Consider the following 57671-nt stretch of genomic DNA (forward strand, 5'->3'; position numbering starts at 1 on the left):
TGCTTAAGCGTTTCAGACCCCGTAAGCTATATGAGGTTCCGACAGAACAGGGGTTTTGTCTGCCCTACGGCTTTATTGCGGGCGATTCCGGCAATGAGCCGCGCAATATGGGGGTGACCTACCGGCTAAAAAACCATCCGGATGTGACTCTGTTTTTCCAGGATTTTGGCCCCACGCCGGGGCCAGGAGAAAAACGGCCTGATGCTAAGATGAAGGCTGAAGATTACGTGACGTATTTTATTAACAGGCGCTATGGACATTCCTTTCGCGATATAAAATTAGTCGGCAACAAGTTCAGCTATCCTGAGATAGATAATCGCAAGGCTGTTGCCGCCTTTGCAAAATTCACCCGGTTTAGTAAAGAAGTTGATTATGGTTATGTTGCTTTTGTTAAAGGTCATAATTCTGACGAACCCGATTTGTTATTTTATGTTATGCGTGACAGCCGGCAGGCGAAAGACAACCCGCCAATGGACAAGGATGAACTGGAAAAAATGGCTGAGCGCATAGTCAGTTCGATTAAAAAACGATAACGGTTATCAATAATTTTCTCTCTTTTCTCCAACGGAAGATAATGGATAAAGTTAAAATCGTTACGACGATACCATGGAGCAGAACTCATGCTAAAGTCACGCCGAAGCTGGATAATATCATTAGCTCTGATTATTATCCCATTGGTCATTGGAGCAAGTTATATGCATCAGGAAAATTACCGGATGGCCGTCATCATCACGCCTGATAGTGAAGACGATCCCGAGTGGCCGGGTAAACATAAATGGTTTGATGCCAGTGAGTGGCTCAGAATGCCCCAGTACGTGAAGATTAATGACTACTATTTATTAAATACTCAATATGCTCCTGTTGATAACGTGCATGATATTGGCATAACGCGGCGTATCCAGGACGCGGTGAAAAGATCGATCCATTCTGAACCTGAGTTGAGACCTTTGGGTGAGATGGAACCCGGCGAATTTTCCAGATTAGTGAGAAATAGCCTCTCCTGTGAATATTTACGAACGTCGTTTAATCATGAGACGCTCAGGCCGACGGAAGATTTCTTTCTGTTTTCCTTTACTTATAATAATCAAACCTATGAGGTAGAGCTGTTGAGAGAAAAATATAAAGGAGGATTTATCTTTATGAACTATGGCCGCCCGGTTCACAAAGCCGGTTACTGGCACGGCGTCTCGCCGGCAGGCTATTCCTGGCGGGATCGTCTGGCCGGTAAAGCGCCGGACGACGCAGCAGGCGGAGTTCGGTAGCTTATAAATAACGACAATATCGCTAATCACAGCGCTATACCCTGAACTCTTCGCTCGCCTGAGGACGCGCCATATATTTCGAAAATCTGCTGTCGCCGATGCGGAAGGCGTAAACAGAGGGCGCTTTCTGGAGGTCGACAGAGCTGGCAGGCAGAATAAATTCAGATTGCTGATAATTGCCGTGGAAATAATTTACCGGAAAGCTGACAATAAAACATGTCAACCCAATGGAGCGGAAGATGACAAGAATAAAATGGTTTGTCTTAATATTTTCTTTGGCTGTTTGTAGCTGTGGCGGATATTATATGTGGCAACAGCAGTATCAGATGTACGTTCTTGTCACGCCAGATAGTGAGGACGATCCTGAGTGGCCGAGCAAGAAAAAATGGTTTGATGCCAGCGAATGGCTTAAAACCTCGCAATATATAAAAATTGATGATGCGCATCTTATCAATAAAGAGTATGCGCCTGTCGATAACCTTAATGATTTTAGTATTATGCTGAAGGTTCAGGAAGTAATTAAAGATTCGGTCAGGCAGGAGCCGAATTTAATTAATCTGGCGAGAATAGACGAACAGGATTTTTTTCATTTGATGAAAGATGGATTTACCTACGAGTATTTGCGAACAAGGTTTGATCAGAGAACATTAAAACCCATAGTTGACTATTTTCTGATTCTTTTTAGCTATAATGGCGTCGATTACGAAGTCGAGTTGTTAAGAACGCCCTATAAAGAGGGGTATTCATTTTCCTGTGCCGGTGTGGTTCACAAAGCCGGCTACTGGCACGGCGTCTCACCGGCAGGCTATTCCTGGCGGGAGTATCTGGCAGGTCAATCGTCGGGAGACGTAACGGGCGAAGAGCGGTAGTCAGGTGGCAAGGAGCTGCTGTATGTTGCGCTCACGGCGCGCTCCCTGCATCCGGAACGCCTTGCCTGTCGCGGGCTGCCTACGCTGAGGAACCGGAAAGTTTGCCTGCCCTGGCTGATTTTCGCGCCGCCCACGGACGTCGGAGAGCCTTTTCAGGGAGGCGGGGCTGGCCGCAGCGGCCCCGGGCGGGGCAGGGCCGCTGCGCCGGGTCAATCTGGGCGGCGCGTCAGGATAATATCCCGCTGCGGATCGTCACCGAGCTGAAAGATATGCTCGCCCACCTCCCGGAATCCCTCCCTGGCGTAAAAGGCGATGGCCCTGGGATTGCGCTCCCAGACGCCGAGCCATACGACCTCCACGCCCTTGCGGCGGAACGCATCCAGACAGGCGACCATCAGCCGGTGCGCCAGCCCACGGCCGTGCCAGGCTTTATCAAGATAAAAACAGAGGATCTCGCCGGCGCTGTCACTCCCCACGCAGGGGGGAAACTCCTCCTGGCGCAGCTGGGCATAGCCGACCAGCTCGCCGCTCTCCTCGCAGACCAGCGTGGTCCAGCCAGGGTTGTCGATCTCCTTGCGCTGTCGCGCCGGGGAGTAGCTTAAGCGGCAGTGGAGCGCCATATCCTCTGGCCTGTTATCGCCGCCGAAGGTATCAATAAACGTGCGCATAGCCAGCGCCGAAAGCCGTTCTGCATCGGCCGGGCGGGCGTGACGGATGAGCATGGTACAACCTCTTACTTTCATGCCGTTGGTGAACGTGAACCATGATGACGGCGTTAATGCCCGGCTGCCGTTTTTTTGCAGTTCTCCAGCCATCCGGCCGTATCAATCTTGCCGTTTTGCAGGTACGCCTGCTGATTTTGCCAGTGTGCGGCCAGAAACGGCTTAAGTCCAGTGAGCCGCTTGTTGAGCGAAAGCATTTTATCGAACACCCCGACCTCCTGCTTAAGGCTCTCCTCGCCGTACAGGGCCGCAGAGTCAACCAGGCTGCTGGCGTAATAGCCGGTGAGCTGCTGAAGCCTGTCCGCTTGTTCGCCCAGCCTGGCCTTGCGGGTGGCGCAGTGGGTATCGCCCGCCTCTTTGTCCTGACACAGCAGCGTATAGTTGTGGTTTAAAAAGTCGAGGAAGCGGCCGTCGTCCTGTAGCTTGGTGCACAGAAAGGAGCCGAGGTTCAGGCTGGCGCGAATGGACTGGGCGCGCTCCTCCTGCTGCTTCTGATTGCTGGCGCGCAGCTGGTTTTCCAGTGCCTTCAGCTTTTGCTTGAGGGCCGCGTCGTCGACGCCGGAGGCCAGGCTGCCCAGCGTCTTCGCCGTGTCCCGGTTCTCTCCCGCGCCGGGAGCGCTGTTCCCGCTTTCCGCCCCCAGATTCTCCCAGCTTTTTTCGAGCTGCTTGACCTTATCCGTCGAGGTAATCGCCGGGGCAACCAGCACCAGGCGCAGGCCCGTCTCCCTGCTGGTGAACGGCGCGGTGTCGGCGTAGTAGCTCACCTCTTTGCGGGCCGCGCTGCGGATTTCCGCCTGGCCGGTCCGGAAGCTGCCGCCGCGTACAACAAAGCCGCCGGCCTGGCCGTGCAGACGGTTCAGCTTGTTGAGATAGAAGGGGGTGAACATCATCTCCGAAACGTTGCCGAGCATGTCGTACAGACCCAGCGGATTCGGCTGGAGCCTGCCGATCAGCTGCACTTTGCCGTTAGAAGACTGCGCGCCGGAAAACCATTCATAGTTTTTCATATCATCCATCGGATAGTGGATGTCCCGAAATTCGGCGCTGTTGACCTTCAGGCCGCCCCGGGCGGCAAACTCCCACTCCACCTCGGTCGGCAGCCGTAAAAAACCGGGCTTACCGTCTTCCGCCGGCAGCCGGTCGGCGGCGTGGGCGCGCAGCCATTGATTGTATTTATTCGCCGCATTGACCGCATCAAACCAGCTCATGCCGGTTGCCGGTACGCTGAGCCGGCGGGAAGGGGTGGGGCAGGTGTCGTCCATTAAGGCCTGGTACTGCAGGGCGGTCAGCTCATATTTGGCCATCAGATAGTAGCGGCCCTGGTCCTTTTTAGCGTCGGTAAAGCTACCGGCGATAAAGGCCGGATAGCTGTGCTCGACGACGCCCCAGTCGCCGCCGTCCTGGCCCAGCGTAATGGGGAGATCGTCAAGCGGGCCTGTCGTTGGGATCGCTACCCGGCGAAACGCCATCGAGCCTTCGCACGGCATCGGCAGGACGATATCATCGGCGTCCGGCCTGGGGTTCCAGAGGTTGCCAGCCCAGGGTTCCGCCAGCGCGGGCGAGACGCCGACGAGCAGGCCGAGGGCGAGCCAGGAGGGCAATGAGAAAGGGTTAAAAGTCATGCACGGTCTCCGCTAAGCACAAATTAAATAAACAACGGGGAGGATCACACCTCGCGCAGGCTCTGCGCGGGTTCGATACGGATGGCCCGGTACGCGCCGATGCTGGCCACCAGCAGCGCCACGATGAGCGTCAGGGCCAGGGCGAAAGCGCTGTGGCCCGGCGTTATCTGGCAAAGCAGCCGATCCGTGGCCTGGCTGCCGGCCAGCGACTGGTTAAAAATCCGGCTGGCACCAAGGTAAATCCCGTAGCCGCCGACGTACGCCAGCAGGCTAAGCAGGCAGCCCTGCACGATAACGTACAGCCCGACCGCCGGGCCGGTGAAGCCGAGCAGGCGCAGTACAGCAATATCCTTACGTTTACGGTCAACGCCGGCGATAAAGGAGCCAACCAGCGAGGCGATGCAGCCGATCAGCGCCGTGGCGGCGATGGTGTTAAAAATAACGCCGAGCACGCGGTTGATGCTTTTGACGTTTTCGATATCCGCCAGCCGGCTTGCGGTTTCGATGCGCTGAGCGCGCAGATCGCGCTCCAGCCCGGCAACCCGATCGATATCGCTGGCGTACAGCCGGACGCGGGCATAGCGCGGCGGCCTGTCGTTAAGGGGCGCGCCGCTGCTGATGCCAAGTTCAGGAACCGCATAGCCATCCCTGAAATGTTCCATCCTCAGCAGCAGCTCCGGGCGGGTGAAGAGGGCCGGGCGGTTAAAGTAGGTGGCCGGTAAAATACCGGCTACGGTCAGGGTGGCGCGCCCCCACTCCCGGCGGCCTTCAAACTGACGGCTTACCCGCAGGGCCACAGGCTCCCCGACCTTCACCGCCAGCCTGCGCGCCGCTTCCTGGGTTAAAATCACCTCCGCTGGCCGATGCAGCGTAAGCCTGCCCAGCAGCGGATCGCCGTCGCCGGTCGGGATCACCTCGGCGTTTTCGATAAAGTGGCTGCCGTCGGTTTGCAGATCGGCGAGGGTGTTCAGGGAGCGGGTCTGCCCGATGACAAACCCCACGTCGGCGCGCTGGCGCAGTTGCCCGACCCAGCGCGGCTCGTAGCTGCCGCTGCTCAGCATACGGATCTCAAGGTTGCGCGGATCGTTAGCCAGATCCTGCTGGAGCTGGCTGACAATGCCGAAGCGCAGGCCGAACAGTAGCAGCAGCGGGGCGATAACGGCAACCAGCGAAGAGATGGTACAAAAAGAGATAATGCGGTCGTGCCACAGATCCTGGAGCGCCAGGCGACCCAGCAGCAGAAGACGGTTAAAAGACAAAATGGGTTCCCCTCTGCGCCTGCGCCGGGAGGCTCTCCCGATCCGCCGCATCGTGGTCCGGGCGGGCCATCAGGCAGGCCAGTTCAAAATGCTGCACCAGCGGCCGGTCGTGGCATACGACCAGCGCCATCATCCCCTCCTGGCGGACCAGATCGATAAACAGGCTAAACAGCCGCCGGGCATTAACAGGATCGAGCGCGGCGGTCGGCTCATCGGCCAGCACCAGCTCGGGTCGATGCGCGATGGCGCGGGCGAAGGCGGTTCTCTGCCGCTCGCCAAAGGAGAGCTGGGACGGGTATTTCGCCAGCAGCGGCTCCAGCTTCAGGGCGGTGATAACCCGCGCCAGCAGGGCCTGGTCCGGGGTGGCCCCCAGCAGCTGGCCGGGCAGGCGTATGTTATCCCGCACCGTCAGGTAGGGCAGCAGACCGCCGTTCTGCAGAACAAAGCCGAGCCGCCTGGCCCGCACGTCGGCCAGCCCGGCCTGGCGGTCGGCGTTCAGCAGCGCGGCGATGTCCACCCGCCGCGCCGCGTCGCCCAGCTCGAAGCGGGCAACGCCCTCGGGGCGCAGCAGCAGGCCGATGGCCTCCAGCAGCGTGCTTTTACCGCAGCCGCTTTCGCCGGTGACCGCCACCACCTGGCCCGACCGCAGCCTAAGCTGCGGCAGATATACCCGGTGCGCGTGAGCGCCCTTACCGCGTACGACGGCTAATTCGTCAATACGCAGCATCAGGGCATCATCTCCAGCGGCACGGGGTAGACGCGCTCGCGCGGATCGCTGCCTTTGGTCAGCTCCACCCAGCGGTCAACGTCGGCGTTGTATTTCTGATAGTGGCGCAGCTTAACCGACAGGGTGCGGATAAACTTCTCCTGGGAGAGGCCGTCCCAGCTTTTCCATGTCTCCTCATCCAGGTTCAGGACGTCGCTGCGGTAGGGCAGATCGGCAAGATATTCCCCCATCACGCCCAGCTCGTTAATCCGCGCGTTATCCTGCTGCCTGAGCTGGTTCGGATCGGCACCCATGGTGGCGGCAACGGCCCGCAGCCGCTCAAACATTTTGCCCGGGGAGATCATGCCTTCGTTGGCGGCCTGCAGGATCTGCGTCACCACGTCGCTCAGGTCGCTCAACTGGCCTTTCGTCAGCAGTACGCGCACGTCGGTGGTGGGGATATTCTGCTTAATCAGATCGCGATCGCTGATCCAGGCCTTAAACACCAGCGGTGCCTGGGTGTCATTCTTTTTGCCCAGCCACGCCAGCTGCATGGCGTGGCCAATCAGCGCCGTATCCTCCAGCAGCTTCTGCTCCGCTGTCCGCCGGTCAGCCTCATCTTTGGCGTAGAGCGCGCTGCCGATGGCCGGATCGCCCATATAGGCCGCCTTGACCTGCCCGGCGATGGCCGCGGCCAGGGCGTCAATCTGCTGACCAAAGATGTGCAGATCGCCCGCGTCCACCGCCTGATAAAGGTTGGACTGGGTGCTGTCAAAGTTGGAGAGATCCCGGTACTGGCTTTCAGCCCTGGCATGGTTTTTTTTGCCGCCGGGGGTCTTCAGGTGCAGAGTATAGATGGCGATGCCGCGGTTGCCCGCCTCCAGCCGCAGCTGGCGGGCGTCGAGGCCGGTTCCCGACAGGGCGTTGCTGCCGTCGATGGCACCGGCGTCGGTGATCAGCACCACATAGCGCGCCCCGAAGGCGTTCCAGTTGATATTATCAATGGCGGACATGACCCCGGCGTAGGCGTCTTCGTCATACAGGGAGCTGGAGACCTTTGCCTCCTTCAGCCCGGCGACCTTCCGCAAAAAATCATCGCCGTCCTGCACCTGGTTCGGGTCGGCGTAGATTTTCGTCCGGTATTCGAGGCCGGGAACCGCGTCGGTATTTGAGCGGTACGAAATCAGGCCAAACTTCACCTGGTCCTGCAGATGCTCCTGTTGGATCTTGTCATAGATTTTACGCACCGCCGTTTTGGTCCGTTCGATATAGGGACCCATGGAGATGGTGGAATCAATGACGAAGACCACGGAGGCCTTGAACCCCTTCAACTGGTTGACGTCCTCTTTCCGGTCGCGGGCCGCTTCCGCCTTGCTGACGGAGGCGACGTTGAGCAGGCGGGTGTAGAAGCCGTCTTCGGTCATCACCTCTTCGCCGCTCAGGATCGGCAGCAGATAAAACTGCTTTTGCAGGTCAACGAAATATTCCGGCTCCTGGGCAAGCACCCCCTCCGCGTGGCCCTCGCGCTTCAGGCGGGCGCGCAGCGGGGCCACCAGCGAGACCGGGTCGGGGGCCGAGAGGATCTTATCCAGGCTTTGCCGCTGCTTAAAGAACAGCAGGCGATCGCGGTTGGCCGGGTTAGTGAAGGCCAGGGTCAACTGCATTTTCCAGTCAACGGTGCAGGCGTGGGGCAGCCAGCCGCTAATCGTGCCGTAGCTGTCCGGACCTACCTCGATCCAGCGCTCGCCGTTCACCTCGGCCGTCTGGTAAACGTACAGGCTGCTGAAGGCGGGCTGTAGCACGCCCCGATCGTCGCCGGCGGTTTTTCCCAGCCGGCAGCCGGGCGTGGTCAGCACGCGCTGGTATAAGGTTTTTTTCCCTTCCTGCAATAGCGGCCTGTCGCCGTCCGCGGCAAGGGCGTGGCCGCCGAGCAGCAGGCCACATAATGTCAGAGCCAGTCGAAGAGGCCGCGTTATCATTTTCCTAACTCCTCCAGGCGGCGTTTGGCCAGCGGGTTGTCCGGATCGGTCTGCAGCGCCGTCTCATACCAGTAGGCGGCGGTGTCAGGATCGGGATCTTTGAAACACTCGCTGGAGTGATGGAATTCCGGGTCATATTCACCGGCGTAGGCGATTGCCACCTTGCTGTCGCCTCCCTGGGCGCGGTTGGCGTAAAGGCGCTGGGCCACGCCGCATTTCTTCGCCTCCTTCGCCGCCTGAATTACCGCCAGCAGCCCGTCGCTGTCCAGCTGTTGACCGGTGCAATTCTGGACAAACTCCAGCTCGTCCAGGCGGGCCAGGTTCTCTGCTGAACAGGCGTCGGCCGTCAGCTGGTCCGCCGTCTCCGGCGCGGCCGGTGCGGCTGGTTCGGCTGGTTCGGCGGGAGCCGGGGCTGCCGGTTCGGCGGTCCGGGGCGGCGTCGGGGCGTCCGGCGTCGAACTGCGGTCTGTGAACCACAGCAGGGCAACGATAAGGATAATCAGCCCGATCGCGGCGGCGATAATCCACGGCAGGCGGGACGGGCCGCGTTTGGCCTTATCCGCGCCGGACGAGGCGGTTGGCGCGGTCGATGCCACCGGTTCAGCTACCGGTTCAGCCACCGACTCAACGGCCGGTTCAATCACCGACTCAGCGGCCGGTTCAACCACCGCCTCGGCAACGGGGGCCGCCGGCGCTTCAGCGATCGGGGCCGGCTCCGGGGCAGCCAGCACGCTGCTGCCGCCGTAGCTGTCGGTATGGCCGCGAGCGTTGGAGGAGAGCAGCTCGTCGCGCACCAGCTGCAGCGTGGTGCTGCGCATTTCGCCGGAGTTCAGCCTGAGCTGGATCTGCACCTGGCTGGCGTTCTCCAGCAGCGGATCGAGCAGGGAAGGGCCAATATGAAAACCGGAGCCGTTGGTCAGCGGGTAGCCGCCGTCGATGGTAAACCAGTGCGGTGCCGGGCTCCAGCCTCCGTCAGGCTGCAGATAGTAGTGCTCATTATTACAAAGCGTGAAGGTCAGGTTGCTCAGCACCGACCGCTCGCCGCGCAGGCGAACCATCAGTTGTGCTGTGCCCGGCACTGCCGGCTGGCTGGCAATCATTTTAGCTAGCATGAGGTGTTCTCTTGTTTCAGGTTACCGATGATTTGACCAAGCTGTCGGTTATGTTCGAAGGAGATATCGCGCGTGGCGGTGTGCCCCGCGTTGTCCAGAATGACGCTCATCAGCGCCGACAGCCAGTCGCCGATCCAGGCGAGGCCGGGCTGAGAGGCGAGGGGAGGCAGCTGCGGCAGCTCGTCGTTGATAAGCGGTGCCGGATGCGCAAAAACTTTGCCCTTGTTGCCCACGTAGCTGTTGGGAACCTGTTCCTGGGGCAGAGAGAGATAGCCAAACCAGGCGATAAAGTCGCGGATGGCCAGCTGGGCGCGCAGAACCTGGCGCGCCATCAGCTGCTCGCGGCGGGTGTTGGCCTGCTCCTGGCCCGCCAGCGCGCGCCTGAGCGTGCCCGGCAGATCCAGCCGGGTGGCCGCCGTAATCAGCTCCTCGCAGAGGAGGTTGATCAGCTCGCCGTTCAGGCCCGCCTGATGCCAGGATGCGGTCTGCAGCGGCAGCTCCCGCAGGTGGGAGACCCACGCCTTGAAGGCCTGTTGGGCGAACTCGTCGTCCTGGCCTGTCCGTTCCGGCACGGGGGCGGGCTGCGTGGCGGTAGGCGGCGCGTCGACGTCCGGGGTGGCAAAGGGGGCATCGCCAAAGGGATTCGCGCCAAACGGGTTGTCACCGAAGGGGTTAGCGGCCAGCGTCGGTTCGGGGGCGGCATCCCCGACGGTCGGCGTTTCCTCGGTCTGTTCGCGAATGCTCAGATAGATGTTGTTCAGCTCGCGGGTCGGCAGATCCAGACGATTGAGCAGCTCCCCCATGCCCCGCGCACCGCTGGATAAGCCCTGCCACAGCGCCTGGGCGATGGCCTGCTTTTTGGCTTTCTGACCATCACCGTCCTGCTCGTACCAGCGGCCGAGAAGCTCGTCGCCCGTCTTCTGGCGGCACTGCTGCAATTGTTCGCGCAGGCGCTGCAGCTTAAAGTCCAGATGAGCGACCCCGCGCAGGGCGTCGGTCAGGCGGGAGATGCCGCCGTCGTTCAGCGCCAGCATCGCCCGCCAGGCGGCCTCCGGTTCGGCAACGTGGCGGAGGACGTTCTTCCCGCTGATAAAGGTGCGGCCCATCACCTCAAGCACCTCGCGATAGCGTTCGGCAAAGGCCACTTCGTTGAGCTTCTCCTCGCCGGGCACGTTTTCCAGGGTGAGGAAGGGGTTATCCAGGCCGGGCTTACGCACCAGGAAGCAGTTCCTGAACGGCTGCTCCGGTGCCCACTGCTGCAGCCAGTCGTAGTGGGCGAAACGTTCAAGCAGCGTCATATGTAGCATCCCTTCCCAGCCCTCTTTCAGCTGGCTTTCGCTGTGCTTCAGGCTGTTGTTGATGCGCATGTCGCACATGGTGATCGCCCAGAACAGCCCCGGACGGCTGGTTTCGCGCTCTGTTGCCGTTCTGCCCTGGGTCTTTTCCACCCAGCGGTTGAGCACCGGGCCGACGTCGGCGACATCGCTCTGTTTCACCGAGCTGGCGCACACCACCAGGGCGTTCATCTCCTGATTGTCGGTGTAGCGCTCGAAAAGACAGGCGACCTTGCCGCGCAGGAGCAGCTGCGAAATCGGGTTCAGCCCGTCCCGTCCGGCCTCCTCAAGGGCGGTGATTTTCAGGCGGCCGCGATAGCCGGGGAAGTCGAGCAGATCGACCTGCTCCATTACGCTACCGTCGGGGATCTCCGCCAGCGGGAAAATCAGTTCGGTCGTCAGCGCGGCCAGTTCGGCCTGGGTCAGGGTGGCGCTGCCGCACTGCTGCGCCTCCTTCCAGTAGCGGACTTCGACGCCGCGATCCTGGCCTGAGCCAAGCCGGTTAATGCTGTCGACATTCATAATGCTGCCGCCGCTGTGATCGATGAGCGCCTCCAGCGGCGCAAAGACCAGCCGGGCGTGGTCGAGCCTCGTCAGCACGTTTGCCAGCGAGCGATAAAGCTCCGTCAGCGCGGGCTGTTCGCCCCACAGCAGTGAGAAAAGTTCGGCCCGTTCGTTCGGGGTGAGCGTCGGCGCGAGCCTGAGCACCTGCGGCCAGTAGGCGTGCTCCAGCTTCTCCACGGACTTTCTGAACGAGGCGTTGAGATATTCCCACAGCGCCACCACGTCCTCGCTGCTGACGCCGTTATTCGCTTTTGGCCGCGCCGTCTGCTGCAGAAAAGGGCGCAGCCGTTCTTCAATGCGCGGCTCGTCCAACTGATAGCTCATCTGCTCGTGGTTAAAGTCGTTAAACCATGAGTTGGCAAGGATCTTCGCCAGATCGATTTCGCTGAACAGGCGCAGGGGAACCGGAAAGCCTGCGGGCGCGTCGGGAGCCTGGCGGGTGAAGCGGGTGACCAGGCCGGTGGCCTCTTTTCCGCCCCCGACCGGGTTGACCTCCTTGATAAAGTCCACCCGCTGGCTGCCGTAGTTGGCTTCCAGCGCGCCGTTGCTGCCCGCCGCCAGCGCCGAGATTAGATACGACTTACCCGCCTGGGAGATGCCGAAAAAGCCGACGGTCATCGGCGTGGTGGCCACCTGCGCGAGGCTGGTGGCCAGATTGCGGGTACGCAGCAGGTTTAAGTTAAGTTTATCCGCTTCGTTATCGAGACGACGGGAGCCGGTGCGGACGGTATCGACCCAGTCAAGCGCCTCCAGGCAGCCCTGGGCGACGGCCGCCCATCCCTGAGAGAGAGACTTTTGTTCGTTATTCATTACTTTTTAACACTCCCGCTGTCGAGCCAGTGCCGGCTGTCAATCAGTCCTGTATCAGGCATGGTATTGAGTTCCAGTTCCACATCGCGTTTGCTGAACGACTTGTCGGTGTTGCTGCTCACCTCGGCAATGGTCAGGCGATCGCTAATCAGCCCCAGCCGGTGGGCGCGTTTGCCTTTATCAATCGTCAGCCTGACCCTGAGGTAGGGCGATCCGCCGTCGGTGGGGGTGGACGCAGAGAATTTCTTGCGCCCCTCTTCGCTGAAGCGCAGGGTATACAGCGGCGCGGCGGACCAGCGCTCCGCGTCCAGCTGGCGATAGCCCAGCCGCAGATCGCCGCGCATCACGATGCTGCGGGTCGTTTTCTCTCCCGCTTCGTCCTCAATAACCGGCAGTGAAATCTGGCCGTTCTCCGATTTGATATGGCGATAAACCACGTCGGCATCGCGGATCAGGTTGTCCATGTCGATGATGCCGATATGGCGAATGGTCGAGTAGGGTTTGAGCGCCGGGGTGCGGAAGTGGAAGTTGGGAATGCTGTGGTTGGCGCACAGCAGGGTCAGCATTGCGCCGACCGAGGCGGTACTTTTTGGATCGTCAATATGGCCGTTTTTATGGAACGGATACCAGGCTCCGGTCTGGTAGCCGTGCAGCGCTAAAATACGCCCCGGCGGCAGCGGCAGGTTGCGGCGAATAATCGCCTGAATGCCGGGCAGCTGCGACGGCCGGCCGGTGAGCAGCAGCAGGTCGCACTGATAGCAGGCCAGCACTTCGCACAGGGCGGTGAGTGGTTTGTCGATATTGAACTTGCCCGCGCACAGATCGCCATGCAGCTTCGCCAGCGGCAGGGTAAGCGTCACGTCCGCCAGCCTGAAGTCGGCGGGGCCGCCCGCTTTCTGCACCTCCCGGCGCACAAAGCTTTCCACCTCCTCGCGGAGGCTGCCGTCGGGCAGCAGCTCGCTGACCCGCTGGTTAACGATCGGGTGGGTTTGTTCATCCAGGGGATCGAACTGCTCGTAGCGGCCAAGAATCGTCAGGGCCAGCGGCACGAAAAGCTGCAGGCTAAGCTGCTGGCGCAGGACCGCCTCGGCGGCGCTGATATTCTGCGAGCCGCACAGCCGGGACATCAGGGTTTCAACCGCGTTGACTCCCGCCTCGCGCAGCGCCTGCTCCAGGGCGGGTAAGATATAGGACTGAATCACGTCGAGCAGGACGTCATCGCCCGCAATCTTCACGCTGTCCCGGAAGCGCTGACGGGGAATGATATGCGCATTGGTGCCACCGCCGGTGTGGCCGTTGCGATCCAGCCGGTAGTCGGTGATCACCAGATCGGTGGTGCCACCGCCGATGTCAATTGACGCAATAGAGAGGGTTTCCCGATCCTGGCGATCGGGGCGGCCCAGGGCGGCAAAAAAGGACTCCGGGTGGCCGGCGAAATTCTGGTTGATCTCGGTATACAGATAGACCAACTGGGCGCAGGAGGCTTCATCCCACTCCACGCGAATTTCGGGCAGCGGGATTTTGACCCTGTCCCTGGTGGATGCCTCCTGCTGGTCCAGGTAAGGATCGTTTTCGCCGCTGTGCCAGCGCAGGGATTTCCACACCAGCCCCACCGCCTGCCGCATTCTGTCGTCAAGTATACAGCGCTCCGCCATCGGCATACCGGGCGGAACGGTAAGAATAATATTGCGCAGCTGGCGGGGAATTCCGGCATGGCCCTGGCGGACGCGCTGCTCCGGGCTGTTTATCTGGCTGATGGCCTGGGTCAGCGCCTCGGAGAGCATAAAGGTCATCAGCGCGCTGCGCGAATAGCGCGGCGTGAAGACCGGAATGCGGTCCATTTCGTCTTCAATGGTGTGCAGCGCCTCGCCTTTTTCATCGATCAGGTTGGCAAAGGGGGCCGCCGTCGCCAGCGGGTTGCTGTCCTGCACATAGCTGCCGTTAAAGCGCCAGCCCTGCCCGTAATACTTTTCATCCCATAAGTAGCGCTTAGGGCTGGAAAGGCCGGTGGAGCCTTCGCTGCCCCGGCGGCGGGCAGCCAGCCGTCCGGCCTCACCGCCGATGCGGGCGATGGTTGGCCACTGGAAGGCGTCGTGGCGGCCGCTGCGCACCGAACAGTGGTCTTTGCCGAAAAAGGCCTGGGAGAACTCGACCCGGCTTTCGAAAGGCTCGGTGTAAATGTGCTCCGGTGCGCTGAGATCCCGCAGCTTTAGCACGTAGTTGTGCATCAGCCCGGAGCCGGACTGGCCGTGATCTTCAATCAGAATACCGCAGGTGCGCGAGTTGCCGACGTCAAGGATCAGGTCGACCGGTATCGGCCTGATGGCGTTGGTTTCCCGGTTGGCGATCACCCGGAACTGCGGCAGGGCGATCGCAGGCTCCGTCTGGGTCTGCAGGCCTTCCACCGGGATCGCCATCAGCGACAGCAGGTTGAGGTAGTGCGCCAGCGGATACTGCTGCGCAAGCTCCTGTTCGCGCTCGTCGATGTCGCGGCCTTTGCTGGCCTCTTTATAGACTTCGACAAGCCACTCTTTAATCCACTCCTGGGTCAGATACCAGTTCAGCGCGTAGGTGGCGGTGGCCACGGCGAAGGTGGCACCGGCGCTGACGTCCTCCTGGTTCGGGCTGAGATCGGCTGCCGACGGCTGCCTGGGCATAATCCGGGTATCAATCGCCAGGGTCATGCGATGGCTGTGCTCGTCCATATCCGGCTCCGGTAGCTTCACCAGCCGAAAACGCGCCCAGTTCAGCGGCCCCTCCTGGTAGATATTCGGCGGGCTGAAGCGAAACAGGGGAAGCGGCAGCCAGACGCCATCCAGCAGCTTAAGGCTCTGCTCGACGGGGATATCATACTGGCCTTTGGCCTTTTCGATATCGTCAGGCGTCGGCTGATAAAAGTAGTAATCGCGCTGCTCGTTGTACAGCAGGCGGGTGAGTACGCCGTTGGCTAATTTAACAAACTCGCCTGCGGGCCAGCGCCCGGGCGTCAGGCCAAAATCCATAAACTGGATCCCGGAATCGCCAACCAGCGTAACCTGGCGGTCATAAGCAATAATCTCAGGTAACATAACGTCACTCGTTCCTGGTTAGGTATTGGGTTGAAGCATACGGATAGGGAAGCGGCTGCTTCCGTCATTGCTGCCGACGCAGTCGGCGTGACCAGAAGAAGGCGATGTGCACTCAATGGCCGGAACAATAAAATTCGAACCGTCGCTACATTTCATCTGTTCGGGACTGGTAATGCGCAGGGTGCCCTGCTGCATACCGCCGGCGGCTGAACCCGTGCAGACAACGCCGCTGGACTGGCGTACGTTAACGGTGCCGTTGCCCTCTTTAAAGGTGTACTGCAGCTGCAGCGGGCGGCCCGTCAGCGTGTCCTGAATGCCGCCGTTTACCCGCCACTGGCCGTTCAGAAAACGGGCGGGGCCGTCGGGAAGCGTCGGGGGAAAGCTCAGCGGCTCGCCCTGCGCCGGTATCGCCGGCGGCGCGATTGGGGAGAGTGGCTCCCGGGGCTGGCCGTCCGGCACCGCCGGGACGGCGGGAGGGGGCGGTTCGACCGCAGGCGCAGCCGCTTCGCGCTGGTCTGACGGGAGCGGGGGAGCGCCCGGGGCGCTATCGTCGACGAGGGGCGGATGGGCGCTGTGAGCGGCGCTTGCCGCCCGCTCTGCGGCGAGATGCGCTTCCGCTGCCGTGCTGGCCCCGGCGGACGCTCTCAGGTTCGCCTTCGTCACGCTCTGCGCTTCGACGACGCCGCTGCGCTCCCGCGACCCGGAGCGCGTCTCCTCGCTCTGCCGATCCGTAAGGCCCGTCGGGGAAAGGGCAGGGGCGCAGCCGCGCAGCAGCCCCAGCGCCAGCGCCAGCAGCAGCAGTGCGAACAGCGGCCAGAGCAGCCAGCGCCATCGCCATTGCCAGCAGCAGCCACGGCGCTGGGTGAGCGTGATGGCCTCTGCGGCCGACGCGCCGGTCGCTGGCAGGGGCGCGACCGGCGGCACCGACGCTTGTGCGGATACCGGCTGCGGAGCGGGAGCGGCATTCAGCCAATGCATGGGATTGCGCGGTTCGTCGGTGGGGTGGATAAAGCCCCAGAAGGTGATCACCAGCACCCCGTCGACCAGATAGACGAAGTCGTAATCCGGGAAGTGGACGACCGAGGTCAGGAGCCGGGCAAAGACCTGGCGATCGCCGCCGGCGTTATTCTGCTCCGCATTGCGCATTTGCTCGCTCAGGGCCTGGACGGCTATCTGAAACTCACTGAACTGCTGGCGCGCGGAGGCGCGTTCGCTTTCGCTGGCGGCGCTCCACGGGATCACGTCGCCGGGAAAGCTGCTGTACCAGTCGGTGCGATCGCCGCCCTGGTCGTTTTGCGGAACGGCAAGATGACGGGCAAGGTTGCGCCCGGCGTCCAGCCGGTAGATAGCTTCGCGCAGCTGAAACGCCATTCTGAACACCGGATAGCCGGTTTCACCAAGCGCCCTGAACGCCGAGTTTTGCCCGCTACGCAACAGCGGTCCCTGAATCGAATTTCGCATTGTCTGCACCTTCTGAGGCGGTGATTAGTGTATGTGGCCAGGCTGTGTTCCAGAACCGGGCGTGGCGTCGACGCTGAGTCAGAAGCGCGCTCCGCAGGGCCGGGGCCATTCAGCTCCGCTCCCGCGTTACTCGCCGGGCATCCGGAACAACCCACTATTACGGCTCGCGCCTTGTCGGACCTGAACGATCGCCCGCGACGCTCACGAACGGTTAAGGGACAGCCTGGTTTTTACTTGCGCCGGGCGACCATTCAAAGCCCCAGCCATAGTGCTTATCCAGCGCCTCCCGGTTGGGGAAGAAGCGGTTAAGCCGTTCAATTTTGATGTCGCCGTTGACGTTTTTTAATCGGGCGATTGCGGCGACGCCGCTAAGCTCGCTGTCGTCGGAGAGCGTTGTATGTATCGGCGGCTGGCCGGGAACCGTAAGGGTGATGGTGGCCTCTGTTCCCTGCCAGCTGCTGGCACCGCCGTAGATGAAGCTGTAGATCAGCACTTCATCCATCTCCTGCCAGCGGCTGCCGTTGATGACGATCCACTCGCCGTCCTCATCGTCGCCGTCGCGCAGATCTTTCTGTAAGCGCACAAAAGGCGGTTTGTCGTAGCTGCCGGAAAGCTTGCTGAGCGCCTCAACCCCGTGCCTGTCGCCGTTTTTAAAGCGAATAAACGCGGCAATATCCAGATCGATCGGCTCCTGACGGGTGCCCCGCTGCCAGGTGAGGTTAATTGTGATCCGGCCAAAGTCTTTGCGCCCGGCGAGGCTGACGCTGGGGTTCTGCTGGGTCAATTCTGTCTGCGGGGCCGTAGCGGCGCGATGCATAAACCACCAGGCGAGCGCCAGCAGAAGCAGTAACAGCAGCAGGATCGCCAGGAGCCGGGGCAGCAGGCGTTTACGTCCCGCTGCCGGAGCCGGGACGGGGGGGGCCGGGGGCGCTTCCCGGGGGGGCTGCGCCCAGTTGATGAGCACCGGCTCGCCGCCGACGTCGTAGCAGGTCATCTCCTGTGAGCGGGTGAGCAGCATACGCAGCGCCGCGGCCGACGCTCGATCTCCCCTGGCGTCGAGTTGTTCCGTCAGGCCCGCGAGGATCGTCTGGTATTGCTGACATTTGTTCTGCAGCCGGAGCTGCCCGGCATCGTCCAGCGCCGACTGCGGCCGGGCCAGCCCTTCGCGCGGCGTCCACCATTCGAGATTGCCCCCGGCGCTACGGCGGGGTGAGGCGTAAAGCAGCGCCAGCGCGGGAGGAAGATGACGATGGATAATCGCCACCGTCTCCTTCCAGGTGGCAAGAGTGGTTTCATCAATCGGTGCAGCACTTATTAATCGTTGCATGGCCCTGGGGTAGTGTTGCTGGCTTCGGCCGCGCCGGAAGCCCATCGTCAGCGATATCAGGACAGCGACCCGTTGTTTTCAGGCGCTATGCGCGCGGCTCCATAGCGCATCCTGACGAGGCCCGCTCGCGCTGCGAGGCGAAAACTATTGGGTCGATATCCTTCCTTTCCGGCAAAGAGCGGCTGCCGGGGGCCACAGCTCAAAGCAGGGTGTTCGCCCGCTCAAGCGCTTCGACCTTTTCCCTTGCTTCAGCCACCTTCTGCTGAATGGCGGCGATATCCTCATCGCTGTCGGCGCGCAGCGCCTGCTGCTGGAGATCCTGCAGATGTTTAATCTGCTGCCGGGCCTGCTGATTTTTTACTTTGCCGGACTGAAGGCGCTTCAGGGTCTGCGCCAGATCCGCACGCAGGGCCGTCAGGCTGGCCTGCTCGTCCGCCAGCCGCTGGCTGGAGGCCGCCTGCTGGTTTTGCGTATCGGCGAGGGTTTGTCTGGCGTAGTGGTTATCGCGCTGGCTTTGCCGCACCTGTTGCTCCTGCATGTCGACGTTGTGCCTGTAACCGCCGGAGGTCACGCAGCTTAGTCGGGTCAGAAAACCCGGGTCCTGCGCGTGCAGATCGCACTCCTGAGGGGATGTCGCGCAGCCGGTGAGAAGGAGCGCCGCCGTAAGTAGTAGATGTTTTCTCATGAAAAGATCCGTGCCGTGAGGCTGTACAGTAAAACTGGCCGGAGGGGGGCCGATAACCTTACCGGCCCGCGATCGTTAACCCAGAGAAATAGCCTGACGCTGGTCGAAAAGACCGTTCGCTTCATTTTCCAGCGCGGCGATCTGGCGGGTGAGCTGGGCATACTCTTTATTCAGGGTCTTCAGCTGTTTCTTATCGGCTGCGGTGGCCGGTTTCTGTCCCTTAATGGCGACTTTATAGGCGGCCTCTTTATCGTTCATGACCTTGATTTTTTCTTTCATCAGCTTGATGTTGGCATCAACCTGCGCCAGGGTTTTGCTGGCGCTGGCTTTGTCAAATCCGGCATTGTCTTTTTGCAGGCTGATTTTGGTCAGCATCGCCCGGTTATCGCGGATAACCTGCTGCATCGCCCGGGTGGTTTTGGCAAGCGCGGCGGTATCCTTGCTGATATCGTTGTTCATAGCCTGCAGGCGATCGGCGGTGTTGGCATACTCTTTCTGCAGGCTGTCGAGGTAGTAGTTAGCCGTCATGCCGACGACGCAGCCGGCAGCCCCGCCCACGGCGGCACCGACCAGCGCATCTTTGCTGTTGCCGGTCAGCGCGCCCGTCAGCGCGCCGAGGCCCGCCCCGGCCAGCGCGCCTGTTCCGCAGCCCTGCGCGGCCGAAGCGCTGAAGAAGCTTGCCTGTTCGCCGCTGGTCAGCCGGGGATCGGGTTTCGTACCGGATAACAATGAGCTTCCGGTATTGGCGCAGCCGCTCAGCATCAGGGTTGCGGAGACCAACAGACATGCCGTGCTTCGGTTAAAAATATTCACGTGTTTTATCCTCAAATAAGTAATTTACGCCACGGTTAAACCGTTTCTGTGAACCGTTAATCTCATATAAGTAAAAATCCGGGCCTGCCCTATATAAGTTACTGTTGCTTCGCTCACTTTATAATCATCAACCGGCCGACGATAACAGTAATTAACTTTATGGCTCACCGTTGACTATTTTTAAGGCTGTTGAAATGGAGCGGGATTTATATTTTCTCACCGGCGATCGTGAATTTTATTTGTATGCGATTCGTGCCAGACTGCGTCGACGTCAGCGTTATCCGGTTTTCGGGGTGGCAAGCGCCCGGAAGCCGTTCAGGCTCCTTTTGCTCTGTGCTTCGAATGGGCACGTAGAGAATTTGTTCAACGTTCGCATGGGCAATTATATCCCCTGCGGAGCAATATAAAATGGCTTCACAGAAGGTGGTGGTATAGTGTTATAAGATTTGTCTTAACTCTACATGATTATTTACAGATAAACGAAAAATATTAGACTGTTATGGTTGATCTATGTCAAAAAACAAATTAATTAAAAATTTAAGTTTGTCGGGAAGAGTTTTAAAGATGTCACCGGCGTGATTTTTTAGCCGCTCAACAATATATCGGTAGTTAAGCAATACTGAAGTTTGAGACGGCGTAAAATAACCACTGCCGGAGGGGCGAAGAGCGGCTGGCTTTAATAACGGGCGATGCCGGATAGCGTTAACAGAGGCAGAGAAATAGCGCGAATATCCCCGTTATACTCGCCATACTTCGAGTTGCAGGACAAAACGCAGCGCGTTTTGAACAGCCCCAGGGCTGGCCCCGTCGGGCCGGCTCGGCGTGTTGTCCTGCCGCTTAAATAAGCCGAATACGCGCCATTTGATGAATATTAGTAATGAATAACGGCTTTATTTTGGGGGAATCCGCACTATCGGGGAGAATTTCCTTTCCCCTGGCGGGGGCGCTTCACCGGACAGCCATTTTTCCGATCTGGCGAATGCAGAAAAAAACGGCACCGCCCGTGCAATCTTCCGATGGAGGAAATCAGCAGCAGACACCCGGTATTTTCTGGCCTCAGGGCATCAACGCGGGAGCTTAATTCGCGCATTGATATAAGATCCGCGTTTTCTCAAACCGTCTCCGCATCCGGCTTTTTGTTTACCCGCAGGGCGATGCTAAACATTATTTTCACCGCCAGATAACTCACTCTTCTCCGGAGAGCTACGACGTTTGATAAATGCGTGTTAAAGGAAAATAAAACTACGGTTATGGGGCCGTCGGCGTTAAAACCGGTGGATTATTTTCCCGCACGTTTTGTTGACTCTGGTCAAGGAAGTCGATCCTTAGGTTAAGGATTTAAAAAATAGTGCCGATTACGTTTACGGGCGAGTAATACTCTTCTGGGGATAGGTCATGCTATCGATATTTGTAGATAAATCTTCTTTAGCGGCGATAAGAAGTTACATTAACAGTCATTCACAGCTAAACCAGGCTATAGAGAGGCTGGGGACCGGTAAGCGTCTTAACAGGGCCTCTGATGATGCCGCCGGCCTGCAGATAGCCTCGCGGCTGGCAAAACAGGTTAGCGGTATGAAGGTGGCGCAGAAAAATATTGCCACCGGCGTCAGCCTGATACAGATTGCCGGGAGCACGCTGGACGAGTATTCGACCATTCTGCTCAGAATGAAAGATTTAGCCGTACAGGCCGCTAACGATACGCACAGTAAACAAGATCTGCGGAGCATCCAGAAGGTATTTTTTGAACTGAAAAAGAGTGCGGTCGCGCTGCTCCACGGAGCGAGCTTTGGCGGTGCGCGGCTTTTTCATCAGCCCGGCGATAATAACGCGCCGAATGAAGAAAAGGGCTTATTGACCCGCAAGCAGGGGCTGACGCTGCAGATAGGCGAATCAACGGCGGCCACGATGAATATTAATGTCAACGAGGCGATGGAGAAGACTGAACAGGCGTTAAGCCGCGCCGGAAAGGCGTTTGGTCTGGACGACCAGGGGCAGACAGACGATATTACCGGAGATCGCGCCCGACAGGCGCTTGCCCTTTTAAATGAGGCGCTTGATGAGGTCAGCCAAATGAGAGGGCTGTTAGGCGCAAAGCAAAACCGGCTGGGTTATGCCGCCAGCAATCTTCAGAATATGCATGACAATCTGGTATCCGGTCTCGGAAATATTAAAGATACTGATTATACGACGGAGCTTTCGCGCATGTCGGGCAGCCGTATATTAGCTCAAAATAGTATCAGTATACTTAAGCAGGCTGACGCCATGCGCTCCATGGTATGGCTGCTGCTTGCGCCAGATTTGCCTGATGACGAAGCCGCCAGCGGCGAGGAGGCGGATTCCGCTACCTGTTTTAGCAGCAATCTGCTTCAGAAAAACGCGCTGCTGCCCGGGGATAAAAATAGCAGAGACAGCGGGCCGCTGTCCGGGGGCTATATTTTACATCCTGGCCCCGACCGGAGCGTCGGGCAGGTGGGATATCGCTTCTTTAGCACTTGTCAAACCTCCGGCTGGCATAGCGGAAACTATGTATCCAGGGACTTTGCACCCTGGACGATCCACAACGATCTTTTTAACAGCAGCGTGAGCATATATACCCGGTGGAGCGGCTTGTATCCACCGTTTGTATATCAGGCGGGCGGCGAGTCAGGATTATTTAGCGGGATCGTTAAGCCAGAGACCAGATAATCGCATCATGATGCTGGCGTTTAACGGGGTAAGTTCTTCCACACCAGGAAGGCCGGGAGTCCATTCAGCGCCCCGGCACGCTGAAAGGCTCTGGCTTCAGGCATCGCCGCTGGCTTGTTTACCACTTCATCTCCCCGGTGTTTACCTTTGCGCTGAATTCGAGTGAACTCTCATCGGCAAGATTTGGATAGGCGGCTTTCATTGTCCCGATCGCGGCTGCCGATCCCTTTTGGCTGGTAAGCGCCTGCTCAAACTTTTGCAGATAGTTGTAGGTAAAAGTGATTGCCTCATCGTTTGTCGGACGCGCGCCCAGATAGTGGCCGGGAATGACCTGCTGCGGTTTTAGTGATTGCATTTCGCTCAGTACTGCTATCCAGCCCTGACGAACCGCCGGAGTTTGTGCATCTGCTGTCCAGACATGAAGTCCGGAAGCAATGCCAGTACCGCCCAGAATGGCTCTGTTCGCGGGGATCCAGACATAGGCGGCGTACTCCCCCGAGTGCTTCAGCTCCACCGGCTCGCCGTCTATGGTAAAACGTGTGGCATTTGTCGCCTGCGGTACGATGATGTTTGTAGGTACGCCATCTTTCATTTTTGGCCCCCAAAATGCCAGCTTGGCGTCCTTGGTGGCCCTGATCCGATCCACCACGGCCTGAGACGCCACCACTTTGGCCTGGGGAAAGGCTTTTACCAGCGGTTCAAGGCCGAAATAGAAGTCCGGGTCACTGGAGGTAATCACAATCGCTTTAAGCGTTTTGCCGCTGGCTTTGATCATCTGCACCAACTTCTCGCCATCTTTGACGCTGAACTGGGCATCAAATAACACCGCCTCTTTCGGTCCGGAGACCAGGGTAGACGATACCGGAAAAATACCTTTTTCCTGTGGATTGTAGACATCAAGATGCAGCGGGGCAGCAAAGGCTGGCATGGTTGCAAGGGACAATACCAGGTAAAGGGGAGTTATGTTCATGGTGATCCTTCTTTATTTATCGGTGTGGGTTGCGGGGAGCGGCGCGAAGAGCGCATTCGGTGGGCATTACCCTTTCCGGGGAGCAGCAGCGCGCCGTGCCTGTTCGTATCATAATCGCCGTTGTTGGGAAGTCGGGGACGTTAACAGTCGTCATTGACTTCGCACTTGCTGAATACTCCCTGAGCTTGATTTTTCCAGGTTAAGCGGAGCTAAACGGCAAGCCGATAGCTTTAATCCGTTGACGACTCACCCCGCAAATAGCCTGCCTGGTAAATTGTGCTGCCGGGGAGGACGTCGGGCGTTAGCCGATCGCTATAATCCCAGCCGCACAGGGGGAAATATTCCAGTAAAATCTGGCCTGAAATGCCATGACGATAGGCTCCGTTTAGCGGGTATACCCGTCATACTTCAAGCTGCATGTGTGTTGGCTACGCTAACTCACCCCGGTCACATAGTTCGCTATGCTCCCGGGGATTCGCTCACTTGCTGCCTTCATGCAACTCGAATTATTTAGGGTATAAACAGCATTCTACGGATTTATGTTTCTGTTAGAATTCCTGAAACAATACATGCTGAGTTTCATAAAACGATCAAATGGAGAGGCGATGGACAGGATCATGGCGGCAATCACTTATAACCACATTTGCGAACTAGGAAGCCTGAGCGCGGCCGCCCGTTCGCTGGGTATTTCTCGTCCCATGGTCAGTCGCTATCTTGATGAGATGGAAAAGTGGGCAGGTTCACGGCTGATCCATCGGTCAACCCGAAGGCTAACCATCACCCCGGCGGGTGAGAAAACGCTGGAGAAAACCCGGCAGCTGGCTCTGTTATCTCAGGGAATCGAAGGGGAGACGACCAGAATCACACCGTCAGGGACGCTACGCATCGCCTGCGCCCATTTTACAGCGACCCATTTGCTTGGAGCGATTATCCCGTCGTTCCTGAACCGTTATCCAGCATTGCGTATTGAGGTCGATATTAATAACCATCCGGTTAGCCTGGTGGGAGCCAGAATAGATCTGGCGATTCGCATAACCAATGAGCCGGAGCCGGGGGCTATTGCACGTTATCTGGGAACCTGTCAGTCAATCGTGTGCGCCTCGCCAGGCTATCTTAAGCGCGTCGGCGTGCCAATGACGCCTGAGGATCTGGTACAGCATAATTGCTTATACTACAGCCATTTCTCCGGGCAATCCTGGCGCTTTCGCGATAAAGAAAAGGGAGATATATCGGTGGCCGTAAGCGGTAACTTCAGCGCCGGAATATCATCCCTGTTATGCGATATGGCCGCAGCGGATGTCGGCCTGGCGATGGTGCCAGAAATTGAGGCGCGAGCCGGGCTGGAAAGCGGCCGCCTGATTCAGGTGTTGCCCCAGCTGGAACCGCAGCCGCTGAGTATTTACGGCCTTTATCAGTCTCGCGATCATCAGCATGCGGCGCTCAGCCTGTTTCTTGACGCAATCAAACAGCATCTTGAGTAAATCTATGAAATTTTCTAAAGAGGTGCTTGTTGTTATGGACTTTTTCTTTCAGGTGAGAGGCAGAAATAATTTCGCATTATTCTTAACGAGGCGAGATACGATGAGATTAACTGGCTACGACAAAGATAAAAAATCCACGCGGGGCGTGGATTTAAAATATATATTCTGCTCGCCGGTACGTTGAGCGATCGCCGGAAAGGGCAGAGTAGAGTCAGACGTTAAACAGGAAGTTCATTACGTCGCCATCCTTCACGATGTAATCTTTGCCTTCCGCACGCATTTTCCCTGCCTCTTTTGCTCCCTGTTCGCCTTTATAGGTAATAAAATCGTCGAAGGCGATGGTCTGGGCGCGAATAAAACCTTTCTCGAAGTCGGTGTGAATTTTACCGGCGGCCTGGGGCGCGGTCGCGCCAACCGGAATGGTCCACGCGCGAACCTCTTTTACGCCTGCGGTGAAGTAGGTCTGCAGGTTCAGCAGACGGTAGCCTGCGCGGATAACGCGGTTCAGGCCCGGCTCTTCCAGCCCCAGCTCCTGCATAAACTCGTCGCGCTCTTCGTCATCCAGCTCCGCGATATCGGCTTCCACCGCGGCGCATACCGGCACCACCACGGAACCCTCTCTGGCGGCGATTTCCCGCACCTGATCCAGGTAAGGGTTATTTTCAAAGCCGTCTTCGTTAACGTTGGCGATATACATGGTTGGCTTCAGGGTCAGGAAGCTCAGATAGCGGATTGCCGCTTTATCTTCATCGCTCAGATCCAGCGAACGCAGCATACCGGCTTCCGCCAGGTGCGGCAGGCACTTTTCCAGCGCCGCCAGTTCGGCCTTCGCGTCTTTATCGCCGCCTTTGGCCTTTTTAGAAATACGGTGAATAGCGCGTTCACAGGTGTCGAGATCCGCCAGCGCCAGCTCGGTGTTAATGACGTCAATATCTTCCGCCGGGTTTACCTTGCCGGAAACGTGAATAATATTGTCGTTCTCAAAGCAGCGTACCACGTGGCCGATCGCTTCGGTTTCACGGATGTTGGTCAGGAACTGGTTACCGAGGCCTTCGCCTTTGGATGCGCCTTTTACCAGGCCTGCGATATCAACAAACTCCATGGTGGTGGGAAGCGTGCGCTGTGGCTTGACAATTTCCGCCAGCTGGTCGAGGCGCGGATCGGGCATCGGCACCACGCCGGTATTCGGTTCGATGGTGCAGAACGGGAAGTTTGCCGCTTCAATACCGGCTTTGGTCAGCGCGTTGAACAGGGTGGATTTCCCGACGTTGGGTAAACCAACGATACCGCATTTGAATCCCATGATGTAAATCACCTTAATATCTTGATAATCAACCTGTTACATAAAACAGATTGTAGAAATGGAAAGAGCTTCGCTCATTATACACGGCGCTCGCTAAAAATGTCGCCTGCGGCCGCTTATTGTGCCTTAAAGGCGTGTAGTCGACTGGTCGCCTTCGCTAAGCCATCCTTAAACCACAGCTCGGTACAGCGCGCCGCTTCGTCAATGGCTTCATCGATCAGCTTCTGCTCGCTGACCGGCGGCTTGCCCAGCACAAAGCCGACAACCTTGTTTTTATCGCCGGGATGGCCGATTCCCAGGCGTAAGCGGTGAAAGTTCGGGTTATTGCCGAGCCGGCTGATGATATCTTTCAGGCCGTTGTGCCCGCCGTGCCCGCCGCCACATTTGAATTTGGCGACGCCGGGGAGGAGGTCCAGCTCGTCGTGCGCCACCAGGATCTCATCGGGCGCGATACGATAAAAAGCCGCCAGCGCGCTGACCGCTTTACCGCTCAGATTCATAAAGGTGGTCGGCACCAGCAGACGGACGTCGTTGCCGGCGATCGACGCTCTTGAGGTGTAGCCATAGAACTTTGGCTCTTCGCGCAGCGGGGCACCCAGCCGCTCCGCCAGCAGGTCAACGTACCACGCTCCGGCATTGTGCCGCGTTGCGGCGTACTCTGCGCCGGGGTTCGCCAGGCCGACAATCAATTTAATCGTCACGTCTTTTTATCCTGAGTATGTCCATAACCGGCGCGTAGTTTACTGTCTGCGGCGGCGATTGACAAAAAAGAGCGACGCCGGACGCCGGGTGAGAAGGTAATTGCCATAGGTAATTATTAAAAATGTAAATGTCTCAGTCGCTTATTTGTAAAGTTTTGTTGAAAAAAGAGTTGTAACTGTGATCGCTGACGCACTCCTGATCCAGGCGACGCCTATACTTCCCTTATAAGGACCAGGGGTTTTCTTTGAAAGAGCCGAAGTGCCGGAGGTGATATATGAAACGCAAAAACGCTTCTTTACTCGGTAACGTGCTGATGGGCGTAGGGCTGGTGGTGATGGTGGGTGGCGTAGGATATTCCATCTTAAACCAGCTGCCGCAGCTTCACCTGCCGCAGTTTTTCGCTCACGGCGCGGTGCTGAGTATTTTCGTTGGGGCCATTCTCTGGCTGGCGGGTGCCCGGGTTGGCGGCCATGAGCAGATCTGCGATCGCTACTGGTGGGTACGCCACTACGATAAGCGCTGCCGCCGCAACGGCGGCCCGCATCACGGCTGAGCCTCTCGACGGTAGCCTGCCGCCGGCCCCGCCGTTTATGGGCGTGAGCGCCGCTTCATCCTGCGTAAAGTCCCAAGCAGCACCAGCATGACGGCCAGATAGCCCATCACGTACGCTCCCTGCCGTTTCCGTGACGTCAGATCCGGGTCGGCCGCCCAGGCCAGAAAGGCGGTGACGTCTCTGGCGTATTGCGCCTCGGTCTGTGCGATGTCCGGCGCTGCCTGCCAGACGATTTCGCCGTCCGTAAACGGCTTCGGCATATTAATCACGCCGCCGGGAAAGTAGCGGTTGGCCTTCATTTCCGGATCGTCGTTTTGATACCCGGTCAGCAGGGCAAAAACATAATCCGCTCCCCGATCGGTATAGGGCAGAAAAGCGTCAAACAGGAACTGCGGAAATCCCCGATCGTAACCGCGGGCGCGGACGATGTAGCTGAGATCGACGGGCAGAGCGCCGTTGTTCAGATACTTCGCCTCCCGATCGTTAAGATAGGGCGAGATAAAGCTGTCGTTCAGCGCGCCTTCCCGCTCGCCGGGCTGTCCATCTTCCTGAAGGTCGGGAAAGACGTAGCCGCTGGCCAGCCGCTTTGCCTCCTCTTCACTCAGCTCCGGGCCGCCGGGTCTGGTCAGGCTCCTGAAGGTGAGATACTTCATGCCGTGGCAGGCCCGGCACTTCTCTTCATACACCTGCAGGCCGCGCCGCAGCTGTGCTTTATCATATCCTCCGCTGATTCCGCTAAAGCTCCACTCCTGTCGCGGCGGCGTGGCCTCTTTGCCGCAGGCTGAACCCAGGGTGCAGAAAGTGAGCAACAGCACGCCATATTTCAGTAAATGTTGTCTCATCATCACTCCTGCTTTTCCAGAAAGCGGCGGCAGGGCAGCACCAGCAAAAACCAGGCGAAGTAGATCAGCGTGGAAAGCTGTGAAGCCGCGCGGATCCAGCCCTCCTCATTGCTGAAGCCGTCCGTCAGATCGGGGCCTACCAGCGCTTTCGACCCCAGCCAGCCCAGGAAGCAGGCGTTAAGCACCCATATCCAGAAACCGCATTTGACCAGCCTGCTGTAGTGGCGAAAGCGGGCGCGCGAAGTATCCAGCCAGGGCAGAAAGTAGAAAACCAGCACCGAGCCGCACATGGCGGTCAGCCCGACAAGCTCGTTGGGAAAGCAGCGCAGGATGGAGAAGAAGGGCAGAAAATACCACTCCGGGGCGACAACGGCTGGCGTAACCGTGGGATCGGCCGGAATAAAGTTGTCGGCGCTGCTCAGGTAGTGCGGGGCGAAAAACAGAAACCAGGCAAACAGCATTAAAAACAGGGTCGTTTTGATAACGTCAAGATCGGTAATCTGGTAATCGAATAACAGCCTTCGGCAGCTCTTCTCGCTGAAGGTTTTTTTCATCGCCTGGGCAAACGCCGACTGCACGGTACGGATATGGAACAGCGTGGCGACCACAATCACGAAGGGAAGGAGAAAGTGGAGCACGTAAAAACGACCGAGCATCGGCGTGCCTGGCGCATAGCCGCCTACCAGAAAGGCGTACAGCGTGTCGCCTGCCCAGGGAATGGCACGGGCGAAGCTGGCGATTACCGTCGCCGCCCAGTAGCTCTTTTGCCCCCATACCAGGCTGTAGCCGAGAAAAGCGACGACCATCAGCAGCACGTACAGCGTGACGCTGATGAACCACATTTTGACGTATGGCCTGCGGTAAACGCTGTAGTACATGCCGCGAAAAATATGCAGATAGCAGGCGAAGAAAAACAGCGAAGCGCCGATAGCGTGCATATTGCGCAGCAGCTCGCCGTGGTTAACCGCGCGCATAATATGAATGATTGAATCAAAGGCCAGCTCCTGCGTCGGCACGTAAAACATCGCCAGGATGATGCCGCTGAGGATCTGTACGCCAAGCATCACCAGCAGGATCGCGCCAATGGCGAAGATCCACAGCCCGGCAACCGAGCGGGGAAAGGGGATGCGCCACCCCAGGGCGCGCGCGCGCTTGGTGCTCATCTCAGGCTTCCTTCGCGCCAATGCGCACGCTCAGGCCGTCGGGATGAAAGGCGTGGTCGGGGATCGCCAGATTGGCGGTCGCCGGCCCGCGCGTGACGCGCCCGGAGGTGTCGAATTCAGAGCCGTGACAGGGGCAGATCCAGCCCTGGCCGCCCGGCCGGGCGTTTGGCACGCAGCCGGCGTGTGGACAATAGCCCTGCACAATCAGCCACTGGGGATATTGTGCGGAAACCCGTTCGCTGTCAGCCTGAGGAGCGATCAGCGCGCTGCCGTCGGCGCGCCGGGCGGCGGCGATCTCCTCCGGCGTGCGATGGTGGATCAGGATCAGTTTGCCCTGCCAGATGCGTCTGATGGTCTGCCCGGCGGCGACCCCCGCCAGCGAAACGTCGAGCGGCGCGCTCTCTCCGACGGTTTTTTCATCCGGGCCAAGGGCGGAAATCAGCGGCCAGGCGGCCGTGGCGACGCCGGCGGCACCGACAAACTTTGTCAGTTTGCACAGGCATTCCCGGCGCTGCTCCTGAATGCGGTCTTTGTTATCCTCCACCGCTGCGTGCTCCTTTATTGTTGATCGATGCGTGAATAGATAGCCTGGAAGCGCTTATTGGCGACTCCCGGTGCCTTAAAGGCGCGATAGCTGTCGGGCAGCGTGGCGTCGCCGACCTTAATCAGCATTACCATCCCCTGGGCATAGTGCGGCGTACACTTGATGCCGTAGAATCCGGCCTTGTCATACTTCACCTCAATCTCTTCATCGATTTTACCGACGAACCCCTGATAGCCCGCGGGCGACAGCTCGGCGATCGAGGCGGCGTTGTGGCTTCTGTGCTTACGGATAAACTTCACCGAATCGCCGGGCTGGATCTCCAGATAATCTGGCTCATAGACCATCGGCCCTGCGCTGCCGCGGTTCTTCATCAGCACCTCGTGAGTCTGGGCAAAAGCGGTGGCGGTGAGGGCGAGCAGGCACAGCGCCTGCAGACTCTGTTTAAGGTATTTCATAGATTCTTCCTTAGGGTTCATCGGGTCTCTGATAACGAATAAAACAGCCCGCGCCGTCCGGCTCGCGCTCGACGATAGCGTCAATGTCGAACCAGGCGCGCAGATTCTCGCGCGTAAACACGGCGTCGGGAGGCCCCTGCATCTCCGTACGTCCAGCTTTCATCACGATAATCCGATCGCAGAACATTGCGGCGTGATTCAGATCGTGCAGGGCGGCCACCACCGTGAGCTTTTCACGCTTCACAAGGCTGAGCAGGCTAATCTGATGCTGAATATCAAGATGGTTGGTTGGCTCATCCATCAGCAGCAGCTGCGGCTGCTGCGCCAGCGCCCTGGCGATGTGCAGGCGCTGCTTCTCACCGCCGGAAAAGGTATGCCAGCAGCGGTGCTGCAGCGGCTGGAGATCGACCTTCTCCAGCATGGACTGGACGATGGCGTCATCCTTTTCTGACCAGGGCGTCAGCAGGCTCAGCCAGGGCGTGCGCCCCAGCGAAACGGCCTGGCGGGCGGTCAGGCGCTCGCTGGTCTCCGCCTGCTGTTCAACCAGCGCCATCCGCTGCGCCAGGTGGCGTCGCGAATAATGATGCAGCGCCTTTTTCTGCAGAATGACGCTGCCGGCGGTGGGTTTCAGCAGCCCGGCCAGCAGAGAAATAAGCGATGTCTTGCCCGAACCGTTGGGGCCAATGATACCAACGAATTCGCCGGGTGCCACGCTGAGCGAGACGTCATTGACGATCGGTTTGCCCTTCACCTGCCAGCACAGGCCCTGAGCCTGAAGAACGGCGGCGTCGGTGGCGGCGGGGGAGCGAGCGGGATTCAGGGTCATTTGGCCTGGTTTCCTCTAATCAGAATAAGCGAAAACGCCGGGGCACCGACCAGCGCGGTGATCACGCCGATTGGCAGAACCTGCCCCGGCAGCAGCGTGCGGGAGATAACGTCGGCGAGGATCAGGAAAATTGCACCGGCCAGCGCGCTAACCGGCAGCAGGCGATGGTGCTGATTGCCCACCAGCATCCGTGCCGCGTGCGGCACAACCAGGCCAACAAAGCCAATTGCGCCAACCACGGAGACCATAATCGCCGTCATACAGGTCACCGCGGCGATAAGCATCGTGCGGGTTCGCCTGACCGGAATGCCCAGTGACGCCGCCGATTCCGCGCCGAAGGAGAAGGCGTCGAGATGGCGGGCGTAGCAGAAGCAGATCGCCACGCCGATCAGAACGGTGGGAACCGCCAGCGCCACGTCGGGCCAGCGTACGCCGCTCAGGTTACCCAGCAGCCAGAACATGATGCCGCGCGCCTGCTCGGCGTTGGCGGAGCGGGTAATAATCAGTGCGGTAAGGGCATTGAACAGCTGGGAGCTGGCGATCCCGGCGAGGATAATCTGGGTGGTGAGGCCGCCGCCCTGGCGTCCTCCCGCCGCCATCGCCAGCAGGACGACCAGCAGAAATGCCGTCAGCGCGCCGATGAACGCGCCGAACGACATGCTGACAATCCCCGCGCCCAGCCCGGTAAGCGCAACCAGCACCGCGCCGGTGGAGGCCCCCGCAGAGATGCCCAGCAGATAGGGTTCCGCCAGGGCGTTGCGCAGCAGCGACTGCAGCACCACCCCCGACACGGCCAGGCAGGCACCGCAGCAGGCGGAGACCAGCGCCCGGGTCAGGCGGTAGTTCCAGACGATCCCGGCGTCGAGGGCATCCACCGGATAGTGGGCGTCAAACAGGCGGTTGGCCAGCGTGTGCAGCACGTGCCGCCAGGGAATGACGGTTTCGCCGATAGCGATCCCCGCCAGCAAAACACAGCCTAACAGCGCGGTAACCCAAAGCGTATGGCCGCCGGTTCTCAGCGCGAGCTGAGCCACGGCGCGCCGCGTCCTGCATAAGTCGCTCATCTTTTACCTGTGTTTATGGGGTGAGTCACGCGCGCCGGGCCGGGAAGGGCCAGACGCGCGGCGAAAATTACTGCGACGCCTGCGGACGGGCCAGGCCATATTCGACCAGCGCGTCGGCGAGCTTTTCCACGCCGTCGATGGTGCGCAGCCCGGCGTTCATCGTCTGCACGTCAACCACCGGCAGGCGGCCCTTCTGCACGGCGGGCAGCAGCCGGGTAACCGGATCCGAGCGCAGATAATCTTTTTTCACCTGCCAGTCGTCGGCCGGGAAGCGGCGGCGGCTCATTTCGCCCAGCACGATAAGCGTCGGGGCGGATTTGGCGATGGTCTCCCAGCCGACCGTCGGCCACTCTTCGGCGGAATCAATGACGTTCCTGATGCCCAGGGTCTGGGCGATCCACGCGGCGGGGCCGAATCTGCCGGCAACGTAGGGATCGAGCTGCAGATCGGCGCTGGAGAACCAGAAGACAGCGGAAACGTTTTTATCCGCCCCGGCAATCTTGTTTCTTGCCGCCGCCTCCCGCGCCTTCAGGCTGGCGATCAGCGCCTCCCCCCGCTCCTGAACATCGAAAATGGCGGCGAGGTCGGCCACCTCCTGGTACACCAGCCCGATATCAAACATGCTCTTACGCACGCCGTCGATGCTGTCTTCGTTATCCTTCGCGCAGTCGGCGGGGGCGGTGTAGACCGGAACGTTAAGTTCCCGGAACTGCTCATAGGTGGCGACGGTGCCGGCGGGGCCGATTTGCCACTCAAACTGGCTGGCGACCAGATCCGGCTTTTTAGCAATAATGCCCTCGAAGCTGGGAATATCCTGGGCAATCAGGGGCACCTTGTCGTTGGCGGCCTTCCAGGCCTTTGCAACCGGGCCGAACCACAGCGAGGTGCCGACCACGCGATCCGCCAGCCCCAGCGCGTAGAGGATTTCGGTGCTGTTTTGCCCCACCGTCGCCACCCGGGCAGGGGGCTGGCTGAAGGTCAACGCGCGGCCGCAGTTGTTAATCGTCAGGGGATAGTGGGTTTTCGCCGCGCCTGAGAAGCCGGAGACCAGCAGCAGCGCGGTGCCCAGCAGCGCGCTTCTGGCGAAAAGAGAGGTAAAGTTAATGTGCATTATCATCGTCCCGTTGATGCCGGAATCGGAGCTTCCGGCCATGCCTTATTGCAGTCCCTGTAGCGGCAGAATCAGGATGTCTGGTGACCCGGCGCGATGAAATTTAGCCCCGGCGGCGGGCATCGCCGTGTGCCGGTCACGTTCACCGGCGCGGGCCATTAGTCAGCCTGCCCGGCACTTTATCGCCTGTGTCAGATAATCACCCCAATGTTCCGCCCGCCCATCTGGTGGAATACAGCCCTGACAGCCAACCTTCCGCCAGAATACTCTCCCCTGCCGTTTTATTGCGGGAAGCGCCATGATCCTGCTTTTAAACGATAAAATAGCGCCTGCGGAAAAGCTGTCGGAGGCGACTGTATCGGCATTTATCCACTAGGTCAACCGGCTGGAATAGCGAAGATGGTGGAGGATGTCTTTGATTTTTTTAGCTACTTATCAAAAACTTATGCCGGTTTTATCGGCCATCTATAGCCAGTTGGCAACGGCGGCAAAAAAGCTAAATGAGAATCAATTGACTTTGATCAACTAATCTCTCCGCTGAAAAAAACGGCGGCGCAAAGCCATTATGCTGCCGGAAACGCCAGCCCCTGGTCCGGTGTTCCCCTGGCAAAACGCGACAGAGCGGCCCGCTATCCTCCGCCTCTGGTCAGGAGTGGGTTAAGCGGGCCGGGAAGGGCGCGGCACGGCAAAAATTACCGCGGCACCGGCGGACGGGCCAGGCCGTATTCGACCAGCGCGTCGGCGAGTTTTTCCACGCCGTCGATGGTGCGCAGCCCGGCGTTCATCGTCTGTGCGTCAATCACCGGCAGGCGATCCTTCTGTACCGCCGGCAGCAGCCGGGTGACCGGATCGGCGCGCAGGTAATCCTTTTTCACCCGCCAGTCGTCGGCCGGGAAGTGGCGGCGGCTCATTTCGCCCAGCACAATAAGCGTCGGGTCGGATTTGGCGATGGTCTCCCAGCCGACCGCCGGCCACTCTTCGGCGGAATCAATGACGTTCCTGATGCCCAGGGTCTGGGCGATCCACGCGGCGGGGCCGAACCTGCCGGCAACGTAGGGAGCGAGCTGTAGATCGGCGCTGGAGAACCAGAAGACGGCGGAGACGTTTTTACCCGCGCTGGCGATCTTGTCTCTTGCCGCCGCCTCCCGCGCCTTCAGGCTGGCGATCAGCGCGTCGCCCCGTTCCTGAACGTCGAAAATGGCGGCAAGGTCGGCCACCTCCTGGTACACCAGCCCGATATCAAACATGCCTTTGCGTACGCCGTCGCCGCCATCCTGATTATCTTTTGCGCAGTCGGCGGGGGCGGTGTAGACCGGGATACCCAGCTCGCTGAACTGTTCATAAGAGGCGACCGCGCCTGCCGGGCCGATGTGCCACTCAAACTGGTTGGCGACCAGATCCGGCTTTTTAGCAATAATGCCCTCAAGGCTGGGAAAGTCCCGGGCAATCAGGGGCACTTTGTCGTTGGCGGCCTTCCAGGCCTTTGCAACCGGGCCGAACCACAGCGAGGTGCCGACCACGCGATCGGCCAGCCCCAGCGCGTAGAGGATCTCGGTGCTGTTTTGCCCCACCGTCGCCACCCGGGCAGGGGGCTGGCTGAAGGTCAACGCGCGACCGCAGTTGTTAATCGTCAGGGGATAGTGGGTTTTCGCCGCGCCTGAGAAGCCGGAGACCAGCAGCAGCGCGGCACCCAGAAGCGTTTTTTTAGCGAATAAAGAGGTAAAGTTAACGTGCATTATCATCGTCCCGTTGCTGCCGGAATCTGAACTTCCGGCCATACCTTATTGCGGTTCCTGTAGCGGAACGGCCATGATGAGCGATGATATTGCATTGTGAAAGTTAACGATGGCCCGCGACAAACAATCTGCATCTCAGATTGCGGATTGGGCAAGGCCCGGTATTTCACTACCGTCTGTGTCAGACATATCATCTCATGGACCCTCCCGCCCATTTAATGGTTTACAGCCTCGACAGCAGGTCTCCTGACTCGCGGTAATCAGATTATTAGCCTTCCCATAAAGCGCTGCTTTACAGTGGCCTGCGGCAAATTTGCCGCACGAGAATAATTCTGTATCCGCCTACAGTTGCGGGGGCAGTTATGGCTTTGGAATTTATCCACACCATATTCCGGATCAATACCTGAAAGAGGTACTGAAATGCTGTCGCCGGGGACTGTAGCGGTATTTATTAATCCGATCAATAAAAGGGTTTAAAAGTATTGACGGCGGATCGATTTTTTATTTATCCCCGCCGCCCCTGGGGACGCGGCCGTTTCCGACGAGATCCGGGAACGCTATTTTGCGGGCAACGACTTTTCCATATGCACCAGCTGCCAGTCGTCGTGCATCTCCATAACGACCTGAAAATCATTATCCAGCCAGAAGCGATAGCCGCCGGGCAGGAAATGGTGGGTATGCAGATAGAGCATGGTATAACCCTGGCGCTGGCAGAACTCCCCGGCAGCCGCCAGCATCCGGCGGCCGATGCCCTGTCGACGATACTCCCTGTCAACGTAGCAGCGGCAAATTTCCGCCGTTGTCGCCGGGGTATAGCGTCCGCGCAGCTCGGTGATGCGGTCATCGTAGCGGCAGGCAGCCAGGGTGGCGACCAGCTCCCGCTCGCCGTTCCAGGCGCAGAGCAGCAGATTCTCCGGCCGCTGGATAAACTGCTGCCGCAGCCGGAAAACGTCCTCGTCGGCGGCAGGGGTAGCTCTCCCGGCCCGGAAGAATGCGTTCAGGTGGCTAACCAGAAATAACTGCACCGCAGGAATATCCTCGCGGGATAGCTCGCGCAGCGTAACGGTGTTCATAGCGTGGTGCTCCTGAGGGAAAGCGAACGGAGAGCATAACAAGCTGGGCAAAGAAAAGCAGCCGCTGCCGGTTATCAGGGCCGGCAGCGGCGGCAGGTCACAGATCCGCGAGCGCCGCCTCGCGGTTGGGGAAGAAGGCCAGGCGTCCCGGAATCGGCTTCACGCCCGCGCGCGCCATCGTGCGCAGCGGCTGGAACTCAAGGTTGCTGACGCGCAGCTCGCAGCCTTCCGGCAGGCGTTTGACAAAGCGCTGGAAGGCGTCGAGGCCGCCGGCGTCCAGCACCGGCACGGCGTCCCACTTCAGCACCAGGATACGTTTGCCCGCCAGCCGCGTCTCCAGATCGTTAAACAGCCCTTCGGCCGCGGCGAAGAACAGAGGGCCGATGACGCGCAGTACCAGCACGTCGTCCGGAACCTCGACGTTGACCGCCGCCAGGCGGGTCATCCGCGCAATGCGGCGCATAAACAGCAGGGAGGCCAGAACGATCCCGACGCTGATGGCGATCACCATATCAAACAGCACCGTCAGCGACATACATATCAGCATGACGATAATGTCATCCTTCGGCGCCTGGCGCAGCAGGTTGACCACCTTGTGCGCCTCGCTCATATTCCATGCCACCATCAGCAGCAGCGCGGCCATCGCCGACAGCGGCAGCCAGGAGAGCAGCGGCGCGAGAATAAGCAGGGCGAGGATCACCAGCAGCGCATGAATGACCGCCGAAATGGGGGAGGTGGCCCCGGCGCGCACGTTGGCCGCCGAGCGGGCGATGGCGGCGGTGGCGGTAATGCCGCCAAAGAACGGTGCCACGAGGTTGCCTATCCCCTGGCCCACCAGCTCGCTGTTGGCCTTATGTTTGGTGCCGGTCATACCGTCGAGCACCACGGCGCACAGCAGGGATTCAATCGCCCCGAGCATCGCCATCGAAAACGCCGCCGGCAGCAGGGTGCGCAGGGAGCGCCAGCTCAGGGAGAAATCGGAGCCGGGCATATTCCACGGCAGCACCAGCTGCGGCAGGAGCTGCGGAATGCCGTTGCCCCGGGTGCCGTCCGCCAGAATATAGTGGAACTGGGAGCCGATGGTGGCGACGCTGCCGCCCAGCAGGTTGACGATGCCCATCACCGCGCAGCCCGCCAGCAGCGCCGGAAGGTGGCCCGGCAGGCGAATGCCCAGCCGCGGCCAGAAGATCAGCACGCCCAGGGTCACGATGCCGATGGCGGCGTCGCCGGGGTTGACGGTCGGCAGCGCCATAAACAGCGCGCCCACCTTCTGCAGATAATGTTCCGGAACCTGGGCCAGCTGCAGGCCGAGAAAATCCTTGATCTGCATGGTGCCGATGGTAATGCCGATCCCGGAGGTAAAACCCAGGGTGACCGAGACGGGAATGTACTCGATCAGGCGGCCAAAGCGGGCCAGGCCAAAGAGAATCAAAAACACGCCGGACAGCAGGGTGGCGACCAGCAGTCCGGCCAGCCCGAACTGCTGCGAAACCGGATAGAGGATCACCACGAACGCCGCGGTCGGCCCGGAGACGCTAAAGCGCGAGCCGCCGGTCAGGGCGATGACGATCCCGGCGACCGCCGAGGTGTAAAGGCCGTACTGCGGCGCAACGCCGCTGCCAATCGCCAGCGCCATCGCCAGCGGAATGGCGATGATCCCGACGGTGATCCCGGCGATAACGTCACGCATAAAGCGCGAGGCGGTATATTTTTCTTTCCAACAGGCGTCGATGAGGGCGCGGAAAGGCAACACATGTGAGGAAAATAAGTTGTTCACAATAATGTTTTATCCATGAGCGCATCATCTGTCATGTCAATGGCAGGTGAAGGAGGCACCAAATGTATATACCCGGCATACTATAGGCTGCATGTGCGTTGGCTTCGGGTTACTCGTCTTATCCATGAGACTCGCCCTGACGGGCCGCCGCTGCGCGGCGTTCAAATCTGCCCCAGGCAGATTTGTCGTCTTACTGCAGTAAGCTCCCGGGGATTAATGAGAGACATCCCTGTCTCTCACCAGAGGCAGCCAGGGACTGTTCAAAACGCGCTGCGTTTTGTCCTGCAACTCGAATTATTTAGGGTATAAAAGATTACAGATAAAAAAACCCGCCGCGGCGGGTTTCTGGACCGGGTTCGATTAATGTTCGAACATCGCTGAGATTGACTCTTCGTTGCTGATACGACGAATCGCTTCGGCCAGCATACCTGACAGGGTCAGGGTGCGGACGTTCGGCAGCGCTTTGATTTCGTCGGACAGCGGAATGGTGTCGCAAACCACCACCTCGTCAATCACCGAGTTGCGCAGGTTGTTTGCCGCATTGCCTGAGAAGATCGGATGGGTGGCATAGGCGAATACGCGCTTCGCGCCACGCTCTTTCAGCGCTTCCGCCGCTTTGCACAGCGTGCCGCCGGTGTCGATCATATCGTCAACCAGCACGCAGTCGCGGCCCGCCACGTCGCCGATGATGTGCATCACCTGGGAAACGTTAGCGCGCGGACGACGCTTGTCGATGATCGCCATATCGGTGTCGTTCAGCAGTTTGGCGATAGCGCGGGCGCGCACCACGCCGCCGATGTCCGGGGAAACCACGATCGGGTTGTCCAGATTCAGCTGCAGCATATCCTCCAGCAGAATCGGGCTACCGAATACGTTATCAACCGGCACGTCGAAGAAGCCCTGAATCTGTTCAGCGTGCAGGTCAACGGTCAGGACACGGTCAACGCCGACGCTGGAGAGGAAGTCAGCGACAACCTTTGCGGTAATCGGTACGCGGGCGGAGCGCACGCGACGATCCTGGCGCGCATAGCCAAAATAAGGGATAACGGCGGTGATACGACCTGCGGAAGCGCGGCGCAGGGCATCAACCATAACGACCAGCTCCATCAGGTTGTCGTTAGTGGGGGCACAAGTGGACTGGATGATGAAAATATCGCCACCGCGTACATTTTCGTTGATCTGTACGCTGACTTCACCGTCGCTAAAGCGACCTACGGCGGCGTCGCCGAGAGAAGTATACAGGCGGTTGGCAATACGTTGTGCCAGTTCCGGGGTGGCGTTACCAGCAAAAAGCTTCATATCAGGCACGAGAAGAACCTCAGGCATGCGTCCATTAGTGGAAAGAATCTGCCGAAAATTGTGCGGGCCGGGCAGGATTCCTCCAGGCGGTGTATTAACGAGCGCGATGCAACGTCTGGAACAAGGTGACGTTGTCACCGAAACTCAGCTTGCCCGACCGGGTCGCCATCACTCATGCTCCACGCGCGCAGGCGGCGTCTTATCACGCCGGGGGCACCAAAAGGCGGTACGCCCGGCGACTCACAGACTCGCCGACTTCCTGAAGCGTGAATGATTCAGACTAGCGCTCTATGGAGCGGGGAAAGGTTAACGCCTTTCGCCACAAATCCGTTGAGCCAGGCCGGGGCTTGCTCAAGCACCTGACGGGCCTGGGGTTCCGTATCAAATTCAGCAAAGACACAGGCCCCTGTACCGGTCAGGCGCGACGGCGCGTATTCTAACAGCCAGGAAAGCGCGGCATCAACCTCGCGAAAACGTTTTCTTGCGATAACCTCGCAATCATTACTGAATTCCCCCTTTAATAACGCCTCCGGCGACCTGACCGGCGTGCTGCGCGGCAGCTGCGGATCGTTAAAGATAAGCGGGGTGGGGATGCTCACCCCGGGATGCGCCACCAGATACCACTTCTCCGGCGGGCTGGCCGGGGAGAGCCGTTCGCCCACCCCTTCGGCAAAGGCCGCGCGGCCGCGCACGAAAACCGGTACGTCCGCCCCAAGAGTCAGGCCGAGCGTCGCCAGCTCGTCCTCGCTCAGGCCGCAGCCCCAGAGATGGTTGAGGGCCACCAGCACGGTGGCCGCGTTGGAGGAGCCGCCGCCGAGGCCGCCGCCCATCGGCAGGCGCTTCTCGACGCTGATGTCGGCACCGCTGCCGGCGGGCAGGCGACCGCTCCGGGCCGCCGCCGTCATCAGCAGGCGCGCGGCGCGAACGATCAGGTTATCTTCGTTCTCCACGCCCGCAACCGGGGTCAGCAGGCGAATTTCGCCGTCGCTTCGCGGCTCGATGGCCAGCGTGTCGCCATAGTCAAGAAACTGAAACAGCGTCTGCAGCGTGTGATAGCCATCGGCGCGTCGGCCGGTAATATAGAGAAACAGATTCAGCTTTGCCGGAGAGGGCCACCAGGTCTTCATTTCACAATCCAGTTATCCATTTTCAACTTAATGCGCCGCTCGCCGTCGGAAAGCTCCATGCTGGCGGGCATGGCGGGCTGCGTTTTGCTGTCATAAGCGCCGTAAACCACCTTCCAGTTTCTGCCGTTCTGGCCGTAGCGCACCTCGCTCAGGCGATACTGGTCGTCGAGGCGATAGTTGGTGGCGTTGCCCGGCAGGCCTAAAATCCACTGGCGCAGACTGTTCAGCGGAACCGGCATACCGGTCAGTTTGCCGATCATCTCTTCGGCGTCGTCGTCGACGTAGCGCTGGCCCTTATTATCCACCAACTGAACGTTGCCCGGGCGGGCGTTCAGCTCCAGCTCGGTGCTGCCCAGCGGGTTGGTCAGCAGCAGCCGGTAGCGGTCCTGGCCGGTCTGCTGCCAGAAAAAGCGGGCATAGACCTTATGCTCGTCGGAGAGAAAGGCGAAGGAACCGCGCGTCTGGTATTGATTCAGCTGACGCACCTCCTGCTGATGCTGACGCCACTGGGGGGAGTCCGGGCTTTTGCCTGGTCCCTTCGGCGCGTTGAGCGTACAGGCGGTGAGAGCCAGACAGGCCAGGGGGAGCAGGCGGAGCGGGCGTAAATCAGGCACGGTCATAATGAGGTCAAATCCTTGAGATAGGTTGTAGTTAGCTAGCGGTCCGAAAAACAGCCGCCGCCCGGCGAAGCAGGGCTATCGGTTGCTAATGCCACTCTCCCGCAGGGCCGCTGGCGACGCTCACGAACGGTTAAGGGACACAGCCTAATGCTAGCGTTGACGCGAAAGATCGTCTACGTTCTGGTTATCTTAATTTTTCTGCTAAGCCATTACGCCAAAAGGAGTCGCTCTCTTTTATTGGCCACGTGCATCCTGTATGATGCGGGCAGACTAACCATATCAACGCTGGTACTATTCCCGCAGACATGACCCTTTTAGCACTCGGAATCAATCATAAAACCGCCCCTGTGTCGCTGCGAGAGCGCGTAACGTTTTCGCCGGACACCCTCGATCGGGCGCTCGACAGCCTGCTGGCGCAGCCGATGGTGCAGGGCGGAGTGGTGCTGTCGACCTGCAACCGCACGGAGCTGTACCTCAGCGTTGAGGAGCAGGAAGATCTTCGGGAAGCGCTGATTCGCTGGCTGTGCGACTACCACAACCTCAACGAAGAGGAGCTGCGCGAGAGCCTCTACTGGCACCAGGACACCGAGGCCGTCAGCCATCTGATGCGCGTTGCCAGCGGCCTGGATTCCCTGGTGCTGGGCGAGCCGCAGATTCTGGGCCAGGTTAAGAAAGCCTTTGCCGATTCCAGTCGCGGACACCTCCGCGCCAGCGCCCTGGAACGGATGTTTCAGAAATCGTTCTCTGTCGCCAAGCGCGTGCGCACCGAAACCGACATCGGTGCCAGCGCCGTCTCCGTCGCCTTTGCCGCCTGTACCCTTGCCCGACAGATCTTTGAATCTCTCTCCACGGTCACCGTTCTGCTGGTGGGGGCCGGAGAAACCATCGAGCTGGTGGCGCGTCATCTGCGCGAGCATAAAGTACAGAAGATGATCATCGCCAACCGCACCCGGGAGCGCGCCCAGGCGCTGGCCGACGAGGTGGGGGCCGAGGTGATTTCGCTCAGCGATATCGACGCCCGCCTGCAGGACGCGGATATTATTATCAGCTCCACCGCCAGCCCGCTGCCGATTATCGGTAAAGGAATGGTGGAGCGGGCGCTGAAAGGCCGCCGCAATCAGCCGATGCTGCTGGTGGATATCGCCGTGCCGCGCGACGTGGAGCCGGAGGTCGGCAAGCTGGCGAACGCCTATCTTTACAGCGTTGACGATCTGCAGAGCATCATTTCGCACAACCTGGCCCAGCGCAAGGCGGCGGCGGCGGAAGCCGAAACCATTGTCGCGCAGGAGACCAGCGAATTTATGGCCTGGCTACGGGCCCGCAGCGCCAGCGAAACCATTCGCGAATACCGCAGCCAGTCCGGGCAGGTGCGGGATGAGCTGACCGCCAAAGCGCTGGCCTCCCTGCAACAGGGCGGCGACGCGCAGGCCATCCTGCAGGATCTGGCGTGGAAGCTGACCAACCGGCTGATCCACGCGCCAACCAAATCTCTTCAGCAGGCCGCCCGTGACGGGGATGACGAACGCCTGAGCATTCTGCGCGACAGCCTCGGGCTGGAGTAGCAGTCCCCCCTTATTTTTTATACGGTGAATTGACGCCTATGAAGCCCTCTATTGTTGCCAAACTGGAAGCCCTGCATGAACGCCATGAAGAAGTTCAGGCGCTGCTGGGCGATGCGGGAACTATCGCCGATCAGGAGCGTTTTCGCGCGCTGTCGCGGGAGTACGCGCAGTTAAGCGATATCACCCGCTGCTTTACGGAGTGGCGGCAGGTTCAGGACGATATCGACACGGCGCAGCTGATGCTCGACGATCCTGAAATGCGCGAGATGGCGCAGGAAGAACTGCAGGACGCAAAAGCGAAAAGTGAACGACTTGAACAGCAGCTGCAGGTGCTGCTGCTGCCGAAAGATCCCGACGACGAGCGCAATGCGTATCTCGAAGTGCGCGCCGGCACCGGCGGCGACGAGGCCGCGCTGTTTGCCGGCGATCTATTCCGCATGTACAGCCGCTATGCCGAAGCGCGTCGCTGGCGGGTGGAGATCGTGAGCATGAGCGAAGGCGAGCACGGCGGCTATAAAGAGATCATCGCTAAAATCAGCGGCGACGGGGTCTACGGCCGGCTGAAGTTTGAATCCGGCGGCCACCGCGTGCAGCGGGTTCCGGCAACGGAGTCCCAGGGGCGCATCCACACCTCCGCCTGTACCGTGGCAGTGATGCCGGAGCTGCCGGAGGCCGAGCTGCCGGACATCAACCCCGCCGATCTGCGTATTGACACTTTCCGATCTTCGGGAGCGGGTGGACAGCACGTTAATACCACCGACTCGGCCATTCGCATCACCCACCTGCCGACCGGTATCGTGGTGGAGTGCCAGGACGAGCGTTCACAGCACAAGAATAAAGCGAAAGCGCTGTCGGTGCTGGGGGCGCGTATTCACGCCGCCGAAACGGCAAAGCGCCAGCAGGCGGAAGCCTCCACCCGGCGCAACCTGCTGGGCAGCGGCGACCGCAGCGATCGCAATCGCACCTACAACTTTCCCCAGGGAAGGGTGACCGATCACCGTATCAACCTGACGCTCTACCGGCTGGATGAGGCGATGGAGGGGAAACTGGACATGCTTATCGAGCCGATTGTCCAGGAGTACCAGGCCGACCAGCTGGCGGCGCTCTCCGGGCAGGAATAATGGACTATCAGAGCTGGCTGCGCGACGCGGCGGAGCAGCTGCGGGACAGCGAAAGCCCGCGCCGCGACGCCGGGATCCTGCTTGAGTATGTCACCGGCAGGGCGCGCACCTTTATCCTCGCCTTCGGCGAAACGCCGCTGACCGCGGAGGAGCTTACGCGGCTGCAGGTGCTGCTGGCACGCCGTCAGCGGGGCGAGCCGGTGGCGCATCTGACCGGAGTGCGCGAATTCTGGTCGCTGCCGCTGTACGTTTCGCCGGCCACCCTGATCCCGCGCCCGGACACCGAGTGCCTGGTTGAACAGGCGCTGGCGCGTATGCCCGCCGGCCGCTGTCGGGTGCTCGATCTTGGCACAGGCAGCGGGGCGATAGCCCTCGCGCTGGCCAGCGAACGTCCGGACAGCGAAATCACCGCGGTGGACCGGATGCCGGACGCCGTGGCGCTGGCCGTCCGCAATGCCGAACGTCTCGCGATGGGCAACGTCCGCGTATTGCAGAGCGACTGGTTCAGCGCGCTGGCGGGCCAGCGCTTCGACATGATTGTCAGCAATCCGCCCTATATCGACGAAAACGATCCGCACCTGGCGCAGGGCGATGTACGCTTCGAGCCGCGCTCGGCGCTGGTGGCGGACGATGGCGGCATGGCGGATATCGTGCGGATTATCGATCGCTCGCCGCAGGCCCTGACTCCGGGCGGCTTTCTGCTGCTGGAGCACGGCTGGCGGCAGGGGGCGGCGGTAAGAGAGGCGTTTGTACAGGCGGGCTACTGCGACGTGGAAACCTGCCGCGACTACGGCGGCAATGAGCGAATCACGCTGGGGCGCATCGCCTGATGGACGCTTTTTCGCTTCTGCTTAACGTACATGTCGCCAGCGTGACGCTGAGTATCGGCCTGTTTGTGCTGCGCTATTTATGGCAGCTCTGCCGCCCGGCGCAGCCCCCCTCCCGCCTGACGCGCGCGCTGCCGCCGGTTATTGACAGCGTGCTGCTGCTCAGCGGCATCGGGTTAATGGTGAAAACGCACATCCTGCCGCTTACCGCGGAGGGGACATGGCTGACTGAGAAGTTGTTTGGAGTTATCATTTACGTCGTTTTGGGTTTTATTGCGCTCGACTACCGTCAAAAGCGCAGCCCGCAGGCACGCTTTATGGCCTTCCTGCTGGCGCTGGTGGTGCTGTACATCATCATTAAACTCGCCGCCACAAAGTTACCGTTACTGGGGTAAGCCATGAGGTCATTAGCTGATTTCGAATTTAATAAAGCGCCGCTGTGCGACGGAATAATCCTCGCCTCTGAGGCCATTCGCCTCGATTTTCCCGGACAGTTTGTCTGGGATGAACTGGAACGCCTGTTCAGCCTGGCGCAGGAAGAGATTAGCCCGCTGTTGTCGCAGGATGAGCGGCTGGAAAAGCTGCTGGCGCTTTTTTACGGCGAATGGGGCTTTACCGATACCCGCGGCGTTTATCGTCTCTCCGATGCGCTGTGGCTCGATCGGGTGCTGACGCTGCGCCAGGGCAGCGCGGTGTCGCTGGGTGCCATCCTGCTGTGGATCGCCAATCGTCTGGATCTGCCGCTGGTTCCTGTTATTTTTCCGACCCAGCTGATTCTGCGCATCGAGTCGGAGGAGGGGGAGATGTGGCTTATTAACCCCTTTAACGGCGAGACGCTGAACGAGCACACCCTCGAGGTGTGGCTGAAGGGCAACATCAGTCCGGTGGCCGAGCTGTTTAACGAAGATCTCGACGAAGCCGATAACGCCGAGGTGATCCGCAAGCTGCTCGATACGTTAAAGACCTCTCTGATGGAGGAGCAGCAGATGGAGCTGGCCCTGCGCGCCAGCGAAGCGCTGCTGCAGCTGAACCCGGAAGATCCTTATGAAATTCGCGATCGCGGGCTGATTTACGCGCAGCTGCAGTGCGAACACGTGGCGCTGACGGATTTAAGCTATTTCGTGGAGCAGTGCCCGGAAGATCCGATCAGCGAAATGATCCGCGCGCAGATTAACAACATCTCGCACAAGCAGATTGTGCTGCATTAATTAATCGATATTTTACTTACCGTTTAAGGCGATCCTATGAAACAAAAAGTGGTTAGCATTGGCGACATCAACGTGGCGAATGACCTGCCGTTTGTGCTGTTTGGTGGTATGAACGTGCTGGAATCCCGCGATCTGGCGATGCGCATTTGTGAGCACTACGTGACCGTTACCCAAAAGCTGGGTATCCCCTACGTGTTCAAGGCCTCCTTCGATAAAGCCAATCGCTCCTCTATTCACTCTTATCGCGGGCCGGGCCTGGAAGAGGGAATGAAAATTTTCCAGGAGTTGAAGCGCACCTTCGGCGTAAAAATCATTACTGACGTGCACGAGGCCAGCCAGGCGCAGCCGGTGGCCGGGGTGGTGGATGTGATTCAGCTTCCGGCCTTCCTGGCCCGCCAGACCGATCTGGTAGAGGCGATGGCGAAGACCGGCGCGGTAATTAACGTGAAAAAACCGCAGTTTGTCAGCCCGGGCCAGATGGGTAACATCGTGGATAAATTCCGCGAGGGCGGCAATGAAAAGGTTATTCTTTGCGATCGCGGGGCGAATTTTGGCTATGACAACCTGGTTGTCGACATGCTGGGCTTTAGCGTGATGAAAAAAGTTTCCGGCAATTCGCCGGTTATTTTCGACGTTACCCATGCGCTGCAGTGCCGCGACCCGTTCGGGGCTGCCTCCAGCGGTCGTCGCGGTCAGGTGACCGAGCTGGCGCGCGCCGGTATGGCGGTAGGGCTGGCGGGGCTGTTTATTGAAGCGCATCCGGATCCGGCCAACGCGAAGTGCGACGGCCCGTCCGCGCTGCCGCTGGATAAGCTGGAGCCGTTCCTCGTGCAGATGAAGGCGATTGACGATCTGGTGAAAAGCTTTGACGAGCTGAATACTGAAAACTAAGCGGGAGCGTTCAGCCCGCTGCCTCAGCGCCTGGCGGGCCGCTGAAACTTTATGCCGGACGGGGCGCAGGCCGCCGTCCGGCATTTTTTTGTCAGGCAAATATGGTCATCAGATAGGCGGCGAACAGCGCCAGGTGCGCCGCGCCGTTCAGCACGTTGGTGCGCCCGGTTGAGAAGGAGAGCTGACAGAGCATCAGCGAGGCGATCATCACCACCATTTCCGGTGCCTCCAGGGCGAAGATCAGCGTATTACCAGTCGCCCAGGCGATAAGCGTCACCACAGGCACCGTCAGGGAGATGGTGGCCAGCACCGAACCAAAGAAGAGGTTCATGGCGCGCTGTACCTGATTGCTCAGCACCGCCCTTAGCGCACCCAGCCCTTCCGGGGAGAGAATAAGCAGGGCCACGAGGAAGCCGGTAAAGGCCACCGGCGCGTTCAGCTCGCCCAGCAGCATCTCCAGCGGTGCGGCGTTCATCTTGGTCACCGCGATCACCGCAATGAGGTGCACGATCAGCCAGACCGCGTGCCACAGGTTGCTGTGCGCGGAAGGTTTGCCGTGGTGCGGATCGTCATCATCGCCATCGTCTTCATGCTCGTAAACAAACAGGCTCTGATGGGTTTTGGTCTGGATCAGCAGGAACACGCCGTACATGGCGGCGGAAATCAGCGCCACCAGCAGCGCCTGGCCGGTGGTGAAATTCGCGCCTGAGAGCGTCATCGGGAAGACCAGCACGATAATCGCCAGCGGGAACAGGGCGATCAGATACTGCTTGATGCCGAACAGGTTCATATGCTGAGTGGCAAACTTCCGGCCGCCGAGCAGCAGGGAAAAGCCTACCAGCCCGCCGGTGACAATCATAATGATGGAATAGAGGGTGTCGCGCATCAGGGTCGGCGCGGCGTCACCGGTGGCCATCAGTGCGGAAATCAGGCTGACCTCAAGGATCACCACCGAAAGGCTTAAAATTAATGAACCGTAGGGTTCGCCAAGCCGGTGGGCCAGTACATCCGCATGGCGCACCACGCTGAAGGCGCTGCTTAAGATGCCGACCAGAGCGAGAATATTAATGCCGATAACCGCTGGTAACGACGCGCTGTTGCCCCATAAAAACAGCACGACCAGCGCCAGCGCCGGGAAAATAAGGGAGGACTCCTTGTGGCGGGTTTTTACCGCCTCTTGCGTATGCGTCATTATTGTTCTCCATGTCCGCAGGTGTTGTAGACGCTCCCCCGCCTCAAAGCCAGGGCCTGCTCCGGCCTGAAAGAGCCGCAGCGCTGGTGAAAGGGGAGAATGTCATTATAAGTGGGTTAAAGATGGTGAAAAATAGCAGAAACCGCGCGATAACTGGCGTTTTTTTACTTAATTTTACCGGGTTACTGTTTTAACGGCCTGAAAAGCGAGAAAAAGACTTTCTGGGTAAGAGAGTGTTTAATTAACAAAAACTTATACCCGTCATACTTCAAGTTGCATGTGCGTTGGCTTCCTTGCTCACCCCGGTCACTTACTCCAGTAAGCTCCCGGGGACTCACTGCGTTTCCGCCTTCCTGCAACTTGAATTATTTAGGGTATATATTTGCATTAAAACAAAAGTCGCGGCGGGCTTGCGGGGGGAGGGATCGCCGACCACACTGTTTATTTAATCCGCAACAGGAGCCTGTTATGCCTTATTCAGCGAAAAGCGAACTGCCGGAAAATGTCCGTAGCGTGCTGCCTTCCCACGCGCAGGATATTTATAAAGAGGCGTTCAATAGCGCCTGGGACCAGTACAGCGATCCGGCGGACAGGCGTGAGAACGCCGGGCGGGAAGAGACCGCGCACAAGGTCGCCTGGGCGGCGGTAAAAAAGGCGTATCGGAAAGGTGATGATAAGTGGCATAAAAAAAGCTAGCGCCGTCCGGCGCATTGCTTTATCTGACGTTGCCCGCCCCTGCCGTACCCCCGGAAACGGGGCCGGGTCAGGCGGCGACATAGCTGATGGAGTGCTCCAGCGACTGGCTACGGCTGTCGATAACAATGTTCCAGACGCCGGTATAGGGAACCGTCAGCCACGCGCTGTGGCGATCCTGTACGCTCAGGGTATCGCACAGCGTCTCTTTACTCTGCGCCTGGTCGCTCATCAGATGGATGCGGCTGGGTGCAGAGCAGCGCACGATAACCGTATCTCCGCCAAACAGTGTCAGACTTGCTTTTACCAGTGCCATTTTTCCCCCGTTGTCAGGTGATGCGCTCCCTGCGGTAAGTCCTGTGTGTCGTTCAATTTTCACTCAGCGAATAACACCAAAGGGTTAAGCGGGGGATGCTGATTTTGATCAAAAAATGGCATGGCGGGTAAACAATTAAGATAATATTGCACTCGCCGCTGATTCGGACGCAGGAATGGTTGTTAACGCCGCGCCCGACCGCGCTGTTATCGGGTAATAACGGCTGGCAGCAGTGCATTTACCTGCCGGCGTCAGAAGGTCAGAACCTTATCCGCTGCCAGCGTCCACTGTGCCAGCTCGACCAGCGTACCGATTTCCACGCCGTCGATCAGGGGCAGACCGGCGATCCCACGGCCGTCGGCGCAGGTTTTGCATAGCTTCACCGGCACGTTCTGGGCGGTCAGGATCTCCAGCATCTGCTGGATGCTGTAGCCTTCGGCGGGCTTCTGGCCGCGCAGGCCGGCCGTTACGGCGTCAGACATCAGGAACAGCCGCAGATCGAGCTCGCCGTTCTGTTCGCGCAGGGCAATGGCCAGACGCAGGCTGTTAAATAAAGACTCACTACCGTACGCCGCGCCGTTGGCGATGATCACTATTTTTTGCATGTTGACTCCTTTATCCGCAGGGGAAGGAAGATTGTCGGCCGACGGCGGCCGCCGCACCGATCCGGGAGCGCAGGGACCACGGCTGACGCGCCGCAGCCGGAATATCCGCTTCGTCCGGCGTATATGCTACCGCGCAAACGCCCCGCATCCAATCGGCAGCGGGCCGGTGGCGCGTTTTTTATACACCATCGGGAGATATTCCTGAAAGCGTGAGAAAAAGCTGCAAAGCCGCTGAATCGGAGGTAAGGTTTACGCTCAGCGTATTTGATGTAAGAAGCTGCCGACGTTTTGAGCCATTTTGACCGTTACCTTATCTTCTTTTCGCTACTTTTACTGCCCGCCGGTGCGCTGGCAGAGGCGCAGCCTGCGCCCGCCCGCCAGACGACGATTGCCGGGCTGCCCGATCTGGGCGCGCCGTCGGAATCCGCCGATGGCGAAAAGCATCTCGCCGGAATGCTTAAGGCATTTGGCGAAGCGAGCATGAGCGACAGCCCGCTCCCCGCCGGTGAACGCGCCCGCCAGTTTGCGTTTGGCCGGGTGCGCGACGCGCTCAGCAGCCGGCTCAGCCAGCGGCTGGAGAGCTGGCTTTCGCCCTGGGGAAACGCCAGCGTCAGTCTGCAGGTCAATAAAGAAGGGAAATTTAACGGCAGCCGGGGCAGCTGGTTTATTCCGTGGCAGGACAGTCCGCGCCGTCTCACCTGGAGCCAGCTGGGGCTGACCCGCCAGGACGATGGCCTGGTCAGTAATCTGGGCATCGGCCAGCGCTGGGACTATGAGGGCTGGCTTTTGGGCTATAGCACCTTCTACGATAGTCTGCTCGATGAAAATCTGCAGCGCGCCGGGCTGGGGGCGGAGGCATGGGGGGAAAATCTGCGGTTCTCTGCCAACTATTACCAGCCGCTCGACGGCTGGCGCGAACAGACGTCCACCCGCCAGCAGCGAATGGCGCGGGGTTACGATGTAACCGCAGAGATGCGGATGCCGTTTTACCGGCAGATTAATACCAGCGTCAGCGTGGAGCACTACTTTGGCGACCGCGTCGATCTGTTTGACTCCGGCACCGGCTATCACGATCCGCTGGCGGTAAAGCTGGGGCTGAACTATACCCCGGTGCCGCTGGTGACGGTGACCGCCCAGCACAAGCAGGGGGAGAACGGCATCAGCCGCAATAAGGTGGGGTTGAACCTTAGCTACCGCTTTGGGGTGCCGTTAAAAAAACAGCTCTCGTCCGCCGAAGTGGCGGAGAGCAAAGCGCTGCGCGGCAGCCGCTACGACGCGCCGCAGCGCAGCAACCTGCCAACGTTCGAATATCGGCAGCGTAAAACCCTGAGCGTGTTTCTCGCCACCCCGCCGTGGGATCTGCAGCCGGGCGAGACGGTGGCGCTGAAGCTCCAGGTGCATAGCCTGTACGGCGTTCGTCGCCCCATCTGGCAGGGAGACACCCGGGCGCTCAGCCTGACCGCCGGTCGTGATGCCAACGGCATCGACGGCTGGACCATTATCATGCCCGCCTGGGATGGCAGGGAGGGGGCGACGAACCGCTGGCGGCTGTCGGTAATCATTGAGGATAATAAGGGGCAGCGCGTCTCATCCAATGCGATCACGCTGGCGCTGAGCGAACCGCTGATGGCGATGCCGGGTGACGATCCGCGCTGGAGGCTGCTCCCGGAGGAGTAATCAGAAGATGCGTTCCTGATGCACCCATACCGCCGCTTCAACGCGGGACTTGAGCTTCATTTTTTTCAGCATATGTTTGACGTGCACTTTCACGGTGCTTTCGGTGATATCGAGGCGTCGGGCGATCATTTTATTCGGCAGCCCCTGGGCAATCAGCTTCAGGATATCGCGCTCGCGCGGGGTCAGCTGGGTAACGTCGCGATCGGTGGTGGCGCGGTTGGCGCGCAGGCTGGCGGCCAGTACCGGGGTCAGGGCTTCGCTGAGCACCATTTCGCCTGCCGCCGCCTGCTGCAGGGATTTAAGCAGGTCTTCCGGCTCCATGTCCTTCAGCAGATAGCCGTCAGCGCCGCGCTTCAGCGCCGTCACCACGTCCTCCTCATGGTTGGAGACGCTGAATACCACAATGCGCCCGGAGAGGGTCTTCTCGCGCAGCTTGTCCAGCGTCTCCAGGCCGTTCATGCCGGGCATGTTGAGATCCAGCAGGATCAGATCGGGATCGAGGGCCTCCGCCAGTTCGATACCCTGCTCGCCGTTGCTGGCCTCGCCGACTACGCTGATGTCGGGGGCCATGCTGATCAGCTGTTTTACGCCGGTCCGCAGCATGGGATGATCGTCAATGAGCAAGATGGTGGCCGGTTCCTGATTATTCATGGGTATCTCCCTGGTTTTCGCTAAAGTTTGTTTCGGGAATAAATGTGACGACAACCTCTGTACCGCCCGCTTTGCGGCGGCGCACCTGGCAGCTGCCGCGCAGGCTCTGGGCGCGATCGCGCATGATGATCATGCCGTAGTGGTTGCTGCGTTCGGCGTTTTCCGGTACGCCGTGGCCGTTATCCTGTACCGTCAGTTTGATCTGTTTGCCGTTTTGTACCACAGCGACCACCACTTCGTCGGCCTGTGAGTGCTTAAGGGCATTGCTCAGCGCCTCGCGGGCGATCTGCAGCAGGTGAATCGCCTGATGCGTGGGGACCCGCCGCGGCGGCAGCTGGTAGTCCAGCTTCACCGGGAAGCCAAACCGGACGCTGTACTCCTGACAGCTGGCCTCCAGCGCCGGACGCAGGCCCGGCTCCGTCAGCTGTAGCCGGAAGGTGGTTAACAGCTCGCGCAGCTGCACCCAGGAGGTGTTCAGCTCATTGCGGATTTGGCTCAGCAGATCGCGACAGTTTTCCGGCAACTGCCCGCCCTGCATCTGCAGGCAGCTAACCTGCATCTTCATGCAGGAGAGCGATTGTGCAATAGAATCATGCAGTTCGCGCGCAATAGTTGCACGCTCTTCCATTACGATCAACTGCTGCTGGCGTTCCTGATGATGGTCCAGCGCCAGGGTGGCGGTAAGTTGTTCGACGAGGGTGTCCACCAGCTGCTGCTGATCGTGGCTGAGCTGGCGTCCGTAGGGCAGCGTCGCCAGCAGAATGCCGTACTGGGTATGAGCGTCGGTTAAACGCCACTTCAGTGTGGTGCCGCCGTCGATCTTCGGCAGCACGTCCCCCGGGCAGAGGCTGCAACCCTTGTCGTCACAGCTGAGATCGGTCTGGCAGGTAAACTCCTGATGGTTCTCTTCATCGTCAATGTCGTAGACCCGCAGCTCAATGTCGTGCAGCTGGGTTAAATTCTGCAGGCCATTGAGTACCGGGGAGAGCCGTTCGCACATGGGCACCTGGGAATGCAGCCGGCGGTTGGCCTGCCACAGGAAGGAGAGGATCTGATTTTTTTGCTCCAGCCCGGCGGTTTTCTCCCGCACCCGCTGCTCCAGTATCGCATAGCTTTCGGCCAGCTCTGCGGACATATTATTAAACGCCGTCCCCAGCGCCGCCATCTCGTTGCGCCCGCCAATCCGGGCGCGTTGGGTAAAGTCGCGCTGGCTGACGGCCCGGGCCATTGCCAGCAGCTGCTTCCACGGCTTCAGCAGACGCACCCGCAGCCAGACGATGGTAAACACCAGCAGCAGGGCCATAAAAATCGCCATCATCCGGTGCACCATCACCACCCGCGCAATGCGCATTTCGGTAGTGTGATCAAAGGCGGAAACCAGCCGATCCAGCCCCGCCGTGAAGTGGGCGACGTCGGCGGCGACGGCGCTGCGGTCACTGGCCTGCAGCAACCCCGGTGCCAGATGAGTGTGCCAGTAGTCCTGTAGCGTCTTCAGCTGTTGCTGCTGACCGTCGCGATTCGCCGCGCGGATCAGCTCAGGGCTGAAGGCGGTTTGCTCCATCTCCTTCAGCAGCCGGCGGCTGTCGTTATTCAGCGGCACCGCGGCCAGCAGTCGATAGCTCTGCATGCGCAGGGAGCCCGCCTTGTTGATGGCGTGGGCGCTACCCTGCACCCCCAGCACCAGCCAGCCGGAAACGGCCATGCCTGCCAGTCCGATGGCCGTAGAGAGCATGACGATAAGCGCCAGCTGGTTAACCAGCGTAAGCGGGGAGAGACAACGTTTAAACATAGGACGGCTTCCTTCTGGCACCCGGGTTGTGGCAACCTTGATAGCGATGACGATGCCGCCGCCCCTGGCGGCAATGGCGTTATTCTCGTTTATCGTCCGGAGTATACCCATACCTATAGCGAGTTACCTCTTAATTGCCGCCGGTGGCAGGAAAATACAGCCACCGTGAGATGCGGCCAGCAGCGCCGTGAAATACCACGTCTTTTTAGCCTTCAGGAACTACTCATTTGGGAGGATGATAAATTATTGGCATTAATAATGTCGACTTTTCCTTTGATTCATATCAACTTACCGGCGGCGGCAGACCCTAAGGTGGCAGCCATCAAATCAAGTGTCAGAGGTGTCTATGAGTCATTCATCCGCCCCGGAAAGGGCATCCGGGGCTGTTATCACGGAATGGCGGCCGGAAGATCCGGCATTCTGGGAACAGCGCGGTCGGCGTATCGCCAGCCGCAACCTGTGGATCTCCATTCCCTGCCTGCTGCTGGCGTTTTGCGTCTGGATGCTATTCAGCGCGGTGGCGGTTAATCTGCCGAAGGTAGGCTTTAATTTCTCAACCGATCAACTGTTTATGCTGACGGCGCTGCCGTCGGTCTCCGGCGCGCTGCTGCGCGTGCCTTACTCCTTTATGGTGCCGCTGTTCGGCGGACGGCGCTGGACCGCGTTAAGCACCGGCGTTCTGATTATTCCGTGCCTCTGGCTGGGCTTTGCGGTGCAGGATACCTCTACGCCGTTCAGTACCTTTATTATTATCTCCCTGCTGTGCGGTTTCGCCGGGGCGAACTTTGCCTCCAGTATGGCCAACATCAGCTTCTTCTTCCCGAAACAGAAGCAGGGCGGGGCGCTGGGTTTGAACGGCGGCCTCGGTAATATGGGCGTCAGCGTGATGCAGCTGGTTGCGCCGCTGGTGGTGTCGCTGTCTATTTTCGCCGCCTTCGGTAGCCAGGGCGTTGAACAGCCGGACGGCACTCAGCTTTACCTGGCCAACGCGGCGTGGATCTGGGTGCCGTTCCTCGCTATTTTCACCCTCGCGGCCTGGTTTGGCATGAACGAGCTGGCGACGTCAAAGGCCTCGCTCAGGGAGCAGCTGCCGGTGCTTAAGCGCGGGCATCTGTGGATCATGAGCCTGCTTTATCTGGCGACCTTCGGCTCCTTTATCGGCTTTTCCGCCGGCTTTGCGATGCTGTCGAAAACCCAGTTTCCGGACGTGCAGATCCTGCATTACGCCTTCTTCGGTCCGCTGGTCGGCGCGCTGGCGCGCTCGGCGGGCGGGGCGATCTCCGATCGCCTGGGCGGCACGCGGGTCACGTTGATCAACTTCGTGCTGATGGCGATTTTCAGCGGCCTGCTGTTCCTCACCCTGCCGGCGAACGGCGAGGGCGGTAGCTTTATCGCCTTTTTCGCGGTCTTCCTGGCACTGTTTTTGACCTCCGGGCTGGGCAGCGGCTCCACCTTCCAGATGATTTCGGTGATCTTCCGCAAGCTGACGATGGATCGGGTCAAAGCCGAGGGCGGTTCGGAAGAGAAGGCAATGCGTGAAGCGGCCACCGATACCGCGGCGGCGCTGGGCTTTATTTCGGCCATTGGCGCGATTGGCGGCTTCTTTATTCCCAAAGCGTTCGGCACCTCGCTGGCGCTGACCGGTTCGCCGGTGGGGGCCATGAAGGCGTTCCTGGTGTTCTATATTGCCTGCGTGGTAATTACCTGGCTGGTCTACGGACGGAAGATAAAAAAATAAAAATAGTTGTTTATTAACCCTTTTGCGCGGTCGATGGCCGCGCTTTTTTTTATCCCTGATTAGTTACAACATACTTACAGATTATGCGGCGCAGCGGGACGCCGCAGCCGGTGAGTAACCCCGTCAGGCAGGGCGGATACTCCTTAATACCCGTCCGTTGATAATAGAGTATTCACGGCGTGATTAGATGAAAAAATAACTTTATATTTCATAAGATTATATAGATAAAAGTGATTACACTTTGGGGGTAGTTTGAGAGATGTCCCACCTTTTCATCCCGGTTCGTCTTGATCGTTATCAATTCTGACGCCCTTTCAGACGGTTACCTTCGCTGTCAATCAAAGACGACATCCCTGAGCGGTCAGGCAAGAGATGTCGCCCGCAATGTCGACTTATCAGAGAGAGCTTTCAGGCTCCCACAGGAGAACACCGATGAGTAAATTCCTGGACCGGTTTCGCTACTTCAAACAGAAGGGCGAAACCTTTGCAGACGGGCATGGCCAGCTTCTCGAGACCAATCGGGACTGGGAGGATGGATACCGCCAGCGCTGGCAGCATGACAAAATTGTGCGCTCTACCCACGGGGTAAACTGCACCGGCTCCTGCAGCTGGAAAATCTACGTTAAGAATGGCCTGGTCACCTGGGAAACCCAGCAGACCGACTACCCCCGAACCCGCCCGGATATGCCTAACCATGAACCCCGCGGCTGCCCGCGCGGTGCCAGCTACTCCTGGTATCTCTACAGCGCCAACCGCCTGAAATACCCGCTGATGCGTAAACGCCTGATGAAAATGTGGCGTGAAGCGAAAAAGCTGCACAGCGATCCGGTTGACGCCTGGGCCTCCATTATCGAAGACAGCGACAAAGCGAAAAGCTTCAAGCAGGCGCGCGGGCGCGGCGGCTTCGTGCGCTCCTCCTGGCAGGAAGTGAACGAACTGATTGCGGCGTCTAACGTCTATACCGTGAAAACCTACGGCCCGGACCGCGTGGCCGGCTTCTCGCCGATCCCGGCGATGTCGATGGTCTCTTACGCTTCCGGAGCGCGCTATCTTTCGCTGATCGGCGGCACCTGCCTGAGCTTCTACGACTGGTACTGCGACCTGCCGCCCTCTTCCCCACAGACCTGGGGCGAGCAGACCGACGTGCCGGAATCCGCCGACTGGTACAACTCCAGCTATATTCTCGCCTGGGGCTCCAACGTCCCGCAGACCCGAACCCCGGACGCCCACTTCTTTACAGAAGTGCGCTACAAGGGCACCAAGACCGTAGCCATCACCCCGGACTATGCCGAAATCGCCAAGCTGTGCGATCTGTGGCTGGCACCGAAGCAGGGCACCGACGCCGCGATGGCGCTGGCGATGGGCCACGTGATGCTGCGTGAGTTCCACCTCGATAACCCAAGCCAGTATTTCACCGACTACGTGCGCCGCTATACCGACATGCCGATGCTGGTGATGCTCGAAGCGCGCGACGGTTATTACGCCGCCGGCCGTATGCTGCGCGCCGCCGATCTGGTGGACGCTCTGGGTCAGGAAAACAACCCGGAATGGAAAACCGTCGCCGTTAACCGCAACGGCGATCTGGTGGCTCCGAACGGCTCTATCGGCTTCCGCTGGGGCGAGAAGGGCAAGTGGAACCTGGAGCAGCGCGACGGCACCTCCGGCGAAGAGACCGAGCTGCAGCTAAGCCTGATGGGCAGCCAGGACGAAATCGCCGAGGTGGGCTTCCCGTACTTTGGTGGCGAAGGCAGCGAGCACTTTAATAAGGTGGACCTGGAAAACGTCCTGCTGCACAAGCTGCCGGCGAAGCGCCTGCAGCTGGCGGACGGCTCCTCCGCGCTGGTGACCACCGTTTATGACCTGACAATGGCCAACTACGGCCTCGAGCGTGGCCTGAACGATGCTAACTGCGCCACCGGCTACGACGATATTAAAGCTTATACCCCGGCGTGGGCCGAGCAGATCACCGGCGTTCCGCGCGCGCAGATTGTGCGTATCGCCCGCGAATTTGCCGATAACGCCGATAAGACCCACGGTCGTTCGATGATCATCGTCGGCGGCGGTCTGAACCACTGGTATCACCTCGATATGAACTATCGCGGTCTGATTAATATGCTGGTGTTCTGCGGCTGTATCGGTCAGAGCGGCGGCGGCTGGGCGCACTACGTGGGCCAGGAGAAGCTGCGTCCGCAGACCGGCTGGCAGCCGCTGGCCTTTGCCCTTGACTGGCAGCGCCCGCCGCGCCATATGAACAGCACCTCTTACTTCTATAACCACTCCAGCCAGTGGCGCTATGAGACGGTTACCGCCCAGGAGCTGCTGTCGCCGATGGCGGATAAATCCCGCTACAGCGGCCATCTGATTGATTTCAACGTTCGCGCCGAGCGGATGGGCTGGCTGCCGTCGGCACCGCAGCTGGGCACCAACCCGCTGTACATTGCCCGCGACGCGGAGAAGGCCGGGATGAATCCGGTGGA

At 59.5% G+C, this 57671-nt stretch carries 49 protein-coding genes and 1 riboswitch (1 of these 50 running past the window's edge); of the genes, 16 read left to right on the forward strand and 33 right to left on the reverse strand.

Annotated elements, in window-relative coordinates; all coding sequences use genetic code 11:
* The 3 genes from GJV78_RS22945 to GJV78_RS08290 form a co-directional block, all read left to right on the forward strand.
* Positions 1 to 533 (forward strand): T6SS immunity protein Tli4 family protein (locus GJV78_RS22945; RefSeq protein ID WP_269140464.1); only part of this gene is annotated, 533 nt, incomplete at its 5' end.
* An 87-nt stretch (positions 534 to 620) separates the two neighbouring features.
* Positions 621 to 1262 (forward strand): hypothetical protein, encoded by a 642-nt coding sequence (locus GJV78_RS08285; RefSeq protein WP_230979100.1) that lies wholly within the window; start codon positions 621 to 623, stop codon positions 1260 to 1262.
* Between the two features lie 239 nt (positions 1263 to 1501).
* Entirely contained in the window at positions 1502 to 2131 is a 630-nt protein-coding gene (locus tag GJV78_RS08290) for a hypothetical protein (protein WP_230979101.1), read from the forward strand.
* Positions 2132 to 2340: 209 nt separating this feature from the next.
* On the opposite strand, the gene GJV78_RS08295 is transcribed toward GJV78_RS08290, so the two are convergent.
* From GJV78_RS08295 to GJV78_RS08350, 12 genes are all read right to left on the reverse strand, one after another.
* Positions 2341 to 2853, reverse strand: a complete 513-nt coding sequence (locus tag GJV78_RS08295) for a GNAT family N-acetyltransferase (protein WP_155107996.1) — start codon at positions 2851 to 2853, stop codon at positions 2341 to 2343.
* Positions 2854 to 2906: 53 nt separating this feature from the next.
* Positions 2907 to 4475: an SUMF1/EgtB/PvdO family nonheme iron enzyme gene (locus GJV78_RS08300; protein ID WP_155107890.1), complete on the reverse strand. Its 1569-nt coding sequence runs from the start codon at positions 4473 to 4475 to the stop codon at positions 2907 to 2909.
* A gap of 44 nt (positions 4476 to 4519) precedes the next feature.
* The gene (locus GJV78_RS08305; protein ID WP_155107891.1) at positions 4520 to 5734 is read right to left on the reverse strand and encodes an ABC transporter permease; all 1215 of its coding nucleotides are present in this window, start codon (positions 5732 to 5734) and stop codon (positions 4520 to 4522) included.
* On the reverse strand, positions 5724 to 6461 hold the full coding sequence (locus GJV78_RS08310; protein WP_155107892.1) for an ABC transporter ATP-binding protein: 738 nt from the start codon (positions 6459 to 6461) through the stop codon (positions 5724 to 5726). Before GJV78_RS08310 ends, GJV78_RS08305 begins: the two co-directional genes overlap by 11 nt.
* Complete coding sequence (locus GJV78_RS08315; RefSeq protein ID WP_155107893.1) at positions 6461 to 8419, reverse strand: vWA domain-containing protein; 1959 nt, start codon at positions 8417 to 8419, stop codon at positions 6461 to 6463. The genes GJV78_RS08310 and GJV78_RS08315 overlap by 1 nt, the downstream gene beginning before the upstream one ends.
* The gene (locus tag GJV78_RS08320; protein ID WP_155107894.1) at positions 8416 to 9531 is read right to left on the reverse strand and encodes a hypothetical protein; all 1116 of its coding nucleotides are present in this window, start codon (positions 9529 to 9531) and stop codon (positions 8416 to 8418) included. Before GJV78_RS08320 ends, GJV78_RS08315 begins: the two co-directional genes overlap by 4 nt.
* Positions 9525 to 12239 carry a putative virulence factor gene (locus tag GJV78_RS08325; protein WP_155107895.1) on the reverse strand — a complete coding sequence of 905 codons (2715 nt, stop codon included), beginning with the start codon at positions 12237 to 12239 and terminating at the stop codon, positions 9525 to 9527. The genes GJV78_RS08320 and GJV78_RS08325 overlap by 7 nt, the downstream gene beginning before the upstream one ends.
* Entirely contained in the window at positions 12239 to 15307 is a 3069-nt protein-coding gene (locus GJV78_RS08330) for a virulence factor SrfB (protein ID WP_155107896.1), read from the reverse strand. The genes GJV78_RS08325 and GJV78_RS08330 overlap by 1 nt, the downstream gene beginning before the upstream one ends.
* A gap of 18 nt (positions 15308 to 15325) precedes the next feature.
* Positions 15326 to 16768, reverse strand: a complete 1443-nt coding sequence (locus GJV78_RS08335) for an SrfA family protein (protein ID WP_155107897.1) — start codon at positions 16766 to 16768, stop codon at positions 15326 to 15328.
* A 211-nt stretch (positions 16769 to 16979) separates the two neighbouring features.
* Positions 16980 to 18095: a tellurite resistance domain protein gene (locus GJV78_RS08340; protein ID WP_155107898.1), complete on the reverse strand. Its 1116-nt coding sequence runs from the start codon at positions 18093 to 18095 to the stop codon at positions 16980 to 16982.
* Between the two features lie 199 nt (positions 18096 to 18294).
* Entirely contained in the window at positions 18295 to 18780 is a 486-nt protein-coding gene (locus tag GJV78_RS08345) for a hypothetical protein (protein ID WP_155107899.1), read from the reverse strand.
* Between the two features lie 75 nt (positions 18781 to 18855).
* Positions 18856 to 19593 (reverse strand): YMGG-like glycine zipper-containing protein, encoded by a 738-nt coding sequence (locus GJV78_RS08350; RefSeq protein WP_167519458.1) that lies wholly within the window; start codon positions 19591 to 19593, stop codon positions 18856 to 18858.
* 1395 nt (positions 19594 to 20988) lie between these two features.
* Between GJV78_RS08350 and GJV78_RS08355 the strand changes: the two genes are divergently transcribed.
* Positions 20989 to 22278 carry a flagellin gene (locus GJV78_RS08355; protein ID WP_155107900.1) on the forward strand — a complete coding sequence of 430 codons (1290 nt, stop codon included), beginning with the start codon at positions 20989 to 20991 and terminating at the stop codon, positions 22276 to 22278.
* 118 nt (positions 22279 to 22396) lie between these two features.
* Here GJV78_RS08355 and GJV78_RS08360 read toward each other — a convergent pair whose 3' ends face one another.
* Complete coding sequence (locus GJV78_RS08360) at positions 22397 to 23248, reverse strand: Vmh family MBL fold metallo-hydrolase (RefSeq protein ID WP_155107901.1); 852 nt, start codon at positions 23246 to 23248, stop codon at positions 22397 to 22399.
* Between the two features lie 605 nt (positions 23249 to 23853).
* On the opposite strand from GJV78_RS08360, the gene GJV78_RS08365 reads away from it, so the two are divergent.
* The gene (locus GJV78_RS08365) at positions 23854 to 24729 is read left to right on the forward strand and encodes a LysR family transcriptional regulator (RefSeq protein ID WP_155107902.1); all 876 of its coding nucleotides are present in this window, start codon (positions 23854 to 23856) and stop codon (positions 24727 to 24729) included.
* A 211-nt stretch (positions 24730 to 24940) separates the two neighbouring features.
* On the opposite strand, the gene ychF is transcribed toward GJV78_RS08365, so the two are convergent.
* Positions 24941 to 26032: a redox-regulated ATPase YchF gene (gene ychF / locus GJV78_RS08370; RefSeq protein WP_155107903.1), complete on the reverse strand. Its 1092-nt coding sequence runs from the start codon at positions 26030 to 26032 to the stop codon at positions 24941 to 24943.
* 116 nt (positions 26033 to 26148) lie between these two features.
* Complete coding sequence (gene pth, locus GJV78_RS08375; RefSeq protein ID WP_167519460.1) at positions 26149 to 26733, reverse strand: aminoacyl-tRNA hydrolase; 585 nt, start codon at positions 26731 to 26733, stop codon at positions 26149 to 26151.
* A 275-nt stretch (positions 26734 to 27008) separates the two neighbouring features.
* Here pth and ychH point away from each other — a divergent pair, with 275 nt between their 5' ends.
* A complete protein-coding gene (gene ychH, locus GJV78_RS08380; RefSeq protein WP_155107904.1) occupies positions 27009 to 27287 on the forward strand; it encodes a stress-induced protein YchH in 279 nt (92 codons plus the stop codon).
* A gap of 35 nt (positions 27288 to 27322) precedes the next feature.
* On the opposite strand, the gene GJV78_RS08385 is transcribed toward ychH, so the two are convergent.
* From GJV78_RS08385 to lolB, 13 genes are all read right to left on the reverse strand, one after another.
* Positions 27323 to 28129, reverse strand: coding sequence for a cytochrome c1 (locus GJV78_RS08385; protein WP_155107999.1), 807 nt, complete (start codon positions 28127 to 28129; stop codon positions 27323 to 27325).
* 2 nt (positions 28130 to 28131) lie between these two features.
* Positions 28132 to 29292 carry a cytochrome b gene (locus tag GJV78_RS08390; RefSeq protein WP_155107905.1) on the reverse strand — a complete coding sequence of 387 codons (1161 nt, stop codon included), beginning with the start codon at positions 29290 to 29292 and terminating at the stop codon, positions 28132 to 28134.
* Between the two features lies 1 nt (position 29293).
* Positions 29294 to 29836, reverse strand: a complete 543-nt coding sequence (petA, locus tag GJV78_RS08395) for a ubiquinol-cytochrome c reductase iron-sulfur subunit (protein WP_167519461.1) — start codon at positions 29834 to 29836, stop codon at positions 29294 to 29296.
* 14 nt (positions 29837 to 29850) lie between these two features.
* Positions 29851 to 30291: a pseudoazurin gene (locus GJV78_RS08400; protein ID WP_155107906.1), complete on the reverse strand. Its 441-nt coding sequence runs from the start codon at positions 30289 to 30291 to the stop codon at positions 29851 to 29853.
* A 10-nt stretch (positions 30292 to 30301) separates the two neighbouring features.
* Positions 30302 to 31117 carry an ABC transporter ATP-binding protein gene (locus GJV78_RS08405; RefSeq protein WP_155107907.1) on the reverse strand — a complete coding sequence of 272 codons (816 nt, stop codon included), beginning with the start codon at positions 31115 to 31117 and terminating at the stop codon, positions 30302 to 30304.
* The gene (locus GJV78_RS08410; protein ID WP_155107908.1) at positions 31114 to 32181 is read right to left on the reverse strand and encodes a FecCD family ABC transporter permease; all 1068 of its coding nucleotides are present in this window, start codon (positions 32179 to 32181) and stop codon (positions 31114 to 31116) included. Before GJV78_RS08410 ends, GJV78_RS08405 begins: the two co-directional genes overlap by 4 nt.
* A gap of 67 nt (positions 32182 to 32248) precedes the next feature.
* Entirely contained in the window at positions 32249 to 33292 is a 1044-nt protein-coding gene (locus GJV78_RS08415) for an ABC transporter substrate-binding protein (protein WP_155108001.1), read from the reverse strand.
* 692 nt (positions 33293 to 33984) lie between these two features.
* Positions 33985 to 35070 (reverse strand): ABC transporter substrate-binding protein, encoded by a 1086-nt coding sequence (locus GJV78_RS08420; RefSeq protein WP_230979104.1) that lies wholly within the window; start codon positions 35068 to 35070, stop codon positions 33985 to 33987.
* Between the two features lie 177 nt (positions 35071 to 35247).
* Positions 35248 to 35471, reverse strand: a riboswitch (cobalamin riboswitch).
* A 114-nt stretch (positions 35472 to 35585) separates the two neighbouring features.
* Positions 35586 to 36101, reverse strand: a complete 516-nt coding sequence (locus GJV78_RS08425) for a GNAT family N-acetyltransferase (protein WP_155107909.1) — start codon at positions 36099 to 36101, stop codon at positions 35586 to 35588.
* A 97-nt stretch (positions 36102 to 36198) separates the two neighbouring features.
* Positions 36199 to 37878 carry a C4-dicarboxylic acid transporter DauA gene (gene dauA, locus GJV78_RS08430; RefSeq protein WP_167519462.1) on the reverse strand — a complete coding sequence of 560 codons (1680 nt, stop codon included), beginning with the start codon at positions 37876 to 37878 and terminating at the stop codon, positions 36199 to 36201.
* A gap of 360 nt (positions 37879 to 38238) precedes the next feature.
* Positions 38239 to 39186 (reverse strand): ribose-phosphate diphosphokinase, encoded by a 948-nt coding sequence (gene prs / locus GJV78_RS08435; RefSeq protein ID WP_167519463.1) that lies wholly within the window; start codon positions 39184 to 39186, stop codon positions 38239 to 38241.
* A gap of 266 nt (positions 39187 to 39452) precedes the next feature.
* Entirely contained in the window at positions 39453 to 40304 is an 852-nt protein-coding gene (gene ispE, locus GJV78_RS08440; protein ID WP_155107911.1) for a 4-(cytidine 5'-diphospho)-2-C-methyl-D-erythritol kinase, read from the reverse strand.
* Positions 40301 to 40924 (reverse strand): lipoprotein insertase outer membrane protein LolB, encoded by a 624-nt coding sequence (gene lolB / locus GJV78_RS08445; RefSeq protein ID WP_155107912.1) that lies wholly within the window; start codon positions 40922 to 40924, stop codon positions 40301 to 40303. Before lolB ends, ispE begins: the two co-directional genes overlap by 4 nt.
* A 305-nt stretch (positions 40925 to 41229) precedes the next feature.
* Between lolB and hemA the strand changes: the two genes are divergently transcribed.
* From hemA to kdsA, 6 genes are read left to right on the forward strand one after another with little or no spacing between them, the layout of a single operon-like run.
* Positions 41230 to 42486, forward strand: coding sequence for a glutamyl-tRNA reductase (gene hemA / locus GJV78_RS08450; RefSeq protein WP_155107913.1), 1257 nt, complete (start codon positions 41230 to 41232; stop codon positions 42484 to 42486).
* A 38-nt stretch (positions 42487 to 42524) separates the two neighbouring features.
* On the forward strand, positions 42525 to 43607 hold the full coding sequence (prfA, locus tag GJV78_RS08455; protein ID WP_155107914.1) for a peptide chain release factor 1: 1083 nt from the start codon (positions 42525 to 42527) through the stop codon (positions 43605 to 43607).
* Positions 43607 to 44437: a peptide chain release factor N(5)-glutamine methyltransferase gene (gene prmC / locus GJV78_RS08460; protein ID WP_155107915.1), complete on the forward strand. Its 831-nt coding sequence runs from the start codon at positions 43607 to 43609 to the stop codon at positions 44435 to 44437. The genes prfA and prmC overlap by 1 nt, the downstream gene beginning before the upstream one ends.
* Complete coding sequence (sirB2, locus tag GJV78_RS08465) at positions 44437 to 44829, forward strand: invasion regulator SirB2 (protein ID WP_155107916.1); 393 nt, start codon at positions 44437 to 44439, stop codon at positions 44827 to 44829. The genes prmC and sirB2 overlap by 1 nt, the downstream gene beginning before the upstream one ends.
* Positions 44830 to 44832: 3 nt before the next feature.
* Positions 44833 to 45642, forward strand: coding sequence for an invasion regulator SirB1 (gene sirB1, locus GJV78_RS08470; protein ID WP_155107917.1), 810 nt, complete (start codon positions 44833 to 44835; stop codon positions 45640 to 45642).
* Between the two features lie 36 nt (positions 45643 to 45678).
* Positions 45679 to 46533, forward strand: coding sequence for a 3-deoxy-8-phosphooctulonate synthase (gene kdsA / locus GJV78_RS08475; RefSeq protein ID WP_155107918.1), 855 nt, complete (start codon positions 45679 to 45681; stop codon positions 46531 to 46533).
* Positions 46534 to 46624: 91 nt separating this feature from the next.
* Here the strand turns inward: kdsA and chaA are convergent, their stop codons facing one another.
* Positions 46625 to 47725, reverse strand: coding sequence for a sodium-potassium/proton antiporter ChaA (gene chaA, locus GJV78_RS08480; RefSeq protein ID WP_155107919.1), 1101 nt, complete (start codon positions 47723 to 47725; stop codon positions 46625 to 46627).
* 468 nt (positions 47726 to 48193) lie between these two features.
* On the opposite strand from chaA, the gene chaB reads away from it, so the two are divergent.
* Positions 48194 to 48421, forward strand: coding sequence for a putative cation transport regulator ChaB (chaB, locus tag GJV78_RS08485; RefSeq protein WP_155107920.1), 228 nt, complete (start codon positions 48194 to 48196; stop codon positions 48419 to 48421).
* Positions 48422 to 48488: 67 nt separating this feature from the next.
* Here the strand turns inward: chaB and GJV78_RS08490 are convergent, their stop codons facing one another.
* On the reverse strand, positions 48489 to 48734 hold the full coding sequence (locus tag GJV78_RS08490; protein ID WP_155107921.1) for a DUF1883 domain-containing protein: 246 nt from the start codon (positions 48732 to 48734) through the stop codon (positions 48489 to 48491).
* A 251-nt stretch (positions 48735 to 48985) separates the two neighbouring features.
* Positions 48986 to 49339 carry a DsrE/DsrF/TusD sulfur relay family protein gene (locus GJV78_RS08495; protein ID WP_155107922.1) on the reverse strand — a complete coding sequence of 118 codons (354 nt, stop codon included), beginning with the start codon at positions 49337 to 49339 and terminating at the stop codon, positions 48986 to 48988.
* Positions 49340 to 49627: 288 nt separating this feature from the next.
* Between GJV78_RS08495 and GJV78_RS08500 the strand changes: the two genes are divergently transcribed.
* Positions 49628 to 51016 (forward strand): YchO/YchP family invasin, encoded by a 1389-nt coding sequence (locus tag GJV78_RS08500; RefSeq protein WP_155107923.1) that lies wholly within the window; start codon positions 49628 to 49630, stop codon positions 51014 to 51016.
* Here the strand turns inward: GJV78_RS08500 and narL are convergent, their stop codons facing one another.
* Both narL and narX read right to left on the reverse strand, forming a co-directional pair.
* On the reverse strand, positions 51017 to 51667 hold the full coding sequence (narL, locus tag GJV78_RS08505) for a two-component system response regulator NarL (RefSeq protein WP_155107924.1): 651 nt from the start codon (positions 51665 to 51667) through the stop codon (positions 51017 to 51019).
* Positions 51660 to 53456, reverse strand: coding sequence for a nitrate/nitrite two-component system sensor histidine kinase NarX (gene narX / locus GJV78_RS08510; protein ID WP_155107925.1), 1797 nt, complete (start codon positions 53454 to 53456; stop codon positions 51660 to 51662). The genes narL and narX overlap by 8 nt, the downstream gene beginning before the upstream one ends.
* A 346-nt stretch (positions 53457 to 53802) precedes the next feature.
* Here narX and GJV78_RS08515 point away from each other — a divergent pair, with 346 nt between their 5' ends.
* Positions 53803 to 55194, forward strand: coding sequence for a NarK family nitrate/nitrite MFS transporter (locus GJV78_RS08515; protein WP_155107926.1), 1392 nt, complete (start codon positions 53803 to 53805; stop codon positions 55192 to 55194).
* 432 nt (positions 55195 to 55626) lie between these two features.
* Positions 55627 to 57671 carry the 5' portion of a nitrate reductase subunit alpha gene (locus GJV78_RS08520; protein WP_155107927.1) on the forward strand. The gene runs 1699 nt beyond the window's last position, so 2045 of the gene's 3744 nt are visible here — the first part of the coding sequence; the start codon lies at positions 55627 to 55629; its stop codon lies beyond the right edge, outside the window.

Origin of the sequence: Intestinirhabdus alba (genome assembly GCF_009711095.1) — a bacterium.
Taxonomy (GTDB): domain Bacteria; phylum Pseudomonadota; class Gammaproteobacteria; order Enterobacterales; family Enterobacteriaceae; genus Intestinirhabdus; species Intestinirhabdus alba.

Bases quoted from the DNA above. Each gene is read 5' to 3' on its own strand.
- GJV78_RS08285 (WP_230979100.1), top strand. From the start codon at position 621: ATGCTAAAGTCACGCCGAAGCTGGATAATATCATTAGCTCTGATTATT.
- GJV78_RS08290 (WP_230979101.1), top strand. From the start codon at position 1,502: ATGACAAGAATAAAATGGTTTGTCTTAATATTTTCTTTGGCTGTTTGT.
- GJV78_RS08295 (WP_155107996.1), bottom strand. From the start codon at position 2,853: ATGCTCATCCGTCACGCCCGCCCGGCCGATGCAGAACGGCTTTCGGCG.
- GJV78_RS08300 (WP_155107890.1), bottom strand. From the start codon at position 4,475: ATGACTTTTAACCCTTTCTCATTGCCCTCCTGGCTCGCCCTCGGCCTG.
- GJV78_RS08310 (WP_155107892.1), bottom strand. From the start codon at position 6,461: ATGCTGCGTATTGACGAATTAGCCGTCGTACGCGGTAAGGGCGCTCAC.
- GJV78_RS08315 (WP_155107893.1), bottom strand. From the start codon at position 8,419: ATGATAACGCGGCCTCTTCGACTGGCTCTGACATTATGTGGCCTGCTG.
- GJV78_RS08320 (WP_155107894.1), bottom strand. From the start codon at position 9,531: ATGCTAGCTAAAATGATTGCCAGCCAGCCGGCAGTGCCGGGCACAGCA.
- GJV78_RS08325 (WP_155107895.1), bottom strand. From the start codon at position 12,239: ATGAATAACGAACAAAAGTCTCTCTCTCAGGGATGGGCGGCCGTCGCC.
- GJV78_RS08330 (WP_155107896.1), bottom strand. From the start codon at position 15,307: ATGTTACCTGAGATTATTGCTTATGACCGCCAGGTTACGCTGGTTGGC.
- GJV78_RS08335 (WP_155107897.1), bottom strand. From the start codon at position 16,768: ATGCGAAATTCGATTCAGGGACCGCTGTTGCGTAGCGGGCAAAACTCG.
- GJV78_RS08340 (WP_155107898.1), bottom strand. From the start codon at position 18,095: ATGCAACGATTAATAAGTGCTGCACCGATTGATGAAACCACTCTTGCC.
- GJV78_RS08345 (WP_155107899.1), bottom strand. From the start codon at position 18,780: ATGAGAAAACATCTACTACTTACGGCGGCGCTCCTTCTCACCGGCTGC.
- GJV78_RS08355 (WP_155107900.1), top strand. From the start codon at position 20,989: ATGCTATCGATATTTGTAGATAAATCTTCTTTAGCGGCGATAAGAAGT.
- GJV78_RS08360 (WP_155107901.1), bottom strand. From the start codon at position 23,248: ATGAACATAACTCCCCTTTACCTGGTATTGTCCCTTGCAACCATGCCA.
- GJV78_RS08365 (WP_155107902.1), top strand. From the start codon at position 23,854: ATGGACAGGATCATGGCGGCAATCACTTATAACCACATTTGCGAACTA.
- ychF (WP_155107903.1), bottom strand. From the start codon at position 26,032: ATGGGATTCAAATGCGGTATCGTTGGTTTACCCAACGTCGGGAAATCC.
- ychH (WP_155107904.1), top strand. From the start codon at position 27,009: ATGAAACGCAAAAACGCTTCTTTACTCGGTAACGTGCTGATGGGCGTA.
- GJV78_RS08385 (WP_155107999.1), bottom strand. From the start codon at position 28,129: ATGAGACAACATTTACTGAAATATGGCGTGCTGTTGCTCACTTTCTGC.
- GJV78_RS08390 (WP_155107905.1), bottom strand. From the start codon at position 29,292: ATGAGCACCAAGCGCGCGCGCGCCCTGGGGTGGCGCATCCCCTTTCCC.
- GJV78_RS08400 (WP_155107906.1), bottom strand. From the start codon at position 30,291: ATGAAATACCTTAAACAGAGTCTGCAGGCGCTGTGCCTGCTCGCCCTC.
- GJV78_RS08405 (WP_155107907.1), bottom strand. From the start codon at position 31,117: ATGACCCTGAATCCCGCTCGCTCCCCCGCCGCCACCGACGCCGCCGTT.
- GJV78_RS08410 (WP_155107908.1), bottom strand. From the start codon at position 32,181: ATGAGCGACTTATGCAGGACGCGGCGCGCCGTGGCTCAGCTCGCGCTG.
- GJV78_RS08415 (WP_155108001.1), bottom strand. From the start codon at position 33,292: ATGCACATTAACTTTACCTCTCTTTTCGCCAGAAGCGCGCTGCTGGGC.
- GJV78_RS08420 (WP_230979104.1), bottom strand. From the start codon at position 35,070: ATGGCCGGAAGTTCAGATTCCGGCAGCAACGGGACGATGATAATGCAC.
- GJV78_RS08425 (WP_155107909.1), bottom strand. From the start codon at position 36,101: ATGAACACCGTTACGCTGCGCGAGCTATCCCGCGAGGATATTCCTGCG.
- ispE (WP_155107911.1), bottom strand. From the start codon at position 40,304: ATGAAGACCTGGTGGCCCTCTCCGGCAAAGCTGAATCTGTTTCTCTAT.
- lolB (WP_155107912.1), bottom strand. From the start codon at position 40,924: ATGACCGTGCCTGATTTACGCCCGCTCCGCCTGCTCCCCCTGGCCTGT.
- hemA (WP_155107913.1), top strand. From the start codon at position 41,230: ATGACCCTTTTAGCACTCGGAATCAATCATAAAACCGCCCCTGTGTCG.
- prfA (WP_155107914.1), top strand. From the start codon at position 42,525: ATGAAGCCCTCTATTGTTGCCAAACTGGAAGCCCTGCATGAACGCCAT.
- prmC (WP_155107915.1), top strand. From the start codon at position 43,607: ATGGACTATCAGAGCTGGCTGCGCGACGCGGCGGAGCAGCTGCGGGAC.
- sirB2 (WP_155107916.1), top strand. From the start codon at position 44,437: ATGGACGCTTTTTCGCTTCTGCTTAACGTACATGTCGCCAGCGTGACG.
- sirB1 (WP_155107917.1), top strand. From the start codon at position 44,833: ATGAGGTCATTAGCTGATTTCGAATTTAATAAAGCGCCGCTGTGCGAC.
- kdsA (WP_155107918.1), top strand. From the start codon at position 45,679: ATGAAACAAAAAGTGGTTAGCATTGGCGACATCAACGTGGCGAATGAC.
- chaA (WP_155107919.1), bottom strand. From the start codon at position 47,725: ATGACGCATACGCAAGAGGCGGTAAAAACCCGCCACAAGGAGTCCTCC.
- chaB (WP_155107920.1), top strand. From the start codon at position 48,194: ATGCCTTATTCAGCGAAAAGCGAACTGCCGGAAAATGTCCGTAGCGTG.
- GJV78_RS08490 (WP_155107921.1), bottom strand. From the start codon at position 48,734: ATGGCACTGGTAAAAGCAAGTCTGACACTGTTTGGCGGAGATACGGTT.
- GJV78_RS08495 (WP_155107922.1), bottom strand. From the start codon at position 49,339: ATGCAAAAAATAGTGATCATCGCCAACGGCGCGGCGTACGGTAGTGAG.
- narL (WP_155107924.1), bottom strand. From the start codon at position 51,667: ATGAATAATCAGGAACCGGCCACCATCTTGCTCATTGACGATCATCCC.
- narX (WP_155107925.1), bottom strand. From the start codon at position 53,456: ATGTTTAAACGTTGTCTCTCCCCGCTTACGCTGGTTAACCAGCTGGCG.
- GJV78_RS08515 (WP_155107926.1), top strand. From the start codon at position 53,803: ATGAGTCATTCATCCGCCCCGGAAAGGGCATCCGGGGCTGTTATCACG.